Source organism: Streptomyces sp. NPDC088785 (assembly GCF_044750685.1).
Classification (GTDB): Bacteria; Actinomycetota; Actinomycetes; order Streptomycetales; family Streptomycetaceae; genus Streptomyces.
Genome location: NZ_JBIVKH010000002.1, coordinates 115,344 through 169,861 on the forward strand (window position 1 = coordinate 115,344; position 54,518 = coordinate 169,861).

The 54,518-nt window shown below is 73.1% G+C and carries 57 protein-coding genes (2 of these 57 cut by a window edge); 34 read left to right on the forward strand and 23 right to left on the reverse strand.

The window, feature by feature from the left end; all coding sequences use genetic code 11:
* From ACIP5K_RS06160 to ACIP5K_RS06185, 6 genes are all read left to right on the forward strand, one after another.
* A protein-coding gene (locus ACIP5K_RS06160; protein ID WP_401405472.1) for a nitronate monooxygenase crosses the window boundary here: on the forward strand, positions 1–691 show its 3' portion. Its footprint begins 386 nt before the window's first position; 691 of the gene's 1,077 nt are visible here — the last part of the coding sequence; its start codon lies beyond the left edge, outside the window; the stop codon is at positions 689–691.
* The gene (locus ACIP5K_RS06165) at positions 688–1,434 is read left to right on the forward strand and encodes a 16S rRNA (uracil(1498)-N(3))-methyltransferase (RefSeq protein ID WP_401405474.1); all 747 of its coding nucleotides are present in this window, start codon (positions 688–690) and stop codon (positions 1,432–1,434) included. The genes ACIP5K_RS06160 and ACIP5K_RS06165 overlap by 4 nt, the downstream gene beginning before the upstream one ends.
* Positions 1,435–1,516: 82 nt before the next feature.
* Positions 1,517–2,101, forward strand: a complete 585-nt coding sequence (locus ACIP5K_RS06170; protein WP_401405476.1) for a hypothetical protein — start codon at positions 1,517–1,519, stop codon at positions 2,099–2,101.
* A gap of 173 nt (positions 2,102–2,274) precedes the next feature.
* Positions 2,275–2,628 carry a histidine triad nucleotide-binding protein gene (locus ACIP5K_RS06175; protein WP_401405478.1) on the forward strand — a complete coding sequence of 118 codons (354 nt, stop codon included), beginning with the start codon at positions 2,275–2,277 and terminating at the stop codon, positions 2,626–2,628.
* A 15-nt stretch (positions 2,629–2,643) separates the two neighbouring features.
* Complete coding sequence (locus tag ACIP5K_RS06180) at positions 2,644–3,552, forward strand: ribonuclease Z (RefSeq protein WP_401405481.1); 909 nt, start codon at positions 2,644–2,646, stop codon at positions 3,550–3,552.
* Positions 3,553–3,575: 23 nt separating this feature from the next.
* Positions 3,576–4,643: an adenosine deaminase gene (locus tag ACIP5K_RS06185; protein WP_401405484.1), complete on the forward strand. Its 1,068-nt coding sequence runs from the start codon at positions 3,576–3,578 to the stop codon at positions 4,641–4,643.
* On the opposite strand, the gene ACIP5K_RS06190 is transcribed toward ACIP5K_RS06185, so the two are convergent.
* Together ACIP5K_RS06190 and ACIP5K_RS06195 are read right to left on the reverse strand one after the other, a co-directional pair.
* Complete coding sequence (locus ACIP5K_RS06190) at positions 4,577–5,944, reverse strand: MFS transporter (RefSeq protein ID WP_401405487.1); 1,368 nt, start codon at positions 5,942–5,944, stop codon at positions 4,577–4,579. The two genes, ACIP5K_RS06185 and ACIP5K_RS06190, sit on opposite strands and share 67 nt — an antisense overlap.
* A 245-nt stretch (positions 5,945–6,189) precedes the next feature.
* Positions 6,190–6,987, reverse strand: a complete 798-nt coding sequence (locus tag ACIP5K_RS06195; RefSeq protein WP_401405490.1) for an IclR family transcriptional regulator — start codon at positions 6,985–6,987, stop codon at positions 6,190–6,192.
* Positions 6,988–7,078: 91 nt separating this feature from the next.
* Here ACIP5K_RS06195 and ACIP5K_RS06200 point away from each other — a divergent pair, with 91 nt between their 5' ends.
* The 8 genes from ACIP5K_RS06200 to ACIP5K_RS06235 all read left to right on the forward strand — a co-directional run bounded on the left by ACIP5K_RS06200 (position 7,079) and on the right by ACIP5K_RS06235 (position 14,894).
* Positions 7,079–8,062 carry a 5-dehydro-4-deoxyglucarate dehydratase gene (locus ACIP5K_RS06200; protein WP_401405493.1) on the forward strand — a complete coding sequence of 328 codons (984 nt, stop codon included), beginning with the start codon at positions 7,079–7,081 and terminating at the stop codon, positions 8,060–8,062.
* Positions 8,059–9,354, forward strand: a complete 1,296-nt coding sequence (locus ACIP5K_RS06205; protein WP_401405496.1) for a glucarate dehydratase family protein — start codon at positions 8,059–8,061, stop codon at positions 9,352–9,354. The genes ACIP5K_RS06200 and ACIP5K_RS06205 overlap by 4 nt, the downstream gene beginning before the upstream one ends.
* Before the next feature lie 109 nt (positions 9,355–9,463).
* Positions 9,464–10,555: a carbohydrate kinase family protein gene (locus ACIP5K_RS06210; RefSeq protein ID WP_401405499.1), complete on the forward strand. Its 1,092-nt coding sequence runs from the start codon at positions 9,464–9,466 to the stop codon at positions 10,553–10,555.
* A 220-nt stretch (positions 10,556–10,775) separates the two neighbouring features.
* On the forward strand, positions 10,776–11,528 hold the full coding sequence (locus ACIP5K_RS06215; protein ID WP_401405502.1) for a GNAT family N-acetyltransferase: 753 nt from the start codon (positions 10,776–10,778) through the stop codon (positions 11,526–11,528).
* Positions 11,529–11,704: 176 nt separating this feature from the next.
* Positions 11,705–12,739, forward strand: a complete 1,035-nt coding sequence (locus tag ACIP5K_RS06220) for a PhoH family protein (RefSeq protein WP_401405505.1) — start codon at positions 11,705–11,707, stop codon at positions 12,737–12,739.
* 15 nt (positions 12,740–12,754) lie between these two features.
* A complete protein-coding gene (gene ybeY / locus ACIP5K_RS06225; protein WP_401405508.1) occupies positions 12,755–13,252 on the forward strand; it encodes an rRNA maturation RNase YbeY in 498 nt (165 codons plus the stop codon).
* A complete protein-coding gene (locus ACIP5K_RS06230; protein WP_401405511.1) occupies positions 13,249–14,541 on the forward strand; it encodes a hemolysin family protein in 1,293 nt (430 codons plus the stop codon). Before ybeY ends, ACIP5K_RS06230 begins: the two co-directional genes overlap by 4 nt.
* Positions 14,538–14,894, forward strand: coding sequence for an MmcQ/YjbR family DNA-binding protein (locus ACIP5K_RS06235; RefSeq protein WP_401405514.1), 357 nt, complete (start codon positions 14,538–14,540; stop codon positions 14,892–14,894). Before ACIP5K_RS06230 ends, ACIP5K_RS06235 begins: the two co-directional genes overlap by 4 nt.
* A gap of 226 nt (positions 14,895–15,120) precedes the next feature.
* On the opposite strand, the gene ACIP5K_RS06240 is transcribed toward ACIP5K_RS06235, so the two are convergent.
* Positions 15,121–15,252, reverse strand: coding sequence for a hypothetical protein (locus tag ACIP5K_RS06240; RefSeq protein WP_401405517.1), 132 nt, complete (start codon positions 15,250–15,252; stop codon positions 15,121–15,123).
* Positions 15,253–15,668: 416 nt separating this feature from the next.
* On the opposite strand from ACIP5K_RS06240, the gene ACIP5K_RS06245 reads away from it, so the two are divergent.
* The 4 genes from ACIP5K_RS06245 (at position 15,669) to ACIP5K_RS06260 (ending at position 18,057) form a co-directional block, all read left to right on the forward strand.
* On the forward strand, positions 15,669–16,568 hold the full coding sequence (locus tag ACIP5K_RS06245; RefSeq protein WP_401405520.1) for a helix-turn-helix domain-containing protein: 900 nt from the start codon (positions 15,669–15,671) through the stop codon (positions 16,566–16,568).
* A gap of 172 nt (positions 16,569–16,740) precedes the next feature.
* The gene (locus ACIP5K_RS06250) at positions 16,741–16,953 is read left to right on the forward strand and encodes a DUF397 domain-containing protein (RefSeq protein WP_401405523.1); all 213 of its coding nucleotides are present in this window, start codon (positions 16,741–16,743) and stop codon (positions 16,951–16,953) included.
* Between the two features lie 22 nt (positions 16,954–16,975).
* Positions 16,976–17,329, forward strand: a complete 354-nt coding sequence (locus tag ACIP5K_RS06255) for a cytidine deaminase (protein ID WP_401405526.1) — start codon at positions 16,976–16,978, stop codon at positions 17,327–17,329.
* A 365-nt stretch (positions 17,330–17,694) separates the two neighbouring features.
* Positions 17,695–18,057 (forward strand): transglycosylase family protein, encoded by a 363-nt coding sequence (locus ACIP5K_RS06260; RefSeq protein WP_401405529.1) that lies wholly within the window; start codon positions 17,695–17,697, stop codon positions 18,055–18,057.
* A gap of 40 nt (positions 18,058–18,097) precedes the next feature.
* On the opposite strand, the gene ACIP5K_RS06265 is transcribed toward ACIP5K_RS06260, so the two are convergent.
* Both ACIP5K_RS06265 and ACIP5K_RS06270 read right to left on the reverse strand, forming a co-directional pair.
* Positions 18,098–18,436 (reverse strand): P-II family nitrogen regulator, encoded by a 339-nt coding sequence (locus tag ACIP5K_RS06265; RefSeq protein WP_401405532.1) that lies wholly within the window; start codon positions 18,434–18,436, stop codon positions 18,098–18,100.
* Positions 18,433–19,746 (reverse strand): ammonium transporter, encoded by a 1,314-nt coding sequence (locus ACIP5K_RS06270; protein ID WP_401405535.1) that lies wholly within the window; start codon positions 19,744–19,746, stop codon positions 18,433–18,435. The genes ACIP5K_RS06265 and ACIP5K_RS06270 overlap by 4 nt, the downstream gene beginning before the upstream one ends.
* Before the next feature lie 120 nt (positions 19,747–19,866).
* On the opposite strand from ACIP5K_RS06270, the gene era reads away from it, so the two are divergent.
* Positions 19,867–20,829: a GTPase Era gene (era, locus tag ACIP5K_RS06275; RefSeq protein ID WP_401405538.1), complete on the forward strand. Its 963-nt coding sequence runs from the start codon at positions 19,867–19,869 to the stop codon at positions 20,827–20,829.
* On the opposite strand, the gene ACIP5K_RS06280 is transcribed toward era, so the two are convergent.
* Positions 20,830–21,663 carry a helix-turn-helix transcriptional regulator gene (locus tag ACIP5K_RS06280; protein WP_401405541.1) on the reverse strand — a complete coding sequence of 278 codons (834 nt, stop codon included), beginning with the start codon at positions 21,661–21,663 and terminating at the stop codon, positions 20,830–20,832.
* Positions 21,664–21,797: 134 nt separating this feature from the next.
* Here ACIP5K_RS06280 and ACIP5K_RS06285 point away from each other — a divergent pair, with 134 nt between their 5' ends.
* Positions 21,798–22,652, forward strand: coding sequence for an NAD-dependent epimerase/dehydratase family protein (locus ACIP5K_RS06285; RefSeq protein ID WP_401407510.1), 855 nt, complete (start codon positions 21,798–21,800; stop codon positions 22,650–22,652).
* A gap of 55 nt (positions 22,653–22,707) precedes the next feature.
* On the opposite strand, the gene ACIP5K_RS06290 is transcribed toward ACIP5K_RS06285, so the two are convergent.
* Genes ACIP5K_RS06290 through ACIP5K_RS06305 form a run of 4 tightly spaced genes read right to left on the reverse strand, consistent with a single transcriptional unit; the run spans position 22,708 to position 26,741 of the window.
* Positions 22,708–23,949 (reverse strand): MFS transporter, encoded by a 1,242-nt coding sequence (locus tag ACIP5K_RS06290; RefSeq protein WP_401405544.1) that lies wholly within the window; start codon positions 23,947–23,949, stop codon positions 22,708–22,710.
* Entirely contained in the window at positions 23,946–25,283 is a 1,338-nt protein-coding gene (locus ACIP5K_RS06295; RefSeq protein ID WP_401405547.1) for a GH1 family beta-glucosidase, read from the reverse strand. The genes ACIP5K_RS06290 and ACIP5K_RS06295 overlap by 4 nt, the downstream gene beginning before the upstream one ends.
* 57 nt (positions 25,284–25,340) lie before the next feature.
* Entirely contained in the window at positions 25,341–25,607 is a 267-nt protein-coding gene (locus tag ACIP5K_RS06300; RefSeq protein WP_401405550.1) for a protealysin inhibitor emfourin, read from the reverse strand.
* A gap of 42 nt (positions 25,608–25,649) precedes the next feature.
* Positions 25,650–26,741, reverse strand: a complete 1,092-nt coding sequence (locus ACIP5K_RS06305; RefSeq protein ID WP_401405553.1) for a M4 family metallopeptidase — start codon at positions 26,739–26,741, stop codon at positions 25,650–25,652.
* Between the two features lie 291 nt (positions 26,742–27,032).
* On the opposite strand from ACIP5K_RS06305, the gene leuA reads away from it, so the two are divergent.
* The 3 genes from leuA (at position 27,033) to ACIP5K_RS06320 (ending at position 30,216) form a co-directional block, all read left to right on the forward strand.
* Positions 27,033–28,754 (forward strand): 2-isopropylmalate synthase, encoded by a 1,722-nt coding sequence (gene leuA, locus ACIP5K_RS06310; protein WP_401405556.1) that lies wholly within the window; start codon positions 27,033–27,035, stop codon positions 28,752–28,754.
* 188 nt (positions 28,755–28,942) lie between these two features.
* A complete protein-coding gene (locus ACIP5K_RS06315; protein WP_401405559.1) occupies positions 28,943–29,641 on the forward strand; it encodes a TerB family tellurite resistance protein in 699 nt (232 codons plus the stop codon).
* Positions 29,642–29,670: 29 nt separating this feature from the next.
* Positions 29,671–30,216: an isochorismatase family protein gene (locus ACIP5K_RS06320; protein ID WP_401405562.1), complete on the forward strand. Its 546-nt coding sequence runs from the start codon at positions 29,671–29,673 to the stop codon at positions 30,214–30,216.
* On the opposite strand, the gene ACIP5K_RS06325 is transcribed toward ACIP5K_RS06320, so the two are convergent.
* Both ACIP5K_RS06325 and ACIP5K_RS06330 read right to left on the reverse strand, forming a co-directional pair.
* Positions 30,213–30,482, reverse strand: coding sequence for a DUF397 domain-containing protein (locus ACIP5K_RS06325; RefSeq protein WP_401405565.1), 270 nt, complete (start codon positions 30,480–30,482; stop codon positions 30,213–30,215). The two genes, ACIP5K_RS06320 and ACIP5K_RS06325, sit on opposite strands and share 4 nt — an antisense overlap.
* On the reverse strand, positions 30,464–31,297 hold the full coding sequence (locus tag ACIP5K_RS06330; protein ID WP_401407512.1) for a Scr1 family TA system antitoxin-like transcriptional regulator: 834 nt from the start codon (positions 31,295–31,297) through the stop codon (positions 30,464–30,466). Before ACIP5K_RS06330 ends, ACIP5K_RS06325 begins: the two co-directional genes overlap by 19 nt.
* Positions 31,298–31,565: 268 nt before the next feature.
* Here ACIP5K_RS06330 and ACIP5K_RS06335 point away from each other — a divergent pair, with 268 nt between their 5' ends.
* The 3 genes from ACIP5K_RS06335 to ACIP5K_RS06345 are packed head-to-tail and all read left to right on the forward strand — an operon-like array spanning position 31,566 to position 33,448.
* Positions 31,566–31,781 carry a hypothetical protein gene (locus ACIP5K_RS06335; RefSeq protein WP_401405568.1) on the forward strand — a complete coding sequence of 72 codons (216 nt, stop codon included), beginning with the start codon at positions 31,566–31,568 and terminating at the stop codon, positions 31,779–31,781.
* A gap of 55 nt (positions 31,782–31,836) precedes the next feature.
* On the forward strand, positions 31,837–32,586 hold the full coding sequence (gene recO, locus ACIP5K_RS06340; protein WP_401405571.1) for a DNA repair protein RecO: 750 nt from the start codon (positions 31,837–31,839) through the stop codon (positions 32,584–32,586).
* Positions 32,587–32,614: 28 nt separating this feature from the next.
* Positions 32,615–33,448 (forward strand): isoprenyl transferase, encoded by an 834-nt coding sequence (locus ACIP5K_RS06345; RefSeq protein WP_401405574.1) that lies wholly within the window; start codon positions 32,615–32,617, stop codon positions 33,446–33,448.
* Between the two features lie 67 nt (positions 33,449–33,515).
* On the opposite strand, the gene ACIP5K_RS06350 is transcribed toward ACIP5K_RS06345, so the two are convergent.
* From ACIP5K_RS06350 to ACIP5K_RS06365, 4 genes are all read right to left on the reverse strand, one after another.
* Positions 33,516–33,926 carry a Fur family transcriptional regulator gene (locus ACIP5K_RS06350; protein WP_401405577.1) on the reverse strand — a complete coding sequence of 137 codons (411 nt, stop codon included), beginning with the start codon at positions 33,924–33,926 and terminating at the stop codon, positions 33,516–33,518.
* Positions 33,927–33,993: 67 nt separating this feature from the next.
* Complete coding sequence (locus ACIP5K_RS06355) at positions 33,994–34,881, reverse strand: metal ABC transporter permease (protein ID WP_401405580.1); 888 nt, start codon at positions 34,879–34,881, stop codon at positions 33,994–33,996.
* 1 nt (position 34,882) lies between these two features.
* Complete coding sequence (locus ACIP5K_RS06360; protein WP_401407514.1) at positions 34,883–35,665, reverse strand: metal ABC transporter ATP-binding protein; 783 nt, start codon at positions 35,663–35,665, stop codon at positions 34,883–34,885.
* 35 nt (positions 35,666–35,700) lie between these two features.
* The gene (locus tag ACIP5K_RS06365) at positions 35,701–36,678 is read right to left on the reverse strand and encodes a metal ABC transporter substrate-binding protein (protein ID WP_401405583.1); all 978 of its coding nucleotides are present in this window, start codon (positions 36,676–36,678) and stop codon (positions 35,701–35,703) included.
* A gap of 188 nt (positions 36,679–36,866) precedes the next feature.
* Between ACIP5K_RS06365 and ACIP5K_RS06370 the strand changes: the two genes are divergently transcribed.
* The 4 genes from ACIP5K_RS06370 to ACIP5K_RS06385 all read left to right on the forward strand — a co-directional run bounded on the left by ACIP5K_RS06370 (position 36,867) and on the right by ACIP5K_RS06385 (position 39,899).
* Positions 36,867–38,249, forward strand: coding sequence for a glycine--tRNA ligase (locus ACIP5K_RS06370; RefSeq protein ID WP_401405586.1), 1,383 nt, complete (start codon positions 36,867–36,869; stop codon positions 38,247–38,249).
* A 72-nt stretch (positions 38,250–38,321) separates the two neighbouring features.
* A complete protein-coding gene (locus tag ACIP5K_RS06375) occupies positions 38,322–38,531 on the forward strand; it encodes a hypothetical protein (protein WP_401405589.1) in 210 nt (69 codons plus the stop codon).
* Between the two features lie 76 nt (positions 38,532–38,607).
* The gene (locus ACIP5K_RS06380; RefSeq protein WP_401405592.1) at positions 38,608–39,462 is read left to right on the forward strand and encodes a hypothetical protein; all 855 of its coding nucleotides are present in this window, start codon (positions 38,608–38,610) and stop codon (positions 39,460–39,462) included.
* Positions 39,459–39,899, forward strand: a complete 441-nt coding sequence (locus ACIP5K_RS06385) for a hypothetical protein (RefSeq protein WP_401405595.1) — start codon at positions 39,459–39,461, stop codon at positions 39,897–39,899. Before ACIP5K_RS06380 ends, ACIP5K_RS06385 begins: the two co-directional genes overlap by 4 nt.
* A gap of 1 nt (position 39,900) precedes the next feature.
* On the opposite strand, the gene ACIP5K_RS06390 is transcribed toward ACIP5K_RS06385, so the two are convergent.
* The 3 genes from ACIP5K_RS06390 to ACIP5K_RS06400 form a co-directional block, all read right to left on the reverse strand.
* Positions 39,901–40,488 (reverse strand): TetR family transcriptional regulator, encoded by a 588-nt coding sequence (locus ACIP5K_RS06390; RefSeq protein ID WP_401405598.1) that lies wholly within the window; start codon positions 40,486–40,488, stop codon positions 39,901–39,903.
* Between the two features lie 24 nt (positions 40,489–40,512).
* On the reverse strand, positions 40,513–41,523 hold the full coding sequence (locus ACIP5K_RS06395; protein WP_401405601.1) for an aldo/keto reductase: 1,011 nt from the start codon (positions 41,521–41,523) through the stop codon (positions 40,513–40,515).
* Between the two features lie 100 nt (positions 41,524–41,623).
* Positions 41,624–43,081, reverse strand: coding sequence for an MFS transporter (locus ACIP5K_RS06400; protein ID WP_401405604.1), 1,458 nt, complete (start codon positions 43,079–43,081; stop codon positions 41,624–41,626).
* Between the two features lie 101 nt (positions 43,082–43,182).
* Between ACIP5K_RS06400 and ACIP5K_RS06405 the strand changes: the two genes are divergently transcribed.
* Positions 43,183–44,112: a helix-turn-helix transcriptional regulator gene (locus ACIP5K_RS06405; protein ID WP_401405607.1), complete on the forward strand. Its 930-nt coding sequence runs from the start codon at positions 43,183–43,185 to the stop codon at positions 44,110–44,112.
* Between the two features lie 53 nt (positions 44,113–44,165).
* Here ACIP5K_RS06405 and ACIP5K_RS06410 read toward each other — a convergent pair whose 3' ends face one another.
* On the reverse strand, positions 44,166–45,635 hold the full coding sequence (locus ACIP5K_RS06410; protein WP_401405610.1) for an MFS transporter: 1,470 nt from the start codon (positions 45,633–45,635) through the stop codon (positions 44,166–44,168).
* A gap of 159 nt (positions 45,636–45,794) precedes the next feature.
* On the opposite strand from ACIP5K_RS06410, the gene dusB reads away from it, so the two are divergent.
* Positions 45,795–46,928 (forward strand): tRNA dihydrouridine synthase DusB, encoded by a 1,134-nt coding sequence (gene dusB, locus ACIP5K_RS06415; RefSeq protein WP_401405613.1) that lies wholly within the window; start codon positions 45,795–45,797, stop codon positions 46,926–46,928.
* A gap of 118 nt (positions 46,929–47,046) precedes the next feature.
* On the opposite strand, the gene ACIP5K_RS06420 is transcribed toward dusB, so the two are convergent.
* The 3 genes from ACIP5K_RS06420 to ACIP5K_RS06430 all read right to left on the reverse strand — a co-directional run bounded on the left by ACIP5K_RS06420 (position 47,047) and on the right by ACIP5K_RS06430 (position 51,267).
* Entirely contained in the window at positions 47,047–47,508 is a 462-nt protein-coding gene (locus tag ACIP5K_RS06420; protein WP_401405616.1) for a hypothetical protein, read from the reverse strand.
* A gap of 250 nt (positions 47,509–47,758) precedes the next feature.
* Positions 47,759–49,744 carry a glycogen debranching N-terminal domain-containing protein gene (locus ACIP5K_RS06425; protein ID WP_401405619.1) on the reverse strand — a complete coding sequence of 662 codons (1,986 nt, stop codon included), beginning with the start codon at positions 49,742–49,744 and terminating at the stop codon, positions 47,759–47,761.
* Positions 49,741–51,267, reverse strand: a complete 1,527-nt coding sequence (locus tag ACIP5K_RS06430) for an MGH1-like glycoside hydrolase domain-containing protein (RefSeq protein WP_401405622.1) — start codon at positions 51,265–51,267, stop codon at positions 49,741–49,743. Before ACIP5K_RS06430 ends, ACIP5K_RS06425 begins: the two co-directional genes overlap by 4 nt.
* Before the next feature lie 152 nt (positions 51,268–51,419).
* Here ACIP5K_RS06430 and ACIP5K_RS06435 point away from each other — a divergent pair, with 152 nt between their 5' ends.
* Together ACIP5K_RS06435 and ppdK are read left to right on the forward strand one after the other, a co-directional pair.
* Positions 51,420–52,631 carry an ROK family protein gene (locus ACIP5K_RS06435; RefSeq protein ID WP_401405625.1) on the forward strand — a complete coding sequence of 404 codons (1,212 nt, stop codon included), beginning with the start codon at positions 51,420–51,422 and terminating at the stop codon, positions 52,629–52,631.
* Between the two features lie 417 nt (positions 52,632–53,048).
* Positions 53,049–54,518: the 5' portion of a pyruvate, phosphate dikinase gene (gene ppdK / locus ACIP5K_RS06440; RefSeq protein WP_401405628.1), read on the forward strand. It continues 1,248 nt past the right edge of the window; 1,470 of the gene's 2,718 nt are visible here — the first part of the coding sequence; its start codon is at positions 53,049–53,051; its stop codon lies off the right edge, out of view.

Genomic DNA, 54,518 nt, shown 5'->3' on the forward strand with positions numbered 1-54,518 from the left:
CACCTTCGGCTGCCCCACCCGCGAGGTCGTCGACGCGCTGCGCCGGGTCGGCACCCTCACGGTGGTCACCGTGACGACGGCGGCCGAGGCGCGGGCCGCGGAGGCCGTCGGCGCCGACGGCGTCTGTGTGCAGGGCATCGAGGCGGGCGGCCACCAGGGCACCCACCGCGACGCCGCCGAGACCGACGGCAGCGGGGTCGGACTGCTCGCGCTCCTCGCCCAGGTGCGCGAGGCCGTGCGGCTGCCCGTCGTCGCGGCCGGCGGGATCATGCGGGGCGCCCAGATCGCCGCCGTGCTCGCGGCCGGCGCCGACCTCGCGCAGCTCGGCACCGCGTTCCTGGTCACCCCCGAGTCCGGAGCGCCCGACCTGCACAAGCAGGCCATGACCGATCCGCTGTTCACCCGCACCGAGCTGACCCGGGCGTTCTCCGGGCGGCCCGCGCGCGGCCTCGTCAACCGGTTCCTGCGCGAGCACGGCCCGTACGCGCCCGCCGCCTACCCCGAGGTGCACCACATGACCTCGCCGATCCGCAAGGCCGCCGCCAAGGCCGGGGACCCGCAGGCGATGGCTCTGTGGGCGGGGCAGGGGCACCGGCTCGCCCGGGAACTGCCCGCCGGACAGCTCGTCGAGGTGCTCGCCGCCGAACTGGCCGAGGCCCGGGGTGCGCTGGGCCGGCGGGGTGCCGCGTGACGGCGCCGGTGTTCGTCGTCGACGGGCCCGTCCCCGACGCCCGTCCGTACGTCCTCGACGGGCCCGAGGGGCGGCACGCCGTCTCCGTGAAGCGGCTGCGGGCCGGGGAGCGCGTGGTGCTCACCGACGGCCTCGGCGCGTGGTGCGAGGGCGTCGTCACGGGCAGCGAGGGCAAGGACCGGCTGCTCGTCGACGCGGGAGCGCTGCGCACCGAGCCGGCGGAGCGGCCCCGGATCACCGTCGTCCAGGCCCTCCCCAAGGGCGACCGGGGCGAGCTCGCCGTCGAGACGATGACCGAGACCGGCGTCGACGCGATCGTGCCGTGGGCGGCGTCGCGCTGCATCACCCAGTGGCGCGGCGAGCGCGGCCTGAAGGCGCTCGGCAAGTGGCGGGCCACCGCCCGCGAGGCCGGCAAGCAGTCGCGCCGGGTGCGGTTCCCCGAGGTCGCGGAGGCGGCGTCCACGAAGGAGGTCGCCGCGCTGCTCGCCGGGGCCGATCTCGCGGTCGTCCTGCACGAGGACCGCGACCACGCCGGCGCCGCGCTGGCCTCGGTGGACCTCCCGGCGACCGGGGGCATCGTCCTCGTCGTCGGCCCCGAAGGTGGCGTCTCCCCCGAGGAGCTGACGGCGTTCGCCGCCGCCGGGGCGCTGACCTGCCGCCTCGGCCGCAGTGTCCTGCGCACCTCGACGGCCGGGACGGCGGCGGCGGCGCTGCTGCTGGGCCGCACCGGCCGCTGGGGCTGAGCCCGCGCGCGGGCCGCGACGCCCGCGACCGTGTCCGCAACTGCTCTGTCGCGCGGGGAGCCGGGGTGGCATCCTGCCGCCCATGGGGGCATCGAGGGACAGCGGTGGGCGGGGCTCGCGGCTGCCGGCGCTCGCCGTGGTGTTCGTGGCCGCCGCCGGGGCCGGCGCCGTGGCCTGCCGGCCCGTGGACGGGAACCTGAACCCGTCGACCGTGTCGTCCACCACCGACCAGCGGGGCACGGCCGAGCTGGAACGGCACGGCGTCCGGGTGCGCTGGCTCAGCTGCGGCGGCTCGTACGCCGATCGCGCCACCGGTGGCGGCTCGTCGGCGAAGGACGTGCGCGTCGACTGCCGCGGGCGCACCACGGACGGCAAGGACATCGTCCTGACCGGGACCGTGTACGGGGTGGTCTCCGGCAAGTGCGTGCGCGGCTCGTTCACCGCGCGGACCGACGGCGCGCCGCTGTTCCGCGCCGGTGTGCTCGGCAACTGCGCGGCCCCCGACGCCACGACCCCGCCGCCGCCCCGGCAGTCGGACGTGCGGCAGCCGTCGGCGAAGCCCCGGCCGGTCGAGACCCGGACGGTGACCGAGACCGTCACCGCGCCGCCCCCCGACCCGGGCGACCCGGCCTCCCCGGCCACCCCCGGACAGGCGGCCGCCCGGTGACCGGGAGACCGCGCACGCGGACCGCCCCGCCCCGCCCCTCTGCGCTTCCCGCACCCGCACGGCGCGTCGGGGGCTTTCACCGCCGGGGGCGGGACCGGTGCCGGTGCCGGGCCCGGGCGCCGTGATCGATACCATGCGGCCAGCCCGCGACCCCTCGCAAAGGAGCCCCGCACATGCCCGGTGAACCCCAGGCGGACTGCCTGTTCTGCAAGATCGTCGCGGGGGACGTCCCCGCCACCCTGGTCCGCGAGACGGCGACCACGGTCGCGTTCCGGGACATCAGCCCCCAGGCCCCCACCCACATCCTGGTGATCCCGCGCCTCCACCACCCCGACGCCGCCTCCCTGGCCGCCGCCGAACCGGCCGTCGCCGCCGACGTGCTGCGCGAGGCGGGCGAGGTCGCCAAGGAGGAGAAGCTGGACAGCTACCGGCTCGTGTTCAACACGGGCGGCGGCGCCGGCCAGACCGTCTTCCACGCGCACGTCCACGTCCTCGGCGGCCGCGGCCTCCAGTGGCCCCCCGGATAGGCGCGGCCGACTCCCATGTCCGTACGTGAATTCGTCGTCCTCGGCACCGCCAGCCAGGTGCCCACCCGGCACCGCAACCACAACGGCTACCTGCTGCGCTGGGACGGCGAGGGCATCCTCTTCGACCCGGGCGAGGGCACGCAGCGGCAGATGCTGCGGGCCGGCGTCGCCGCGCACGACCTGAACCGGATCTGCGTCACGCACTTCCACGGCGACCACAGCCTCGGCCTCGCCGGGGTCGTCCAGCGGATCAACCTGGACCGGGTCCCGCACCCGGTGACCGCCCACTACCCGGCGTCGGGCCAGCGGTTCTTCGACCGGCTCCGGTACGCGACCGCGTACCGCGAGACCGTCGGGATCACCGAGGAACCGGTCGACGGGGACGCCGCGGTGCTCGCCGAGACGCCCGGCTACCGCCTGGAGGCGCGCCGGCTGTCCCACCCGGTCGAGTCGTACGGCTATCGCCTCGTCGAGCCCGACCGGCTGCGGATGCTGCCCGAGCGGCTGGCGGCCCACGGCATCGCGGGGCCGGACATCGGCCGGCTCCAGCGGGCGGGCGAGCTGCGCGGGGTCACACTGGCCGACGTCAGCGAGACGCGGCGCGGACAGCGGGTCGCGTTCGTGATGGACACCCGGATGTGCGAGGGCGTCACGGCGCTCGCCGAGGGCTGCGACCTGCTGGTCATCGAGTCGACCTTCCTCGACGAGGACGCGGGGCTCGCCGCCGACCACGGTCACCTGACCGCCGGGCAGGCCGCCGCGGTCGCCCGCGACGCCGGGGTCCGCCACCTCCTGCTCACCCACTTCAGCCAGCGCTACGCCGACCCCGAGGAATTCGCCCGGCAGGCGCGGGCCGCCGGATTCGAGGGCGGGCTGACGGTCGCCCGCGACCTGGACCGCGTCCCCGTCCCGAAACGGCGCTGATCAGCGGGCCGTACGATGAACGGATGTCCCACGCACCACTCGCGCCCCTCGGGTCGCACGCCCTGATCCCCAAGGCCGAGCTCCACCTGCACATCGAAGGCACCCTCGAACCCGAGCTGGCCTTCGAACTGGCGGCCCGCAACGGCATCACCCTGCCGTACGCCGACACCGAGGAGCTGCGCACGGCGTACCTCTTCGCCGACCTCCAGTCCTTCCTCGACCTGTACTACGCGCTGATGGCCGTCCTCATCACGGAGGACGACTTCGAGGCGCTGGCCGACGCCTATCTCGCGCGGGCCGCCGCGCAGGGCGTGCGGCACGCGGAGATCTTCTTCGACCCGCAGGCCCACACGGCGCGCGGAGTGGCGCTGGGGACGGTCGTGGAGGGCCTGTCGCGGGCGCTCGCGCGCAGCGTGGAGCGGCACGGCGTCTCCACCAAGCTCATCCTGTGCTTCCTGCGCGACCAGTCCGCCGAGTCGGCCCTGGAGACGCTGAACGACGCGAAGCCGTACCTGGACCGGATCGTCGGCGTCGGACTCGACTCCGCCGAGGTCGGCAACCCCGCGTCGAAGTTCCGCGAGGTGTACGAGGCGGCGGCCGCGCTGGGGCTGCGCAAGGTGGCGCACGCGGGCGAGGAGGGCGACCCGGGGTATGTGTGGGAGGCCCTGGACGTGCTCGGCGTCGAGCGCGTCGACCACGGGCTGCGCTCCCTGGAGGACCCCGCGCTGGTGGCCCGCCTGGTGCGCGACCGGATCCCGCTGACGCTGTGCCCCATGTCGAACGTGCGGCTGCGCGCCATCGACGTCCTGGAGGACCACCCGCTGGTCGCGATGATGGACGCCGGCCTGGTGTGCACGGTGAACTCCGACGACCCGGCCTACTTCGGCGGCTACGCGGGCGACAACTTCCACGCGGTCGGCGAGGCGCTCGCCCTGGACCACGAACGGCTGCGGGAACTGGCCCGCAACTCGTTCGTGGCGTCCTTCCTGGACGGCAGCGCCGAGGAGGAGGCGCTGCGGGCGCGCTACCTCGCCGAGGTCGAGGCGTACACCTTCGACGCCGTCGGCGGCTCCACGGACCGGTCCGCCTGATCCGCGCGCGCGGGGCCCGCCGTCGTGAAGTCGCCCTGGACCGGCTCGGGTCCGGCGTCGGGCCCGGTGGCGGGCACCTCGATCGCGTAGACCGGCTGCTCGGGCAGGCCGGACGGCGGGACGATCGCACCGACCGGGGCGCCGCTGCGGCGCCGGGCGGCGCCCGCGAACAGCGGCCGTCCGCCGGTGTGCAGGGCCACCGCGGTCAGCGGCACCGCGAGCAGGAGCAGCAGCGCGGCGAGGACCGCGCCCATCGCGGGGAAGCCCGCCGACTGCGACAGCGAACTGCCCACGAGCGGCCCGCAGGCGGTGCCGAGCGAGGACGCCGAGCCGACCAGGACCGCCCAGCGGCCGCGCGGGTCGAGGGAGGCGGCGAGGCCGAGCAGGTAGGAGAGCACCACCGGGTACAGGGTGTTCCAGGCGATCTCGCCGGTCGCGAAGGACCCCAGGCCGTCGGCGCGGGCGCTCAGCGCGATGCAGCAGGCGATGACCGCCGTGCCGGCCCCGATCGGGACCGCGCGGCCGAGCCGGGCGCCGAGCACGCCGGCGCCCAGCACGCCGAGGAGTCCGGCGCCGAGTCCGAGCGCGAAGACCGAGCCGACGGCGACCTCCGACAGGCCCGCCTGTTCGGTGCCGATGCTGCTGCTCACGCCCCACAGGGAGTTCTGCGCCATCGACCAGCAGACGATGACCGTGGCCAGCACCATCCCGGAACGGGCGTACGGCAGCGGTGACTTGGGCGCGGGGGCCGCGCTGTTGTCCGGGCCCGCCGGGGCGGCCAGGAAGTGGGTCGCGGGCCAGACGCACAGCGCGGTCAGGGACAGTGCCGCGAACGGCAGCCCGTGCCCGGTGCTGACCCGGGGGATCGTGAGGTAGAGGGCGCCGGCGAGCGCCGAGACGGACAGCAGGCCGAGCGTCGAGGCGCGGTGCGGGTCCTTCTGGGCGGCGATCCCGGTGGCGGCGACGGCCGTCGCGGTGCCCGAGCCGAAGCCGCCGAGCATCGCACCCGCGACGACCAGCGGGACGGTGGAGGCGAGGGCGGCGGTGCCGTAGCCGACGGCCGCGAGGAGCAGCCCGGAGCGGGCGGCGCGGCGCGCTCCGATCCGCTCGACGCGGGTCGCGAGGGTGAGGCCCGCGGTGGCCGAACTGAGCAGCAGCGCGCTGCCGATGAGACCGGCCTGGGTGGGGTTCAGGCGCAGGCTGTCGGCGATACGGCCGACGACCGTGGGCAGGAGATAGGCGGCGAGGTACCCGGCCGTGAAGAGGGCTATGAGGGCGGGCCGGGGGGTGCGCGAGGACACGGGCGTTCCTGTAGGACGGCCCCTCGCCGGGGGCGCGCGACAGCGCTGTTCCGGGCAAGGGGGTGGTAAGGCAGGGGAGTTGGGGAGCACGACGTCTTTGCGAACGGGACCGAACCGGGGACGTCGGGTGCGGCCAATTTGTATCAAGCCGAAGGCCCCGCACAGAAGGCGGGGCCTTGTGACCTGAGACACATGTGGTTTGGGGTCGGATCGGCCGGGTAATCGAGGGCTTTTTCGCTGCCGGTTCAGCGCCAGTCGGGGGCGCCGGGCACCCCTCGGCGGGCCGCCGCCTCGATCTTCGAGCGGACCTCCCGCATCACCGTCACGATCCGCTCCTCGTGCTCCGGCGTCAGCCGCACGACCGGCACCGAGCAGCTGATCGCGTCGTGCGCGGGGGTCGTCAGGCGCAGCGCGAAGCCGAAGCCCGCGATGCCCGCGACGGCCTCCTCGCGGTCGACCGAGTGGCCGCGCTCCCGGGTCGCCGCGAGGTCGGCGGCGAGCGCCTCGCGGGTGGTGTGGGTGTGCGCGGTGGCGCGGGGGTAGGGGCCGGGCGGCAGCGCGCCGTCGGCGCGCTCCGCGAGCAGCGCCTTGCCGAGCGCGCCCATGTGCGCGGGCAGCCGGCGGCCGACCCGGCTGATCGTGCGCAGGTACTCGTGGGACTCGCGGGTGGCGAGGTAGGCGACGTCGAAGCCGTCGAGCCGCCCGAGGTGGATGGTCTCGCCGAGCGCGTCGGACGCCTCGTCCAGGAAGGGGCGCGCGACGCGCACGCAGGGATCGGTGTCCAGGTAGCTGGTGCCGGTCAGCAGGGCGTGGATGCCGATGCCGTACAGCGAGCCGGTGACGTCCGTGCGGACCCAGCCGCGCGTGATCAGGGTGCGCAGCAGCGCGTACATGGAGCTGCGCGGGACGGCCAGCTCGTCGGCGAGTTCCTGGAGGCGGGCGGGGCGGTCGCCGCGGGCGGCGAGCACGTCGAGCAGCTCGACGGTGCGCGCCGCGGACTTCACCTCGCGGACGCCGCGGCTGGGCGGTTCCTCCTCTGGCATGGGCCGATCGTAAGGCGGCGCCGGGGCGCGGGGCCGCGCCGCCCCATTGACGCCGCGTGTTCGCGTATCTAATCTCCGTCTACATGTGTGGATGGCATCTACGTACGGAGACACCCAGGTGACCGAGACAGTGCGACGACTGCGCGCGGGCATGGCGCAGGGCGTGCTCTCCTTCCCGCTGACCAGCTTCCGGGCCGACGGCTCGCTCGACCTCGACGCCTACCGGGAGTACGTCGCCGCCCAGGCGGACTCCGGACCCGGCGCCGTCTTCCCCGCCTGCGGCACCGGCGAGTTCTTCTCCCTCGACGAGGACGAGTACCGGCGGGTCGTCACCGCCACCGTCGAGGAGTGCGCGGGCCGGCTGCCCGTCGTCGCCGGGATCGGCTACGGCTGGGCGCAGGCCGCCCGCTTCGCCCGCATCGCCGAGGACGCGGGCGCCGACGCCCTCCTCGTCCTGCCGCACTACCTGGTCAGCGGGCCGCAGAGCGGGCTCGTGGCGCAGGTGGAGCGGATCGCCGCGCTGACCCGCCTCCCGCTCATCGTCTACCAGCGCGACCAGGTCGCCTTCAGCGCCGACTCGCTGCGGCGGATCGCGGCCCTGCCGACCGTCGTCGGCCTCAAGGACGGCCACGGCGACCTCGACCGGCTCCAGCGCCTCACCCTCGCCGCGCCGGACGGCTTCCTGTTCTTCAACGGCGCCGCCACCGCCGAGATCCAGGCCCGCGCCTACGCGGCCGTGGGCGTCCCCGCCTACTCCTCCGCCGTGCACGCCTTCGCCCCCGAGATCGCCGCCGCCTTCTTCGCCGCCCTGCGCGACGCCGACCGGCCCCGCGCCGACCGGCTGCTGCGCGACTTCTACCTGCCCTTCGTCGAGATCCGCGACCGCGTCCCCGGCTACGGCGTCTCCCTGGTCAAGGCCGCCGCCCGGCTGCGCGGCCGCCCCGTCGGCCCGGTCCGCGCCCCGCTCGCCGACCCGGCCCCGGCCGACCTCGCCGACCTGGAACGCGTCCTCGCCGCCGGCCTCGACCTCGTGGCGGACACCGCCGCCTCCCCCCTCTCCGGAGCCGCCCGATGACCGACCTGACGATCACCGACGTCCGCCTCACCCCGATCCTCGTCGCCGACCCGCCCCTGCTGAACACCCAGGGCCTGCACCAGCCGTACACCCCCCGCCTCATCGTCGAGGTGGTCACCGCCGACGGCGTCACCGGCGTCGGCGAGACGTACGGCGACGCCAAGTACCTGGAGCTGGCCCGCCCCTTCGCCGAGCGCCTCGCCGGCCACCGGGTCTCGGACCTCAACGCCCTGTTCACGATCGCCGACACCGTCGCCGTCGACGACTCCCGGGTCGACCACCAGGTCGACGTCGGCGGGCTGCGCGGCGTCCAGAGCGCCGACAAGCTGCGCCTGTCCGTCGTCTCCGGCTTCGAGGTGGCCTGCCTCGACGCGCTCGGCAAGGCACTCGGCCTGCCCGTGCACGCCCTGCTCGGCGGCAAGCTCCGCGACAGCGTCGAGTACAGCGCCTACCTCTTCTACAAGAACGCCGAGCACCCGCCGGGCGTCCCGGCGGAGCGCGACGACTGGGGCGCCGCCCTCGACCCGGCCGGCGTCGTCGCCCAGGCCCGCCTCTTCCACGAGCGCCACGGCTTCGCGTCGTTCAAGCTCAAGGGCGGCTGCTTCCCGCCCGAGGAGGAGATCGCCGCCGTCCGCGCGCTCGCCGAGGCGTTCCCCGGCAGCCCGCTGCGCCTGGACCCCAACGGCGCCTGGTCGGTGGAGACCTCGCTCCGGGTCGCCGCCGAGCTGAAGGACGTCCTCGAATACCTGGAGGACCCGGCGCTCGGCACCCCCGCCATGGCCGAGGTCGCCGCCCGCGCCGGCGTGCCCCTCGCCACCAACATGTGCGTGACGACGTTCGCCGAGATCCAGGAGGCGTTCACCACCGGCGCCGTCCAGGTGGTCCTCTCCGACCACCACTACTGGGGCGGACTGCGCAACACCCAGCAACTGGCGGCCGTCTGCCGCACCTTCGGCGTCGGCATCTCCATGCACTCCAACACCCACCTCGGCATCAGCCTCGCCGCCATGACCCACGTCGCGGCCACCGTGCCGAACCTGCACCACGCCTGCGACTCCCACTACCCCTGGCAGGCCGAGGACGTCCTCACCGAACGCCTCGCCTTCGACGGCGGCCGGATCACCGTCCCGGACGCCCCCGGCCTCGGCGTCACCCTCGACCCCCGCAAGGTCGCCCGCCTGCACCGCCGCTGGCTCGACCCGTCGTACGCGCACCTGCGGGACCGGGACGACGCGGCGGCGATGCGGCTGCTGGACCCGCACTGGGCGACGCCCGCCGTCCCGCGCTGGTAGCCACGGTGGTGGGACGGTCGGGGAACGCTGGGGACATGGCACACGCGTCCGACGGCGCCCGGCCCGGTTCAGGCACACTGTCCGGACCCGCACCCCCAGGGAGGACCCCGTGCCACTCGCAGAGAGGCCCCGAACCGACCCCCTCGCCCCCCTGCGCACCCCCGCCGACCCGCCCTGCGACGTCTACCTGACCGGCACCGTCTTCCTCGACATCATCTTCACCGGCCTCGACTCGGCCCCGGTCCGCGGCACCGAGTCCTGGGCGCGCGGCATGGGGTCGAGCCCCGGCGGCGTCGCCAACATGGCCACCGCCCTGGCCCGCCTCGGCCTGCGCACCTCGCTGGCCGCGGCCTTCGGCGACGACCACTACGGCGAGTACTGCTGGGACACCCTCGAACAGGGCGAGGGCATCGACCTCGGCTACTCGCGCACCGTCCCCGACTGGCACTCGCCCGTCACCGTCTCCATGGCGTACGAGGGCGAGCGCACCATGGTGAGCCACGGCCACGAGCCGCCGCCCCAGGAACCCGCCCCGCGCTGCCCGCCGCGCTCCCGCGCCGCCGTCGCCTCCCTGGCCCCGGGCGTCGACGAACCCTGGGTGGGCGAGGCCGCCCGCCACGGCACCCGGATCTTCGCGGACGTCGGCTGGGACGACACCGGCCGCTGGGACCTGGCCGCGCTGCCCGACCTCGGCCAGTGCGAGGCGTTCCTGCCCAACGCCGAGGAGGCGATGCGCTACACCGGCACCTCCTGCCCCCGCGCCGCCGCCCACGCCCTCGCCGAGCACGTCCCGCTCGCCGTCGTCACGCTCGGCGCCGAGGGCGCCTACGCCGTGGACGGCCGCACCGGCGAGACCGCCTCCGTCCCCGCGATCGAGGTCGAGGCGCTCGACCCGACCGGCGCCGGGGACGTCTTCGTCGCCGGGTTCGTCACCGGCACCCTCGCCGGCTGGCCGCTCGCCGACCGCCTCGCCTTCGCCGGACTCACCGCCGCCCTCTCCGTGCAGGAGTTCGGCGGCTCCCTGTCGGCGCCGGGCTGGTCCGAGATCGCCGCCTGGTGGAAGCGGGTGCGGACCTACGCCGACCAGGACCGGGCGGCGCTGAGCCGGTACGCCTTCCTGCACCCGCTGCTGCCCGAGACGTCCCGGCCGTGGCCGCTGCGCCGCGCGGTGCCGACGATCGGCTTCGGCAGGTCCGCGTAAAAGCGCTTGTCGGGTCCGCGGCGGCCGTGCCACAGTGGCGGCCGCCGTCACCCGACGGCGACCGGCCCTCCCACCCTCCGAGGACTGAAGCCCATGGACCCGGCGACCTCCAGCGGCCGCCGTCGGTACTGACACCGGTACCGGGCGCCCACGCCTCCTCACGGCGGCCCCACGCACCCACCGTTGTGCGCATTTCTCACGTGAGGGACCCACCATCACCATGGACCACGACGTCCAGCGTTTCACCGTCGCCCACCTGCGCCGCCGCCCGGCGGCCGTGGAGCGCGGCGGCTTCGTCCTCGGCTTCGACCCGGACACCACCAGCCCCTTCGTCAACTACGCCACCCCGCTGCCCGGCGCCGCACCCGGCCCCGCCGACGTGGCGGCGCTGATCGCCGCGTTCCGCGAGCGGGACCTCGTGCCCCGCCTGGAGTTCGCGCCCGACGCCGCGCCGCGGGCGGCCGCCGCGCTCACCGCGGCGGGCTTCACCGCCGAGGCCGAGCACACCTACCTCGTCTGCACCGCCGACACGCTCGCCCCGCCGGTGGCGGGCCCGGCCGTCACCGCACCCGAGTCCGACGCCGACTACCTGCACCTCGACGGGGCGCTCGCCGAGGCGTTCGGCGGCGCGTTCCCGCCGAGTCCGCAGGGCGCGGCCCGGCTGCGCCGCACCGCGCAGGGCGGCGGCGCCGTCCGGCTCGTGCGGGCCGCGGACGGGACCGTCGCCGGCGGCGCCCTGTGCAGCGCGCCCGCCGCGGGCACCGCCGAACTGGCCGGTGTCGGCACCCGCCCCGCCCACCGCGGCCGGGGCATCGCCGCCGCCGTCACCGCCGAGCTGGCCCGCACGATGCTGCACGAGCGCGGCACCGGCTCGGTGTGGCTGGAGTACGGCGGGCAGGACTCCCGCCGGGTCTACGAGCGCGTCGGCTTCCGGCCGACCGGCACCCGCCGGTACGCGCGGCTCGACGGCTGACCCCGGCCCGCGGACCGCAGCGGCCGGGGCCCGCCCCGGCGGCCCCGGCCGTATCCGCGAACCCGCTCGGCGTTGTCGTACCCGCGCCGTACCCTTGGCGGTGTGACACCCGCAGCGAGAATCCGCAGTTTCCATCAGCCCGTACGGGGAGGAAGCAAGGGCCACCGGCCCGGCTCATGACGCAGACACCATCCAGCGCCCGCGCGCAGTTCACCGTCCCGGCCAAGCACCCCATGGTCGAGATCCTGGGATCCGGCGACGCACTGCTGCGAGTGATCGAGAAGGCCTTCCCGGAGGCCGACATCCATGTCCGGGGCAATCAGATCAGCGCGACCGGAGAGCCCGCGGAAGTGGCCCTCGTCCAGCGCCTGTTCGACGAGATGATGTTGGTCCTGAGGACGGGAGCCCCGATGACCGAGGACGGCGTGGAGCGTTCCATCGCCATGCTGAAGGCGACGGAGAGCGGGGAGGGCGACGGCGCGGAGACCCCCGCCGAGGTCCTCACGCAGAACATCCTGTCCTCGCGGGGCCGCACCATCCGGCCCAAGACGCTGAACCAGAAGCGGTACGTCGACGCGATCGACAAGCACACGATCGTCTTCGGCATCGGCCCCGCCGGCACCGGCAAGACGTACCTGGCGATGGCCAAGGCCGTGCAGGCCCTCCAGTCCAAGCAGGTCAACCGCATCATCCTGACCCGCCCCGCGGTGGAGGCCGGCGAGCGCCTCGGCTTCCTGCCCGGCACGCTCTACGAGAAGATCGACCCCTACCTGCGTCCGCTGTACGACGCGCTGCACGACATGCTCGACCCGGACTCGATCCCGCGCCTGATGGCGGCGGGGACGATCGAGGTCGCGCCGCTGGCGTACATGCGCGGCCGCACGCTCAACGACGCGTTCATCATCCTCGACGAGGCACAGAACACGAGCCCCGAGCAGATGAAGATGTTCCTGACCCGGCTCGGTTTCGAATCGAAGATCGTGATCACCGGTGACGTGACGCAGGTCGACCTGCCCAACGGCACGAAATCGGGGCTGCGGCAGGTGCAGGAGATCCTGGAGGGCCTCGACGACGTGCACTTCTCGCGCCTGTCGTCCCAGGATGTCGTGAGGCACAAGCTGGTCGGCCGTATCGTCGACGCGTACGAGAAGTACGACACCGAGCACGGCACGGAGAACGGCACCCACAAGGGCCGCCCCAGAGGGAAGTAGAGAACCAACAGCGTCATGTCGATCGACGTCAACAACGAGTCCGGAACCGAGGTCGACGAGCAGGCGATCCTCGACATCGCCCGCTACGCCCTCGCGCGGATGCGCATCCACCCGCTCTCCGAGCTCTCGGTGATCGTCGTGGACGGCGACGCCATGGAGCAGCTGCACGTGCAGTGGATGGACCTGCCGGGGCCGACGGACGTCATGTCCTTCCCGATGGACGAGCTGCGTCCGCCGATGAAGGACGACGAGGAGCCCCCGCAGGGGCTCCTCGGTGACATCGTGCTCTGCCCCGAGGTCGCGAAGAAGCAGGGCGCCGAGGCGCCGACGGAGCACTCCATGGACGAGGAGCTGCAACTGCTCACCGTGCACGGCGTGCTGCACCTGCTCGGCTACGACCACGAGGAGCCCGACGAGAAGGCCGAGATGTTCGGTCTCCAGGCGGCCATCGTGGACGGCTGGCGCGCGGAGAAGGGGATCGACGGTCCGTCGCCGGCCCCGACGGTCTCATGAGCCTCTCCCTGATCGCGGGCGCCGTCGCGCTGGTCGTCGTCGCCTGGCTGGCGGCGTGCGCCGAGGCCGGCATCGCCCGCACCTCCAGTTTCCGCGCCGAGGAGGCCGTCAGGTCCGGGCGGCGCGGCAGCGCGAAGCTCGCCCAGGTCGCCGCCGACCCGACCCGCTACCTGAACGTGGCGCTGCTGGTCCGCGTCGCCTGCGAGATGGCGGCCGCGGCCCTCGTCACGTACGCGTGCCTGGAGCAGTTCAGCCGGACCTGGCAGGCGCTGCTCGTCGCGATCGGCGTCATGGTCCTGGTGAGCTATGTCGCCGTCGGCGTCTCCCCGCGCACCATCGGCCGCCAGCACCCGCTGAACACGGCGACCGCGTCCGCGTACGTGCTGCTGCCGCTGGCCCGCGTCATGGGCCCGATCCCGCCCCTGCTGATCCTCATCGGCAACGCGCTGACGCCCGGCAAGGGCTTCCGCCGCGGCCCGTTCGCCTCCGAGGCCGAACTGCGTGCCATGGTCGATCTCGCCGAGAAGGAGTCCCTGATCGAGGACGAGGAGCGCCGCATGGTGCACTCCGTCTTCGAGCTGGGCGACACCCTGGTCCGCGAGGTCATGGTGCCGCGCACGGACCTCGTCGTCATCGAGCGCTACAAGACCATCCGCCAGGCGCTCACGCTGGCCCTGCGCTCCGGTTTCTCCCGGATCCCGGTCGTCGGTGAGAGCGAGGACGACGTCGTCGGCATCGTGTACCTGAAGGACCTCGTCCGCAAGACGCACATCAACCGCGACTCCGAGGCCGAGCTGGTCTCGACGGCGATGCGTCCGGCGGCCTTCGTCCCCGACACCAAGAACGCCGGGGACCTGCTGCGCGAGATGCAGCAGCTGCGCAACCACGTCGCCGTCGTGATCGACGAATACGGCGGCACCGCCGGGATCGTCACCATCGAGGACATCCTGGAGGAGATCGTCGGCGAGATCACCGACGAGTACGACCGCGAGCTGCCACCGGTGGAGGAGCTGGGCGAGGGCCGGGTCCGGGTCACCGCGCGGCTCGACATCGGCGACCTCGGTGAGCTGTACGGCATCGAGGAGTACGACGACGAGGACGTGGAGACGGTCGGCGGGCTGCTCGCCAAGGCGCTCGGCCGGGTGCCGATCGCGGGCGCGTCCGCGCTGGTGACGCTGCCGGACGGGCGGGAGCTGCGGCTGACCGCGGAGGACTCCGCCGGACGCCGGAACAAGATCGTGACGGTTCTGGTGGAGCCCATCGGCCCGAAGGGCGAGGAGGCCGAGTGACGCCGGCCGAACTGCGTCTGCTCTGCCTGTCGTTCAATGCGGCGGTGGAGGAGTTCCCGTTCGGCCCGCAGACCTCGGTCTTCAAGGTCCTGGGCAAGATGTTCGCCCTGTCCGGCCTGGACGCGCGCCCCCTGACGGTGAACCTCAAGTGCGACCCCGAGGACGCGATCCGGCTGCGCCGCGAGCACGAGGACGCGGTCCGGCCCGGCTGGCACATGAACAAGCGCCACTGGAACACGGTGGTGGTGGGCGGGCTGCCGAAGCCCTTCGTCCGCGAGCTGGTCGAGGACTCCTACGACCTGGTCGTGGCGGGGCTGCCGCGGGCGGAGCGGCTGAGGCTCGATCGCCCCTGAGGGGCGGATCCGGGGGCGCGCGGCGCTCGGACGGGCGGGAAAGTGTCGCCACAGGCCCCTCCCGCTGAGTGCGGCGGAGCGGCAGAATGGAAGACCGGTGGAGCCGGAACGGTGCCACTCCGCGATGCCGTGCCAGGAACCCCGGAGTGGTCACGTCGTGCGATGGCGTCCGCCGCATCTGGCCCCGGTCCCTCGGACCGGGGCCGGCCCTTTTCCCGCGGGTCTCCTAGAGGTGGGGGAGTACCCAGTCCACGAGGATCCTCTCGATGGCGACGAGGAGGGTGGCCCACGGGGCCGCGAGCGTGGCCCGCTCGGTCCACGTTCGGGTGCTGCGACGCCCGTCCGCGTTCTCGGGCATCGGTTCTGCTCCTTTCTGTCCCCACGCGGTGCCGTGGGAACTGCGCTGCCCACGTTCGGGTGAAACAGAAGTGCCTGAGTGGCCGGTGTGACCAGGGTCAACCTCCTTCACCGGGACGGGAGTTGACCACACGGCACCTGGATCCAGCGTAGCCTCGCGGGTGCGGATTGGACAGACCTGTTGGCGAGCCGCCTATACGAATCATCGGATCCGGTTCATCCGAAGAGGCTGATGCCATCTGCTACATAGCACTCTGCGCTACTCCGCACGGCCTAGCGGCGCCGATGTCGCACCGCGCCGGTCAGGTGTTTGTGCGGTGGACTGGCAGGGGAACTCACAGCTCGAAAGGTATCGATGAGTAAGGTACTAGTCTGCTACGTTGCACCCTGCTGGGTCCGATGGGGGGTGGAGCGGGCATGAGCGCTACCAGTGCGGCCTTGCAGCGGCTGCGACTGCGCACCGAACTCCGCCGTGCCCGGCTCGCCGCGGAGCTGACCCAGCGCGAAGTGGCCAAGTCCATGGAGTGGAGCCCCTCGAAGCTGATCCGCATCGAGGCCGGCGAAGTGGGCGTCTCGGTCAACGACCTCCGGCCGCTGCTGGCGGCCTACGGCATCACGGACCGGCGGAAGATCGACGAACTGCTCGATCTGGCCCGCGGCAGCCGGAAGATGCCCTTCGCCGAGTACCGCGACCTGTACGGCAAGGAGATGCTGCAATTCCTCTCCCTGGAGTCGGCGGCGTGGATCACCCGGCACTACAGCTCGCTGGTGATCCCCGGTGTCCTCCAGACCGAGGAGTACATGCGGGCCACGATGCGGGCGTTCGCCGCGCAGACCAACGAGGACCTCGTCGACCGCGCCGTCGAGGCGCGCCTCGCCCGCCAGGAACTGCTCGACGACACCGGCGACCGCCAGCTCTTCTTCATCCTCGACGAGTCGGTGCTGCGCCGCTCCACGGGCGGGCCCGGGGTGATGCGCGCCCAGCTGGAGCGGCTGGCGGAGCTGTCGGCGCAGCCGCACATCACCCTCCAGATCCTGCCGTTCAGCGCCGGCGCCCATCCGGCCATCCAGGGCCCCTTCACCCTCTTCGAGTTCAGGGTGGACGAGATGGAGGACGCGCTGTTCATCGAGGACTCGCGCGGCATCATCCTGGCCGGCACCTCGCCCGAGGAGACGCGCCGCTACCTGGAGCGTTTCTGGGAGCTGGAGGACCTGGCCGTCAAGGAGGACGTCGAGAAGCTGCTGCGGCGGCTCGCGGGCCGGGTCGAGGCGGGCAGTGACGACCTGCTGAGGCTGCTGGACGACGAGGCCGTCTGACCGGCCGTGCGGAGCGCCAACTTCCGTAAGTGACACGGAAGTTGGCGCGTTCCGCCATGTGCGCATCCGTGCGGGCGCTGGCTATGGTGGCAGCAGCGCTGTGTGTCCCCGCGCCGGCCGGCCCGGGGGCACCCCGGCGGGTTCTTCCGCAACCGGGGGTGGAGGAGAAGCGTTGGGCGAGTCGTGGACATGGCGTAAGAGCAGCGCGAGCACGGCGCCCGACCAGGCCTGCGTGGAGATCGCCTGGACCGGTGCCGCCGTCCTGGTGCGGGACTCCGTCCGGCCCGAAGGCGACGTGATCGCCTTCCCGGCCCGGGCCTGGCGGGACTTCCTCGTCCCCCTGGCCGACCCCGCGGGCGGGCGTCCCGGCGTCGGGCCCCGGTGACCCGCCTCCTTATGCTCACCCCATGACTGACAGCACCGACCTCGGCCCCGAGGACCGCAAGATCGTCACCCTGGCCCGCTCCGCCCGGGCCCGCAACGGCGTGCCCGAGGGGGCCGCCGTGCGCGACGAGACCGGACGCACCTATGTCGCGGGCACCGTCGCCCTGGACTCCCTGCGGCTCAGCGCGCTGCGCACGGCCGTCGCCATGGCCGTGGCCTCCGGCGCGCGGTCCCTGGAGGCGGCGGCCGTGGTCTCGGCGGCCGAGGAGCTGGCGGAGGCCGACCTCGCCGCCGTGCGCGACCTGGGCGGCAGCGGCACCCCGGTGTTCCTCGCGGCGGCCGACGGGACGGTCCGGGAGACCGTCGAGGCCCGCTGACCCCGAGGAGGCGTGGGTCACAGGGAAAGCCGCTCGCCCAGTAATAGAGCGGCTTCCGATGTCCGGACGTGAAGACGCTCACGTCGGCGGCCGGCCGGGACCAAGGTCCCGGCCCGCCCGGCCGTTCCCGGACCCCCGGGAGGCCGTGCGGGACAAGGGCGGAGGCGTTTCGGCCCGGGACCAAGGTCCCGGCGCGGCGCGGGCGGAAAGAGGGACCTAGGTCCCGCCGGTGGGACCTTCGCCTCATGGGGCAAACCCGGACACGGCGGTCATGGTGGAGCTGTTGCCCGGCGCCGATGCGTTTCGCAGCTCCCGCTTCTGGGAAGCGCCGGGCGGTCCCCGCTCCCGAACAAAGGTTTCTCTACGTGTTCTCCCTTGCCCGCAAGACCTCGTCCCGTGTCCGCGCCCTCGCCGTCGGCACCGCCCTCGTCGGCGCTTCCGGCGCCATGGTGATGGCCGGTACCGGCTCCGCCTCGGCCGCGACCTCCTCGGCCGGCTCCTGGGACGCCGTCGCGCAGTGCGAGTCCGGTGGCAACTGGTCCGCCAACACCGGCAACGGTTTCTCCGGCGGCCTCCAGTTCACCTCGTCCACCTGGGCCGCCTACGGCGGCACCCAGTACGCGGCCAACGCCCACCAGGCGAGCAAGGCCGAGCAGATCACCGTCGCCCAGAAGGTCCTCGCCGCCCAGGGCGCGGGCGCCTGGCCGCACTGCGGCGTGAGCCTGTAAGCAGCGGTTCCGCACCCGGCAGTCCCTGCCGGCGAGCGGTTCAGACGGCGTCGGGGCCCCGTTCGCCCGTCCGCACCCGCACCACGGTGTCGACGGGCACGGCCCAGACCTTGCCGTCACCGATCTTGCCGGTCCGCGCGGCCCGCACGATCGCGTCCATCGCGGGCTCCGCGTCCTCGTCCGCGACGACGACCTCGATCCGCACCTTCGGCACCAGGTCGACCCGGTACTCCGCGCCCCGGTACACCTCCGTGTGCCCGCGCTGCCGGCCGTAGCCGCTGGCCTCGGTCACCGTCAGACCCAGCACACCCATCTCTTGCAGCGCCGTCTTGACCTCGTCGAGGCGGTACGGCTTGACGACCGCGGTGATCAGCTTCATGGCGTGACCTTTCGGGCAGCGGGAGCGTGGGCGGGGTGCGTGGAGGCACTGAGGACGCCGTGATCGTACGCACTCTCCGCGTGCGTCGTCTGATCGAGGCCCGTCAGCTCCGCCTCGGCCTCCGCCCGGAACCCCAGCAGCCGGTCGACGGCCTTCCCGATCCCGTACGTGACGAGGAAGGTGTACGCGGCCACGACCAGCACGGCCAGCGCCTGCCGGCCCAGCTGCCCGGGCCCGCCGCCCTGGAACAGGCCCCGCCCGGCCGCCGAGCCGGTCATCGCCGACGTCGCGAACAGGCCGATCAGCAGCGTGCCCACCACGCCGCCGACGAAGTGCACGCCCACGACGTCCAGCGAGTCGTCGTAGTGGAACCGGAACTTCCAGGCGACGGCGTAGGAGCAGACGACCCCCGCCGCCAGCCCCACCACGGCCGCGCCCGGCACGCCGACCACCCCGCACGCGGGCGTGATCGCGACCAGCCCGGCCACCGCGCCCGAGGCCGCGCCGAACGTCGTCGGGTGCCCGTCCCGCCGCTGCTCCACGAACAGCCAGCCCAGCAGGCCCGTGCAGCCCGCGATCAGGGTGTTGAAGAGGGAGGCGGCGGCGAGCCCGTTCGCCCCGAGCGCCGAACCGCCGTTGAAGCCCAGCCAGCCGAACCAGAGCAGCCCCGCGCCCATGACCACCATCGGCAGGTTGTGCGGGCGCATGGCCTCCTTCTTGAACCCGATGCGCGGCCCGAGGACCAGGCACAGGGCGAGCCCCGAGGCGCCCGAGGCGATCTCGACGACCAGACCGCCCGCGAAGTCGAGGGCGCCGAGCCGGTGCGCGATCCAGCCGTCCGGGCCCCACACCCAGTGCGCCACGGGTACGTATACGAGCAGCGCCCACACCGGTACGAAGACGAGCCACGCCCCGAACCTCGTACGGTCCGCCACCGCCCCGCTGATCAGCGCCGCCGTGATGATCGCGAAGGTCAGCTGGAAGGTGGTGAAGAGGAAGGTGGGGACCGTGCCGGTGACCGAGTCCGGGCCGATGCCCGCCATCCCGGCGTGCGACAGGTCACCGATGAGCCCGCCGAACGCGTCGTCGCCGAACGCGAGCGAATACCCGGCGACCAGCCAGACCACCGTCACGAGGGCGATCGACACGAAGCTCATCATCAGCATGTTGAGGACGGACTTCGTGCGGACCATGCCGCCGTAGAACAGGGCGAGGCCCGGTGTCATCAGCAGCACGAGCGCGGTGGCGGCGAGCAGCCAGGCGGTGTCACCGGAGTCGAGGGCGGGAGCGGCCAGTGTCGTCGCGGTCATGCGGGCCAGCGTCACGGGCGCGCGTTTCCGAATCCCTACCCCGGCGTTTCCGCCGTGTTTCGTGTTGCCGGGGGGTTACCGGAAGCTCACCGTACTGCGGGCCCCCGGACATCAGGGAGAATGGGCGCCATGAGCGCTCGTACCCAGCAGTCCCAGCCCTCCGGGGAAGCCGTCCACCGCGCAGGTTTCGCCTGCTTCGTCGGCCGCCCCAACGCGGGCAAGTCCACCCTCACGAACGCTCTGGTCGGCAAGAAGGTGGCGATCACCGCCGACCAGCCGCAGACCACGCGGCACACCGTGCGCGGCATCGTGCACCGCGCGGACGCGCAGCTGATCCTGGTGGACACCCCCGGCCTGCACAAGCCGCGCACCCTGCTCGGCGAGCGGCTCAACGACATCGTGCGCACCACCTGGGCCGAGGTCGACGTGATCGGCTTCTGCCTCCCGGCGAACGAGAAGCTGGGCCCCGGCGACCGCTTCATCGCCAAGGAACTCGCGTCGATCAAGAAGACGCCGAAGATCGCCATCGTCACCAAGACCGACCTCGTCGACAGCAAGCAGCTCGCCGAGCAGCTCATCGCCATCGACCAGCTCGGCAAGGAGCTCGGCTTCGAGTGGGCGGAGATCATCCCGGTCTCGGCCGTCGGCGACAAGCAGGTCGGCCTGCTCGCCGACCTGATCGTCCCCCTCCTGCCCGAGGGCCCCGCGCTCTACCCCGAGGGCGACCTCACCGACGAGCCCGAGCAGGTCATGGTCGCCGAGCTGATCCGCGAGGCCGCCCTGGAGGGCGTGCGCGACGAGCTGCCGCACTCCATCGCCGTCGTCGTCGAGGAGATGCTGCCGCGCGAGGACCGCCCGGCGGACAAGCCGCTGCTGGACATCCACGCCTTCGTCTACATCGAGCGGCCCTCGCAGAAGGGCATCATCATCGGCCCCAAGGGCAAGCGCCTGAAGGACGTCGGCATCAAGTCCCGCAAGCAGATCGAGGCGCTGCTCGGCACGCCGGTCTATCTCGACCTGCACGTCAAGGTCGCCAAGGACTGGCAGCGCGACCCGCGCCAGCTGCGCAAGCTCGGCTTCTGATCAGTTCCCGGCCGGGCTCAGGTCCTGGAGCCCTATCACCCGCAGCAGTTCGAGGCGCTCGTACGTGTCCGTGCCCGGCCGCGCCGAGTGCACCACGAGCTGCTGGCCGTGCCCGTCGCTGAGCAGCACCTCGCAGTCCAGGTCGAGCGTGCCGACCACCGGGTGCAAAAAACGCTTCGGCGACGGGCGGCGCACCACCACCTCGTGGGTGCGCCACAGCTCCTCGAACTCCCGCGACCCGGCGCGCAGCTCGGCCACCAGCGCGGCCGGACCCGGGTCGTCCGGGCGGGCCGCGGTGACCGCCCGCAGGCCCGCCACGTGGGCGCGGCCGTGCATCTCGTGGTTCTCCGCCGGGAACAGCGCCCGCGTCTCGGGCCGCGCGAACCAGCGGCGGATCAGGTTCACCCCGGTCAGATCGCCGCTCAGCGCGATCGACATCGTGTTCTGCGCCAGGCTCTCGCCCCAGTCGCTGAGCACCGCGGCCGGCAGGTCGTGCAGCCGGTCCAGGATCATCAGCAGCCCGGGACGGACATGGCCCGACGAGGTGCCGGGCCGCGGCGGCTCCTCGCCGGCCAGATGGAACAGGTGGTCGCGCTCGGCGTCGGTCAGCCGCAGCGCGCGGGCCAGCGCGCCCAGCATCTGCCGCGAGGGGTGCGAGCCGCGGCGCTGCTCCAGGCGCGTGTAGTAGTCCGTGGACATCCCCGCGAGCTGGGCCACCTCCTCGCGGCGCAGCCCCGGCGTGCGGCGGCGCGCCCCCTCGGCCAGGCCCACGTCGGCGGGGGTGAGGCGGGTGCGGGCGCGGCGCAGGAAGTCGGCGAGTTCGGGTCGGTTCACCCCTCCAGCATCGCGCGGCGGCGGGCCGGTATCCAGGGAGCGCCGCTCCCTGGACAGGCGCGTCTCTCCCGCCGGCCGCCCGTCCGGCGCAGGCTTCCGGCATGGCTCGTGACAGCGATATCGAGGAGGCGGCCATGCTGACGTTGGTGACCGGGGCGACGGGACAGGTCGGACGGCGGTTCGTGCCGCGGCTGCTCCAGAGCGCTCCGCAGGGCGACCGGGTCCGGGTGCTCGTGAGGGACGCGGAGCGCGGGGAGCGGTTCGCCGCGCTCGGCGCCGAGGTGGTGATCGGGGATCTGCGGGACGCCGAGGCGCTGGGCAGGGCGACGGCGGGGGCGGACGCGGTGGTGAACGTCGCCGCGGCGTTCCGCGGGGTCCCCGACGAGGAGGCGCGGGCCGTGAACCGGGACGCGGCGATCGAGCTGGGGCGGGCCGCCGTGGCGTCCGGGGTGCGCCGGTTCGTGCAGGTCAGCACCGGGCTCGTGTACGGGGCCGGGCGGGGCAGGCCGCACGTCGAGACCGACGGGACGGAGCCGGGCGGGCACCTGTGGGGGGCCTATCCCGAGTCGAAGTGGGAGGCCGAGCGGGCGCTGGGCGCGCTGGAGGGCCTCGACGACCTGCGGATCGCGCGGCTGCCGTTCGTGTACGGGGACGGGGACCCGCACCTCGACACCGCGGTGGAGTGGGCGCCCGGCTGGCCCGCGACGCAGCGGCTGCACATGGTGCACCACGCCGATGTGGCGCAGGGCCTGCGGCGGCTGCTGTACGCGCGGGGGGCGTCCGGCGTCTACAACATCGCCGACGACGCGCCCCTGACGACGGTGGACATCCTGCTGTTCGCCGGGGCGGAGGTGCCGGAGGCGGTCTACGGGAAGGAGGCGGCGGACCCGTGGCACGGGGTGCTGTCGACGGCCCGGATCCGCCACGAGCTGGGCTACCGCCCGCTGTACCCGTCCGTGTGGGCGGCCCGGGACGCCGGCGCGCTGTAGCGGGTGCCGCCGTGCCCGCCCCGCCGGCCCGTGGACGCACGACGACCGGCGGGGCTCAGGGCACCGACCTGATGCGGCGGACCAGCACGGAGCCGGCGAGGCCCACGCCCGCCGCCACCAGGTACAGCACCCGGTACCCGCCCAGCTGGTTCACCAGCGGGGCGGCCAGCGCGGGCGCGGCGACCTGGGGCAGGGAGTTCGCGATGTTGAGGACACCGAGGTCCTTGCCCCGGTCCGGCGCGGCCGGCAGCACATCCGTCATCAGCGCGAAGTCGACCGAGGTGAACACCCCGAACCCGACTCCGAGCACGGCGGCGGCGACCACGGCGCCGGTCCACGTCTGCCAGCCCGCCAGCAGCCCGGTCGCCAGGGCCATCAGCACGCCCGACCACAGCACGAACGGCTTGCGCCGCCCCACCCGGTCCGACCAGGCGCCGCCGACGACGACCGTGCCGAGCAGCGTCACCCCGTTCACGGCGGTCAGGATCAGCACCCCGGAGTCCGGATCGGCGAGGTGCAGCCGGTCGCGCAGGTAGTAGAAGAGGTACAGCAGCACCAGCGCGTTGCCGAGGTTGATCAGGAACCGGGTCAGCCACGCCCAGCCCAGGTCCGGATACCGGCGCGGGCTCAGCCAGAACCCGGCCGCGAACCCGCGCCAGGACCACGCCGGCCGCTCCTCGGCCCCGAGCGGCGGATCCGCGTACCGCACGACGTACGGCGCCACGCCCGCCAGCGTGAACACGGCGCACGCCAGGTACCCGGCCCGCACCCCGCCCGTGCCGGTCGCCAGTCCCGTCCCGGCGACCACCCCCAGGATCTGCGCGGCCCCGAGCCAGCCGCCCACGGCCCCGCGCTGGAGCCGGGGCACCCGGTCCGGCACGGCGGCCGTGACCGCGGCGAACGCGGCGTTCAGCGAGAGCTGCACCAGGCACCACCCGGCGAACAGCACCCACACGGTGTCGGCGCCGCCGAGCAGCAGCAGGGACAGCGCGCCGCCCGCCGCGCCCGCCACGATCCACGGCGTGCGCCGCCCGTACCGCGACACCGTGCGGTCCGACAGTGCCCCGAAGACCGGGTTGGCGGCCAGTGACACCACGGCCCCGGTCCCGGTGACCCAGGCGAGCAGCGACTCCTTCGACAGGCCGGTGCCGGGCGCGAACCGCTCGGACTGCCGGGCGAGCAGGATCTGCAACGGGCCGTACCAGCCCACCCAGATCGCGCCGTTGGCCAGCGACAGCGCCGCCGTCCAGCCCCGGCCGACCCGTTCGGAGGGCTCCGCGAGCGCCGGGACGCTCATGCCCGCTGCCGCTGCCGCCGCAGCTGTGCCTGGAGCCACGCGTACGACGCCTTCGGGGTGCGCCGCTGGGTGGCGTAGTCGACGTGGACGAGCCCGAACCGCTTCGTGAAGCCCTCGGCCCACTCGAAGTTGTCCATCAGCGACCACACGAAGTAGCCGCGCACGTCGGCGCCGGACTCGATGGCCCGGTGCAGCGCCCGCAGATGCCCGTCGAGGAAGGCGATGCGGTCCTGGTCGTCGAGGCCGTCGTACGCGCAGCCGTTCTCGGTGACGACGAGCGGCGGCAGCCGGTCGCCGTAGCGCTCGCGCAGCCCGGTGAGGAGTTCGGCGAAGGCGTCGGGCACCACCGGCCAGTCGAAGTCGGTGCGCGGGTGGCCCTCGATCCGCCGTACGGAGAAGGGCAGTTCGGCGGGGAGGGTGAGCCCGGAGAACTCGACGTCCGCCGCGCCCGGCGCGCCCACCCGCGTCGGCTGGTAGTAGTTCACCCCGTACCAGTCGAGGGTGCCCTCGGAGATCGTCCTCAGGTCGCCCGCCACGTCCCCGCCGGGCATCGCCTCGGCGAACCCGTCCGGGTAGCGGCCCAGGATCAGCGGGTCGGAGAAGAGCCGGTTCAGGAGGATGTCGTACAGGTCGGCGGCCTCGGTGTCCGCCGGGTCGGCGGAGGCGGGCCAGGTCGGGCCGTGCGAGTTGGCGATGCCGATGCTCGTCGCGCCGTGCGCGCGCAGCACCCGGGCGGCGAGCCCGTGCGCGAGGAGCTGGTGGTGCGCCACCGGCAGCGCGTCGAAGAGCAGCCGGCGGCCGGGCGCGTGCTCGCCCAGGGCGTGCCCGAGGAGGGTGTGCTCCGCCGGTTCGTTGAGGGTGATCCAGTGGTCCACCCGGTCGCCGAGCCGGGCCACGACGGTCTCCGTGTACGCGGCGAACCGCTCCGCCGTGTCCCGGGACAGCCAGCCGCCGGCCTCCTCGACGGCCAGCGGGGTGTCCCAGTGGAAGAGGGTCGGCACGGGCCGGACGCCCTGCGCGCGCAGCTCGTCGACGAGCCGGTCGTAGAAGTCGAGGCCGCCGGGGGACAGCACGCGCGGCCAGGACACGGAGAAGCGGTACGCGTCCACGCCCAGGTCGCGGATGAGCCCCACGTCCTCGCGGTGGCGGGCGACGTGGTCGCAGGCCGTCGCGGCCGTCGTGCCGTCCCTGACCCGGCCGGGCTCGGCGGTGAAGGCGTCCCACACCGACGGCGCGCGCCCGCCGACGGCCCCCTCGATCTGGTGGGCGGACGTGGCGACGCCCCACAGGAAGCCGGGCGGGAAGGAGGGGAGCGCATCCGGGGTAGCTGCCATGGGCGCGATCATCCGTACCGGCCGGTAGGAAGTCAACGCCCAGGACAGCGGCGGAAGTTACGCCCCTTCTTTGAGTACGCGGCTGATCAGTCTGCGCTGTTCGTCGGTGAGCCGGGGGTCCGCGCAGTGCACGGACCTGCCGTCCACGGTGATGGTGTAGTGGAACCCGTCCGGTACGCCGGCGGGGGGTGTGGCCGGACCGCCGGCGAGGGCCTTCTCCGCCAGGTCGTGCCACTCGTGGGAGTCGGTGCGGCCCGCGGTGTCGATCTCGGCGTGCCGCTCGATGCCGGCGAAGCCGCCGGTGCGCGAGACGTGGATTCGCATGGTTCCTGTCTACTCCACTCCCCGGCCCGCCGGGGCGATCCGCTACTGCGTGGGGACGCCCACCTGTTCCCAGGCCTTGAGGACGGCCTGGTACTCCTCGGCGGCGCCGAAGCGCTCCTTGGCGGCCTTCGCCGTCGCGCGGGCGAACGCCTCGAAGTCGCAGGTCGACTCCAGCTCGCCCCCGGTGAGCGTGTCGAACCAGATCTGCCCGGCCCGCTCCCACGCGTTCCCGCCGAGCGCCTCGGCCAGGATGTAGAAGGCGTGGTTGGGGATGCCGGAGTTGATGTGCACCCCGCCGTTGTCCTGGCCGGTGTGCACGTAGTGGGCCATGTCGGCGGGCTGCGGGTCCTTGCCGAGGACGTCGTCGTCGTACGCCGTGCCCGGTGCCTTCATGGAGCGCAGGGCCACCCCGGAGACGCGCGGCGCGAGCAGCCCGGCGCCGATCAGCCAGTCGGCCTCGGCGGCCGTCTGCCCCAGCGAATACTGCTTGATCAGCGAGCCGAAGACGTCGGAGAGCGACTCGTTCAGGGCGCCCGACTGGTCGAAGTAGGCCAGGTTCGCCGTGTACTGCGTGACGCCGTGGGTCAGCTCGTGGCCGATGACGTCGACGGGCAGGGTGAAGTCGAGGAAGATCTCGCCGTCACCGTCGCCGAACACCATCTGCTCGCCGTTCCAGAAGGCGTTGTTGTAGTCCTCGTCGTAGTGGACGGAGGCGGTCAGCGGCAGGCCGTTGCCGTCGATGGAGTACCGGGAGAACTTCTCCAGGTACAGCTCGAAGGTGGCGCCCAGGCCCGCGTACGCGCGGTTGACGGTCGCGTCCTGGCCCGGTTCGTCGCCCTCGGCGCGCACCTTGTGGCCCGGCAGGGCCGTCTGGTGGCGGGCGTCGTAGATGGCCCGGTGCGCCGTCTGCTGCGCTCCGGCGTCGGCGTACGGAGGCGCGGCGGCGCGGGCGCCGATGACGGTGGTCATCCGGCGGCGGGTGCGTTCCAGGGAGTCGCGCTCCAGGGAGCTGCGGGCCCAGGCGGCGATGGCGGAATCCTCGGACCGGGCGGCCTTGTCGAGGATGTGGGGCGGCACGATGGTGCAGAACACGGGCTCGAACCCGAGCGGGCTCCCCGTGGGGTTGGCGGTCATGCGACGCAATGTGGCACCGGGTCATGCCGCTGTCACTACCTGGCGCCATGATTAGTGAAATAGAGGGATCGATCACCTCTTACCCGTTACCTTCTGCCGGTCCCGCATACTGATACGGGTTCTCGCGTCCGGCGCGTCTCGGCTAGGGTGCTGTGCATCATGCGTTTCGGGCTGCTTCTCCTTAGCTGCCGCGGCGAGGGCCTGTAGTCGAGGCCGACCCCCTCCCCGCGGAGTTTGGCGTTGCGCCGTCGGCCGACTGAAACCGGCCACCTCTGAGGAGCCCCACGCATCATGCCGAACCACCAGCAGCCGAGCAGCATGCCGATCCGCAAATACGGCCGGTACGACCAGGTGGACATCCCCGACCGCACCTGGCCCGACCGGCGGATCACCGAGGCCCCCCGCTGGCTCTCCACCGACCTGCGCGACGGCAACCAGGCGCTGATCGACCCCATGTCGCCCGAGCGCAAGCGCCGGATGTTCGACCAACTGGTCGCGATGGGCTACAAGGAGATCGAGGTCGGTTTCCCCGCCTCCGGCCAGACCGACTTCGACTTCGTACGTTCGATCATCGAAGAGCCGGGCGCCATCCCGGACGACGTGACGATCTCCGTGCTGACCCAGGCCCGCGAGGACCTGATCGAGCGCACGGTGGAGTCCCTGAAGGGCGCCCGGCGCGCCACGGTCCACCTGTACAACGCGACCGCCCCCGTCTTCCGCCGCGTGGTCTTCCGCGGTTCGAAGGACGACATCAAGCAGATCGCCGTCGACGGCACCCGCCTGGTGATGGAGTACGCGGAGAAGCTGCTGGGCCCCGAGACGGTCTTCGGCTACCAGTACAGCCCCGAGATCTTCACGGACACCGAGCTGGAGTTCGCCCTGGAGGTCTGCGAGGCCGTCATGGACGTCTACCAGCCCGGCCCGGACCGCGAGATCATCCTCAACCTGCCCGCCACGGTGGAGCGTTCGACGCCGTCGACGCACGCGGACCGCTTCGAGTGGATGAGCCGCAACCTGTCGCGCCGCGAGTACGTCTGCCTGTCGATCCACCCGCACAACGACCGCGGCACCGCCGTCGCGGCCGCCGAGCTGGCCGTCATGGCCGGCGGCGACCGCGTCGAGGGCTGCCTGTTCGGCCAGGGCGAGCGCACCGGCAACGTCGACCTGGTCACCCTGGGCATGAACCTGTTCTCGCAGGGCGTCGACCCGCAGATCGACTTCTCCGACATCGACGAGATCCGTCGCACGTGGGAGTACTGCAACCAGATGGAGGTCCACCCGCGCCACCCGTACGTGGGCGACCTGGTCTACACGTCCTTCTCCGGCTCCCACCAGGACGCCATCAAGAAGGGCTTCGACGCGATGGAGGCCGACGCCCGGGCCAAGGGCGTCACCGTCGACGACATCGAGTGGGCCGTGCCCTACCTGCCGATCGACCCCAAGGACGTCGGCCGGTCGTACGAGGCGGTCATCCGGGTCAACTCGCAGTCCGGCAAGGGCGGTATCGCCTACGTCCTGAAGAACGACCACAGCCTGGACCTGCCGCGCCGCATGCAGGTCGAGTTCTCGAAGGTCATCCAGGCCAAGACCGACGCCGAGGGCGGCGAGGTCACGCCGAAGGACATCTGGAGCATCTTCCAGGACGAGTACCTGCCCAACTCCGGCAACCCGTGGGGCCGCATCCAGGTCAGGGCGGGCCAGACGACCACCGACACCGACGGCGTGGACACGCTGACCGTCGAGGCCGAGGTCGACGGCGTCGAGCAGGTCCTGACCGGCACCGGCAACGGCCCGATCTCCGCGTTCTTCCAGGCCCTCCAGGGCATCGGCATCGACGCCCGGCTGCTCGACTACCAGGAGCACACGATGAGCGAGGGCGCCTCCGCGGTCGCCGCCTCGTACATCGAGGTCGCGATCGACGACAAGGTTCTGTGGGGAATCGGCATCGACGCGAATACGACGCGTGCTTCGCTGAAGGCCGTCGTCTCGGCCGTCAACCGCGCGACCCGCTGAGCCTGGTTGAGCTGGACTTTCCCGGCCCCGCACACCTGTTCGTGGTGGGCGGGGCCGGGGCGCATCTCGGCCATGGTCACACGATCTCCGTGACCGCTGCGTGACCAAGGTGCTGACGCCGCCTCACCAATGTGGCTAACATCACGCCAACGCCGCGATGTTGCGGCGCCGTTACGGAGGTGTGCGACGTGCTGCCGAACAGGGAACTGGGGCGACGGACCGGGATCTCGCGGGTCCTGGGCGTGCACACCACATGGACGACCGTCGGCGACGGGGAGTTCTTCTGCCCGGGCTGCGGCGGCGACCGCAACTACGAGCGGCGCACCGGCCGGCGGCGGTTCCTCGTGCTCGGCGTGCCGGTGGTGCCGCGTGGCGAGACCGGCCCCGTGGTGGAGTGCGCGGCGTGCCAGGAGCGGTTCGGCACCGACGCCCTCGACCACCCGACCACGCACCGCTTCTCCGCGATGCTGCGCGACGCCGTGCACACCGTCGTCCTCGCGGTCCTCGCCGCCGGCGGGGCCGGGGCCCGTACGTCCCTGGAGTGCGCCGTGGGCGTCCTGCGGGGCGCCGGGTTCGAGGACACCTCGGAGGTGCGGCTCGCGGCGCTCGTGGAGGCGCTGGTGACCGATGCCGGGCGGATGCCGGAGCACGCCGGGTCCGGCGCGTCCCTCGCCATCGAGCTGCACGAGGCGCTCGACCCGCTCGCCCCGCACCTGGCTCCCGCCGGGCGCGAATCGATTCTGCTCCAGGGCGCCCGCATCGCGCTCGCCGACGGCCCGTACTCGGCCGCCGAGCGGGATGTCCTCGGCACCGTGGGCGCCGCCCTCACCATGTGCTCGGACGAGGTCGGCCTGCTTCTCGTGGCCGCCGCCCGCACCCCCAGCTGAGGCCGTGCGGCCGCCCTTAAGGTGACCGCATGTCCTACGCCCCCGCGCTCCTCGTCATCGACATGCAGAACGCCCTGCTGCCGATCATGCACCGGCCCGCCGCGACCATCGCCGCCATCGCGGACCTGCGTACCCGGGCCCGCGCGGCCGGGGTCCCCGTCGTCACGCTCCAGCACCACGGCGGCGGCCTCGAACCCGGGACGGACGGCTGGCGCGTCGTCCCCGAACTCGACCCGGCGCCGGGTGAGCCGCTGGTGGCCAAGACGACGTCGGACGCCTTCCTGCGCTCCGACCTCGACGCGGTGCTGGGCTCCCTCGGCGTCACCGAGGTGCTGATCACCGGGTTCGCCACCGAGAACTGCGTGGAGACCACGGCCCGTCAGGCGCTGAGCCGCGGCTTCGACCTCGTGCTCGTCGCGGACGGGCACACCACGTCGGTGCGCCCCGCTGCCACCGACTTCGCCCCGGCGGACCGGGCCATCGCCCACCACAACGAGATCTACCGGCACATCGACTACCCCGACCGCCGGATACGGGTGCTTCCGGCGGCCCGGGTCGACTTCACCGCGCCCTAGCGCAGCCGCGCCACGAACGCCTGCCAGGCCGCGGCGCCGATGACGACGACGTCGCCGCCGGCCACCTTGGAGTCCCGGACGGGCACGATGCCGGGAAGATTGTCGGCCACCTCGACGCAGCTTCCGCCTTCGCCGTTGCTGTAGGTGCTCTTGCGCCAGCGGGCGGAGCCGATGAAGTCGTGGGCGACCTCGACGCAGTTGCCGCCTTCGCCGTTGCTGTAAGTGGACTTGCGCCAGCGGGCATTGCTCAGGTCGTACTCGCGCATCGTCTGTAGTCCTCCGCCGCCGACTCGATCAGGGCCAGGGACGCCTCCGGCGACAGCGCGGCGACCCTGAGCAGATCGTATGCGCGGTGGGTCCGCTTCACCACGGCAGGATCATCGATGAGCGTTCCCGAAAACGATGTCTCTGTATAGGCGATCGGGGGTGCGTCGTCGAACTCCATGAGCTGCAACATGCTGCCCATCGCGGCGTGCGCCCCCGCCGCGTACGGGACCACCGTCACCCACACGGTGCGTGCCCTCATCAGCGCGGCGATGTGCTCCAACTGCCCCGCCATCGCCGCCGATCCGCCCGCCGGGACCCGCAGCACGTTCTCGTGCAGCGTCACCCAGTACTCGGGCCGTGTGGCGTCCGCGAGGATCCGCGCCCGCTCGCGGCGGGCGGTGACCTTCTCCTCGACGTAGGCGTCGGTGACGAAGGGGTTCGCCGCGATGGTGATGGCCTGGGCGTACGCGACCGTCTGCAACAGGCCCGGCACCACCGTGGGCGCGAACTCGCAGATCCTCGTCGCCAGCCGCTCCAGCTCGACGACCTCCGCGAAGTAATCGGCGTACCGATGGTCGTCGATCAGGCTGTGCCACATGCGCTCGAAAATACCGTCGGATTGCAGCAGCTCGTCGAACCTCTGGGCCACGTCCAACTGAGGCTTGCGAATTGCCTGTTCGAATTGGCCGATGTAACTGCCGGAGACGAAAACGCGTATGCCCAGCGCCGCTTGAGTGAGTCCGGCGTCCTCGCGCCGGCGCCTGAGTTCCTGTCCGAAGAACTCCCACGCCGCCTGTCGCGAACCCTTGGCCACCGCCAACCCCCCAGCTCCGTGCCGCACTTGTCGTCCTCAGATGTCCCTCCACTGTAAATCCGGAGCGTCACCACCGGGGTGCGAAGCGTGAAATCGAATCGGGCGGGGGAGCCGGGTGACGGAAGGGGACGGAACACGGACTCGATCAAGGGCCGAACGCGCGGACTGCCCCGTGTCCCCCGGCGGAATTGGGGCGTTGTTCGGTTGACGCGGCGGCACGCTTGGCCGCCGTGCTCAGGTCAGCCCCGGACGACAGGAGCCACACCGCATGAAACCGCCGATCGGCTCCTATGCCGTCGACACCAGCACGGGACAGGTCGGCATGGTGATGGGGCACGAGGGGCCGTACGTGCAGTTACGGCCGTTCGGGGGCGGCCGGGAGTGGGACTGTCCGCCGGACGGGGTGCGGGAGGCCACCACGCACGAGCGGCTGCGGGCCGCCACGGCGTACGCGAACCGCCGCAGCAGGGGCGAGGTGCCCTGAGCGCTCCGGTCCGGGGCGGTCGGTCGGCCGACGGCCGGTGGGGGACAATGGCGCCATGAGTCTGTTCCGCGACGACGGCATCGTGCTGCGCACCCAGAAGCTGGGTGAAGCGGACCGCATCATCACCCTGCTCACGCGCGGTCACGGCCGCGTACGCGCTGTCGCCCGTGGCGTGCGACGCACCAAGTCGAAGTTCGGGGCGCGGCTCGAACCCTTCTCCCACGTCGACGTGCAGTTCTTCGCGCGCGGCAGCGAGCTGATCGGGCGCGGGCTGCCGCTGTGCACGCAGAGCGAGACCATCGCCCCGTACGGCGGCGGCATCGTCACGGACTACGCCCGCTACACGGCCGGCACCGCCATGCTGGAGACGGCGGAACGGTTCACCGACCACGAGGGCGAGCCGGCCGTCCAGCAGTACCTGCTCCTCGTCGGCGCCCTGCGCACCCTCTCCCGCGCCGAGCACGAACCGCACCTCATCCTGGACGCCTTCCTGCTGCGCTCCCTCGCGGTCAACGGCTACGCGCCGAGCTTCACGGACTGCGCGAAGTGCGGAATGCCCGGTCCCAACCGGTTCTTCTCCGTCGGTGCGGGGGGCTCGGTTTGCGTCGACTGCCGGGTACCGGGCAGCGTCGTACCCTCACCGCAGGCCCTCGTCCTGCTCGCCGCGCTGCTCACCGGTGACTGGGAGACGGCGGACACGTGCGAGGCGAGGTTCGCGCGGGAAGGCAGCGGCCTGGTGTCGGCGTACCTGCACTGGCACCTGGAGCGCGGACTGCGGTCGCTGCGCTACGTAGAGAAAAGCTAGAGCTGAGCTAGGGGAGAGGCCCACCACCATGGCACGTCGCGGAATTCTCGGCCGGTCGTCACGACGCGAGTACGTCGCACCGCAACCGCACCCGTCGGGCGCGCGGCCGCCGAAGATCCCCGGCGAGCTGGTGCCCGGGCACGTCGCCATCGTGATGGACGGCAACGGCCGCTGGGCCAAGGAGCGCGGGCTGCCGCGCACCGAGGGGCACAAGGTCGGCGCCGAGCGCGTCCTCGACGTCCTCCAGGGCGCCATCGAGATGGGTGTCGGCGCGATCTCCCTCTACGCGTTCTCGACGGAGAACTGGAAGCGGTCGCCGGACGAGGTGAAGTTCCTCATGAACTTCAACCGCGACTTCATCCGCAAGACCCGCGACCAGCTCGACGAGCTGGGCGTGCGCGTGCGGTGGGTGGGGCGGATGCCCAAGCTGTGGAAGTCGGTCGCCAAGGAGCTGGAGATCTCCCAGGAGCAGACCAAGGACAACGACAAGCTGACCCTGTACTTCTGCATGAACTACGGCGGGCGTGCCGAGATCGCCGACGCCGCGCAGGCGCTCGCCGAGGACGTGCGGGCCGGGCGGCTCGACCCGTCCAAGGTCGGCGAGAAGACGTTCGCGAAGTACCTGTACTACCCGGACATGCCGGATGTGGACCTGTTCCTGCGGCCCAGCGGCGAGCAGCGCACGTCGAACTATCTGCTGTGGCAGAGCGCCTACGCCGAGATGGTCTTCCAGGACGTGCTGTGGCCGGACTTCGACCGCCGCGACCTGTGGCGGGCATGCGTCGAGTACGCGTCCCGGGACCGGCGCTTCGGCGGGGCCACGCCCAATGAGGTCCTCCTCCAGCTGGAGGCCGAGGGCTAGAGCGGCCGCGGTGCGGGCGGGGCGCACCCGGCGCCCCGGGCCGCCCCGGTCAGCCCGGTCGCCCCGGTCAGCCCGGTCGCCCCGCGGAGCACTCCGCGCAGGTGCCGAAGATCTCCACCGTGTGCGCCACGTTCACATACCCGTGCTCCGAGGCGATGGCCTCCGCCCACTTCTCGACCGCGGGACCCTCGACCTCGACCGCCTTGCCGCACATCCGGCAGACCAGGTGGTGATGGTGGTCGCCCGAGGAGCAGCGCCGGTACACGGCCTCGCCCTCGGAGGTGCGCAGCACGTCCACCTCGCCGGCGTCGGCCAGCGACTGGAGCGTGCGGTAGACCGTGGTCAGGCCGACCGAGTCACCCTTGTGTTTGAGCACGTCGTGCAGTTCCTGGGCGCTGCGGAACTCGTCGACCTCGTCGAGCGCCGCCGCAACTGCCGCGCGCTGGCGGGTCGACCTGCCTCGAACCGGGGCTGCCACGGGTTCCTCCTCGTATCCCTGCCACCTGCGTACCGCCGCCATTGTGCCAGGCGGCGCGGTGGCCGGGTCAGATCTCGGCCGGGGCCTGCTGCTCCGGGATCGGGCACGCGGCGGCGTCGCCGCGGGCCGGGGCGGCGGCCCTCGCCCGGCGCCGGGCGAGCGGCGTCGCCAGCAGGGTCAGCACGATGAAGACGGCGATGGTCAGGAGCACGATCGTCGCGCCGGGCGGCACGTCCTGGTAGTACGAGGTGACGGTGCCGCTCAGGGTCACCACCACCCCGATCGCCACCGCGCCCGCGAACGTGGCCCGGAAACTGCGGGTCAGCTGCTGCGCCGCCGCGACCGGCACCACCATCAGGGCCGACACCAGGAGCAGGCCCACGACGCGCATGGCGACGGTCACCGTCACCGCGGCGGTGACCGCGATCAGCAGGTTCAGGGCGCGCACCGGCAGCCCGGTGACCCGCGCGAACTCCTCGTCCTGGCTCACGGCGAAGAGCTGCCGGCGCAGGCCCACCGTCACCACGACCACGAACGCGGCGAGCCAGCAGATCGCCGTGAGGTCGGCCGGGGAGACCGTCGCCAGCGAGCCGAACAGGTACGAGCCGAGATTGGCGGTGGAGCCGCCGGGCGACAGGTTGATCAGCATGACGCCGCCCGCCATGCCGCCGTAGAAGAGCATGGCCAGCGCGATGTCGCCGCGCGTCCTGCCGTACCAGCGGATCAGCTCCATGACCAGCGCGCCGACCACCGAGACGGCCGTCGCCATCCACACCGGTGACGTGGACAGCAGGAAGCCGAGGCCGACGCCGGTCATCGCGACGTGCCCGATGCCGTCGCCCATCAGTGCCTGCCGGCGCTGGACGAGATAGATGCCGATGGCGGGCGCCGTGATGCCGATGAGGACGGCGGCCAGCAGGGCCCGCTGCATGAAGGCGAAGTCGAGGAATTCCATGTCAGCTCAGCAGTCCGGTGCGTACGGGCTCCGCGTCGGCGGAGTGCGGGTGGACGTGGTCGTGGCCGGGCAGCGCGTGCTGGCCGACGGCCTTCGGGGGCGGGCCGTCGTGCCGGACGCAGCCGTCGCGCAGCACCACGGCCCGGTCGATCAGCGGCTCCAGCGGGCCGAGTTCGTGCAGCACGAGCAGGACGGTGGTGCCCGCGGCGACCTGCGCGCGCAGCGTCTCGGCCAGCACCTCCTGGCTGGCCAGGTCGACGCCCGCCATCGGCTCGTCCATGATCAGCAGTTCGGGCTGCGCGGCGAGCGCGCGGGCGATGAGCACCCGCTGGTGCTGGCCGCCGGAGAGCGCGTCCACCGAGTCCCCGGCGCGGTCGGCCATGCCCACCGACTCCAGGGCGCGGGCCACCGCCTCCCGGTCGGCGCGGCGCAGGATGCCGAACCGGGTCCGGGACAGCCGCCCCGACGAGACGACCTCGGTGACCGTCGCGGGCACGCCGCCCGCGGCGGTCGTGCGCTGCGGGACGTAACCGACGCGCGCCCAGTCCCGGAAGCGGGCGCGCGGGGTGCCGAACAGCTCGATCCCGCCGCCGGTGACCGGCACCTGGCCGATGACGGCGCGCACGGCGGTCGACTTGCCCGAGCCGTTCGCGCCGAGCAGCGCCACGACCTCGCCGCGGCGCACGGTCAGGTCGATGCCGCGCAGCACGGGGCGCGAGCCCAGCTCGGCCATCACCTCGCGCAGGGTGATCACGGGTTCCGTCACGTCCGTCGTACCGGCCATGTCCGAGTCGCCCTCCGGGTCGCTCGCGGGATGTGTCACTTGGTGCCCAGCGCCTTCTGGAGCGCGGTCAGGTTCGACTCCATGACCGCGAGGTAGTCGTCACCCCGGGAGGCGTCGGTGATGCCCTCGATCGGGTCGAGCACGGCCGTCCTCAGTCCGGTGTCACCCGCGAGGGTCTTCGCGGTCCGGTCGCTGACGAGGGTCTCGTAGAAGACGGTCGTGACGCCGTCGGCCTTCGCCATCTTCTGGAGGTCCCTGACGCGGGCGGCGCTGGGCTCGCTCTCCGGGTCGAGGCCGCTGATGGCCTCCTCGGTGAGGCCGTAGCGCTCGGCGAGGTAGCCGAAGGCGGCGTGGGTGGTGATGAAGACCTTGGAGCGGGTGTTCCCGAGGCCGTCCGCGTACTTCTTGTCCAGGCCGTCCAGCTTGCCGACCAGGGCCGCGGTGTTCTTCCTGTACAGGGCCGCGTGGTCGGGGTCCGCCTTGCGCAGGGCCGTGCCGACGCCCTCGGCGACCTCGGCGTACTTCACCGGGTCGAGCCAGATGTGCGGGTCGGCGCCCGCCTCGGAGCCGTGGTCGTGGTCGTGCCCGTCGGCGTGCCCGCCGACCTCGCTGCCGTGCTTCTCCAGGTGGGTCAGGGAGGCGGCGTCGACCTTGGTGCCGATGCCGGACTGGCTGATCGCCTCGTCGACGGAGGGCTGGAGCCCCTTCAGGTAGAGGGCCACGTCGGCCTCTTCGAGCCGGCCGCGCTGCTGGGCGCTGACCTCCAGGTCGTGCGGCTCCTGGCCGGGCTCGGTCAGATTGGTGACGGCGACGTGGTCGCCGCCGATCTGCTCGGCGAGGTACTGCATCGGATAGAACGACGCGACGACGTCCAGCTTGCCGTCGCCCTTGCCGTCCGCCGCGGTGGACGACGAGCAGGCGGAGAGCAGCGCGACGCCGAGCGCCGCGGTGCCGGCGACGGCGGTCGTGGATATGAGGCGGCGGCGGAGACGCGGGGAGCGGCGTACGTTCATGACAGTCATTTTCAACAAAAGTGGAAACGATTGTCAACAAGCTCTTCGCGGGACCTTCGTCCCGCTCGGTCCCGCTCTGTGACCGGGAACCGATTTGGTTCGGGAGGTGGGCCCGCCGGTAACCTGAGGCCTTCGCTCCCGGAGCGCGTATCCAGCGCGCTCACCGTCGCCGTAATGAAGAGAGCACCGTGGCCGCCGACAAGATCGAAACCATCGTCAGCCTCAGCAAGCGCCGTGGCTTCGTCTACCCCTGCAGCGAGATCTACGGCGGCCAGCGCGCCGCCTGGGACTACGGGCCGCTGGGCGTGGAGCTGAAGGAGAACCTCAAGCGCCAGTGGTGGCGCTACATGGTCACCGCGCGCGAGGACGTCGTGGGTATCGACTCGTCCGTGATCCTGGCGACGGAGGTCTGGCAGGCGTCGGGCCACGTCGCCACCTTCTCCGACCCGCTCACCGAGTGCACCTCCTGCCACAAGCGCTACCGCGCGGACCACCTGGAGGAGGCGTACGAGGAGAAGAAGGGCCGCCTCCCCGAGAACGGCCTGGCGGACATCAACTGCCCCAACTGCGGCACCAAGGGCGCCTTCACCGAGCCCAAGCAGTTCTCGGGCCTGCTCGCCACCCACCTCGGCCCGACGCAGGACAGCGGCTCCATCGCCTACCTGCGCCCCGAGACCGCCCAGGGCATCTTCACCAACTTCGCCCAGGTCCAGACGACTTCGCGCCGCAAGCCGCCGTTCGGCATCGCCCAGATGGGCAAGAGCTTCCGCAACGAGATCACGCCCGGCAACTTCATCTTCCGCACCCGCGAGTTCGAGCAGATGGAGATGGAGTTCTTCGTCAAGCCGGGCGAGGACGAGCAGTGGCAGGAGTACTGGATGGAGCAGCGCTGGAACTGGTACACGGGCCTCGGCATGCGCGAGGAGAACATGCGCTGGTTCGAGCACCCGAAGGAGAAGCTCTCCCACTACTCCAAGCGCACCGCCGACATCGAGTACCGCTTCCGCTTCGGCGGCAGCGAGTGGGGTGAGCTGGAGGGCGTCGCCAACCGCACGGACTACGACCTGTCCGCGCACTCCAAGGCCTCCGGCCAGGACCTCTCCTACTTCGACCAGGAGAAGGGCGAGCGCTACACGCCGTACGTCATCGAGCCCGCGGCCGGTGTCGGCCGCACGATGCTGGCGTTCATGCTCGACTCCTACTTCGAGGACGAGGCGCCCAACGCCAAGGGCAAGATGGAGAAGCGCACGGTCATGCGCTTCGACCACCGCATCGCCCCGGTGAAGGTCGCGGTCCTGCCGCTGTCCCGCAACCCCGAGCTGTCCCCGAAGGCGAAGGGCCTGGCCGCCGCGCTGCGCCAGAACTGGAACATCGACTTCGACGACGCCGGTGCCATCGGCCGCCGCTACCGCCGCCAGGACGAGATCGGCACGCCGTTCTGCGTCACCGTCGACTTCGACACCCTCGACGACAACGCGGTGACGGTGCGCGAGCGCGACACCATGAAGCAGGAGCGCGTCTCCCTCGACCAGATCGAGGGCTACCTGGCCGCCCGCCTCATCGGCTGCTGACGCCCGCACGCACCGAGCCCCGGCCCGCCGTTCCCGCGGTGGGCCGGGGCTTTTTGCTGCACACTGCGGCATGTGCCTCACATGACGAGCAGCAGAGTCAGCCGCTGGGACCAGCACGGGCGCGGACACGTCGTGCGCGTCGAAAGGGCGGGCATCCAACGCCAGTTGACCTGCGAGACGTGCGGCTGGCACCGCACCGCGCAGTTCCTGCCGTGGCTGAAGGCGCAGGAGCACCTGGAGGTCGAGCACCAGGCGACGGTGGATCCCGGCGGCGGTGTCTGACCACCCGCCGGGCGGGGCAACCTCCCTGTACGGTCTGAGAGTTGAGGTCTTGGACGAGGGGGCGGGGGTGCGCCGGATGGCATGGCGGGTCCTGTTCGGCGGCGCGCTGGACGTGCTGGCGCCCGGGGTGCGGCCGGGCGGCCGCGGCCGGGACGGCGGGCCGGACTTCTTCACGCGGCTCGAAGCGCACTGGGCGGACGCCTACGACGCGCTCGGCCCGCCACCGCCGCCCACCGCGGCCCAGCGGCACACGCGCGCCCTGGCCCAGGCCGAGGCGGGCGACATCGAGGAGGCCCGCCGCACGCTGCGGGGGCTGGCCGAGGCGGGTGACGTGCGCGCCCTCACCGACCTGGGCGTGCTGTGCCACCGGCACGGGCCCGCCGGTGAGGGGGAGCGGCTCTGGCGCAGGGCCGCGAAGCTGGGTGACGCCCGGGCCCGGCACTACCTCGGCGTCGCCGCCGCCCGCCGGGGCGACGACCGCGAAGGCGTACGGCAGCTGAGGCGCGCGCTCGCCGCCGGCCGGGCCGCCGCGGGCCGGGACCTCGGGCTGCTGCTGCTGCGCATGGGCGAGGCGGAGCAGGCGGAGGAAGTGTGGCAGGACGCCGCCGAAGCGGGGGTCGTCGAGGCCGCGGTGCTGCTCGGGGTGCTCTGGCACGGCCAGGGGCGCCGGGACCAGGCGGAGACCGCCTGGCGGCGGGCCGCGCGGGACGGCGACGCGGACGGCGCCTACAACCTGGGGCTGCTGCTCGCCGAGCGGGGGGCGTCCGCGGACGCGCTGCTGTGGCTGCGCCGGGCGCGGGAGCTGGGGCACGAGCGGGCCGAGCCGCAGATCCTGCGGCTGGCGGCACGGGCCGCCGCGGCCCCGCACACCGGCCGGGCGCGGGGCGGCACGGTCGAGAGCGCGGCCTCCCGCCTCGGGAGCGACACGTGACGGCCGCCCGGGACAGCGGGCCCGGGCCGCGCTGGGACGCCCGGGTCGCCAGGGAGTGGGAGGCGGTCAAGCCGGGACTCGCGCAGGAGATCTGGGACGAGTTCCGGGCCGACGAGCGGCATCGCAGGCGGCTGGCCTGGGCGACCGTCGCGCAGCGCGGGCTCGGCCAGCTCTTCGCCCTGGTGTCGGTCGGCGGCATGCTGGTCTTCGCCAAGTACGGGCTGGACAAGGGCGAGCCCCTGGTGGCGGCCTTCGCCGTCGGGGCTCCGTCGATCTCGCTCGCGGTGATCTTCGGGCTCGCGCGGATGCCGGGCCGCACGCTGGAGGGCGCGGTGGGCCGTCCCGCACGCCGGGTCAGGGCCGTCACCGCGGGGCAGCCGCCCGGCCAGCCGCAGCCGCCCGCCGACCCCGCCCCGTCGTCGACGACGGTGCCGTGAGTCAGGCGCGCAGCCCGCGCATCACCAGGTCCACCACCGCGCGGAACGCCTCCCGGGCGTCCGGGCGGGTCCACTGCGCCGCGTGGACCGGGTCGTGGAAGTGGGCCGTCGCCTCGAAGACCGCGCGGACCGTCGCCGGGACGTCGGGGGCCTCGAACACGCCCCGGGCCACGCCCTCGTCGACGATCGCCGCGAGCTGACCGAGGAGCTCGGCGATGTGGGCGTCGACCACCTCGCTGTTCTCCGTGGTCAGAACCGTGTACGTGGCGAACAGCTCCGGGTCGTCGCCCGCCTTGTGCCGCTTGGCGTCGAAGAGGGCCGTCAGCCAGTGCCGCAGCTTGGCCGCGGGCGGCTCGGAGCCGTCCGCCACCGCCGACAGGACGCCGGTGGTGCGGTCCAGCCAGCGCTTGGTCACCGCGCCGCGCAGCTCGGCCTTCGTACGGAAGTGGCGGTACACCGAGCCGTGGCTGACCCCGAGCGCGCGGGCCACGTCGACCACCGTCGCCTTCGCGGCGCCGTGGCGGCGCAGCACGTCCTCGGTCGCGGCGAGGATCCGCTCGGGCGTCAGGGCCTCGGTGGTCGGTGGCATGGCGTCGACGGTACCGGGCGCCGGTCAGCGCTCGCTGTCGAGGGCCGCCATCTGGGCCGCCGCGTACCGGTCGCCGGCGGCGGCGCCCGCGGGCACGGCCCGCTCGATCGCGGCGAGGTCCGCCGCGTCCAGCGTCACGTCGAGCGCGCCCAGCGCCTCGGTCAGCCGGGTCCTGCTGCGGGCGCCGATCAGCGGGACGACGTCCTCGCCGCGGCCGAGCACCCAGGCGATCGCGATCTGGGCGACGCTGACGCCCTTGCCGTCGGCGATCTCGCGCAGCCGGTCCACCAGCGTCAGGTTGTGGTCCAGGTTCTCCCCCTGGAAGCGGGGCGAGAAGGAGCGGAAGTCGCCCGGCGCGAGCTGCCGGTCGCGGGTGTAGTGCCCGGAGATCAGGCCCCGCGAGAGCACGCCGTACGCCGTGATGCCGATGCCCAGCTCGCGGGTGGTCGGCAGGATCGTGTCCTCGACGCCGCGCGAGATGAGCGAGTATTCGATCTGGAGGTCCGAGACGGGGGCGGTGGCGGCGGCGCGCCGGATGGTCTCCGCGCCGACCTCGCTCAGCCCGATGTGGCGCACATGGCCCTTCTCGACCAGCTCGGCGATCGCGCCGACGGTCTCCTCGATCGGCACGTCCGGGTCGAGCCGGGCGAGCCGGTAGACGTCGATGTGGTCGACGCCGAGCCGCTGGAGCGAGTACGCCGCGAAGTTGCGCACCGCCTGGGGGCGGCCGTCGTAGCCCGACCAGCCGCCGTCCGCGTCGCGCAGCGCGCCGAACTTCACGCTGGTCAGCGCATTGGCACGGGCCGCGGCGGGCGCCGAACGCAGGGCTTCGCCGATCAGCATCTCGTTGTGCCCCATGGCGTAGAAGTCGCCCGTGTCGAGCAGGGTCACGCCCGCGTCGAGCGCGGCGTGCACGGTGGCGATGGACTCGGCGCGGTCGCTCTCGCCGTACAGCGCGGACATGCCCATGCAGCCGAGGCCGAGGGCGGCGGTGCGCGGGCCGGTGGTTCCGAGGGTTCGCGTGGGGAGGTTCATGACTCCAGCCTGACATGACAGATGACAGATTTCAATATCTGTCATCTGTCATGTGTCAGGCGGCGGGTGTCAGGCGGCGGCGGGTGTGTGCCGGCGGGTGTCAGGCGATCGTGCGGGGCAGGCGGAGGCTGAGGCCCACCGTCACCGCGATCACCCCCAGCTGGATCAGCAGCGTCACGATCAGCGCGTCCCGCGGGCCCGCGCCCGACGCCAGGGTCAGGAACAGCGAACCGAGCGTCGCGACGCCGAGGGCCAGGGCCGACTGGTGGGTCGTCGTCAGGACGCCGCTCCCCACGCCCGCCCGCTCCGCCGGGACCTCGGAGAGCACGATCCGGAACAGCACCGGGAGCTGGAGGGCCTGGCCCGCGCCCATCAGCACCGCGCCCGGCAGCAGTTGGAGCACGCCGAGGTGCGGCCAGGTGCGCCAGGCCGCCAGCGCGATCAGCGCGACGCCGCCGGCCTGGAGCGCGCCGCCCGCCGTGACCACCCGCGTGCCCCAGCGGGCGATCAGCCGCGGCCCGCCCAGCGACGCCAGGAAGAAGACCACCGCGAACGGCGCCAGCGCGAGGCCGGCGACGACCGGAGCGAGCCCCTCGCCCTGTTGCAGCGACACCGCGACCGCGAACATGAACGCGCTCAGCCCGATGTCGAACGGCACGATCATCACCAACGCCCGGCGCAGCGGGACCAGTCGGAAGAGCGACGGCGGCACCAGCGGGGTGCGCCCGGCCCGGTCCGCGGCGCGCTCCACCCGGTAGAAGGCGTACGCGAGGAAGGGGAACGCGGCGAACGACAGCCACGTCCACAGCGGCCAGCCCGCCGCCCGCCCCTCGGTCAGCGGCGCCAGTAGCGCACCCAGGGCCAGCGCGAGCAGGACCGTCCCGGGCACGTCCACCGGCTCGGGCCGCGGCGAACGGGTGCGCGGGACCGTGCGCGCCGTCAGCGCGAGCGCGACGGCGGCCACCGGCACGTTCACCAGGAACACCGCGCGCCAGCCGCCGCCGAACAGGTCGGCGGAGACCAGGACCCCGCCGAGGACCTGCCCCGTCACCATCGACAGGCCCGCCATGGCGCCGTACAGGCTCATGGCGCGCGCCCGGCGGGCCCCGGCCGTCGTGGCCTGGACGGTGGCGAGGACCTGCGGCGCGATCAGTGCGGACGCCGCGCCCTGCGCCACCCGCGCCACCACCAGGAACGTCGCGTTCGGGGCGAGCCCGCAGGCCAGCGAGGTGAGGGCGAACGTGGTGAGGCCGAGCGAGAACAGCGCGCGCCGGCCCAGCAGATCGCCGAGCCGGCCGCACGGCACGAGCAGCACCGCGAACGCGATGCCGTAACCGGAGATCACGAGTTCGAGGACCGCCTCGCCCGTGCGCAGATCGCGGTCGATGTCGGGCAGGGCGACGTTGACGATGAAGAAGTCGATGAGCGGCAGGGCCGCGCCGAGCAGCACCGTGAACAGGCCGGTCCCGGAGAGCACGGGGGTGCCGGTGCCGGTGCCGGTGCGGGTAGGGGTGGTGGAGGTCCGCGGGGGCGGCGCGGCGGAGGTCGGGGTGGTCATGGCACCGAGACTCCGCCGCCCGGGACTGCGGTACCAGAGCGTCCTTATCCTGGTAGAACCTCTACCTGGCAACGGGATCCGCGGCGCCGCACGCTGGGAGGGTGACCACCATGACGCAGGAGACGCAGCACCCCGGCGCGGCGGGCGGGCGGCCCGGCGAGATCCGCCGGCACGAACTGGCCGGGTTCCTGCGCAGTCGCCGCGAACGCCTCACGCCCGAGGAGGTCGGCCTGCCGCGCGGCCGCCGGCGCCGCACCCCGGGACTGCGCCGCGAGGAGGTGGCGCACCTCTCCGCGGTCGGCGTCACCTGGTACACGTGGTTGGAGCAGGCGCGGGACATCCAGGTCTCCGGGCAGGTCCTCGACGCGCTGGCGCGGGCGCTGCGGCTCGACGCGGGGGAGCGGGTCCACCTGTTCGGCCTGGCCGGTGCCGTCGACCCGAGCCCGGTGGCCGACAGCGCCACCGTCACCCCCGAACTGCGGCTGCTGCTCGACCAGTTGACGCCGTTCCCGGCCTCCGTGCAGAACAGCCGCTACGACATCCTCGCCTTCAACCGCACCTACGGATCGCTCTTCTGCGACCTGGCGGCCGTCCCCGCCGGGGACCGCAACGCGCTGCTGCTCGCCTTCACCCACCAGGAGTGGCGCTCCTCCCTCGTGCACCTCGACGAGGTGCTGCCCACGATGACCGCCAAGTTCCGCGCCACGATGGCCGGTCACGTCGCCGAACCCGCCTGGAAGCTGCTGCTCCAGCGGCTCACCGAGGCGTCCGCCGAGTTCCGTGAGCTGTGGGGGCGCTACGACGTCCAGCACACGTCCACGAGCAAGGTCAAGCACTTCCGCAACGCGCACGTCGGACGGGTCTCCTTCGTCCACACCGACCTGTGGCTGGGCGGGGAGGGGGCCGCGCGCCTGGTCACGTACACCCCGGCGGACGAGCCGACCCGAGAGCGGCTCGCCGACCTGGACCGGCTGACCGCCGGGGGGCGGCCGGGCGCCGGGCTGCCGCGGGCGCCGTCGCCCGCCACCTGACGGGGGACGCCGGGGGCCGCTAGCTGACGGGGGCCGCTACCTGACGGGGGCCGCTAGCTGACGGGGGCCGCCGGGCGCCGCGCCGCGTCGGCCGGCTCCCGCGCCAGGCGGTCCGCCGTCCGCGCCGCCGTGCCCCGCGCCCACGCCCCGCTGGTCACCGCGCCGAGCACGAGGACCGCGAGCCCGCACCCGGCGATGATCCACCAGCAGGCCCGGCCCGCGCCGACGAACGACGCCGCGTACGAGGATCCGGCGACGCCCGAGGCGAGCACCGCGCCGATGACGGCGACGCCGAGGGTCTGCCCGATCTGCCGGCTGGTGGAGGCGACGGCGGCGGCCACCCCGGCCTGGGCGCGCGGCATCCCGGAGACGGCGGTGTTGGTGATCGGCGCGTTCACGAAGCCGAAGCCGATGCCGAACAGCACGTACCCGACGACGAGACCGGCGTCCGACGTCTGCGCGTCGAAGGCGGCGAACAGCACCCCGCTCGCCGTCATCATCACGCCCGCGAGCAGCAGGGACAGCCGGGGGCCGCGGCTGCCGACCAGGCGGCCCGACAGCGGCGCGCAGACCAGGGTCATCGCCGCCATCGGCAGCATCCACAGGCCCGCGTGCAGCGCGTCCAGGCCGCGGACGTCCTGGAGGTACAGCGTCGACAGGAACAGGAAGCCGCCGAGCGCCGCGAACCCGCAGATCGCGATGACGGTGGCGCCGCTGAACGGTGCCGAGCGGAAGAACCGCAGATCGATCAGCGGCTCCGCCCGCCGCGGCTCGTACCGCAGGAGGGCGGCGAGCGCCGCCGCCGCGACCGCCGCGCAGCCCAGCGTCCGCGCCGAGGTCCAGCCCGCGGAGGGCGCCTCGATGATCGCGTAGGTGAGCGAACCGAGCAGCACGATGATCAGGACCTGGCCGACCGGGTCCGGGCGGCGGGCCTTCGGCGCGCGGGACTCCGGGACGTAGCGCAGCGTGAGCAGCAGGGCCGCGAGGCCCACGGGGAGGTTGATCCAGAAGATCGAGCGCCAGCCGACCGAGTCCACGAGCAGCCCGCCGACCAGCGGGCCCGCCGCCATGGAGATGCCCACGACGCCGCCCCACACCCCGATGGCGCGGGCCCGCTCGCGCGGGTCGGTGAAGGTGTTGGTGATGATCGACATCGCGACCGGGTTGAGCATCGAGCCGCCGACCGCCTGCGCCATGCGGAACGCCACCAGCGACTCCAGGGTCGGCGCCAGGGAGCAGGCCACCGACGCCGCCGTGAAGACCACCAGCCCGGTCATGAAGACCTTGCGCCGCCCGATCCGGTCGGCCGTCGACCCGGCCAGCATCAGCAGCGAGGCGAGGACCAGGGTGTAGGCGTCGATCGTCCACTGCATGCCCGAGAGCGTGGCGTCGAAGTCCTTCGCCATGGAGGGCAGGGCGACGTTCAGGACGGTGTTGTCGAGGCTGACGATCAGCAGGCTCATGCAGCAGATCGCGAGGATGAGCAGCCGCCGCCGGGCGGTCGGAACAGGTGCATCGGGCATGTATCCGACGGTAGCCCGAGTCGGGACCGCGCGGGTACGCGCGTCCGGTCCGCGGGCGGGGTGGGCGGGCGGTGGGCCGGGTGGGGGACAATGGAGGCTTGCCGTGCCGCCCGACGGCCCGGCCACCGCCCCAGCCGTACGTCCCCGGAGATCCGCCCGATGTCCCAGCAGCCGCTCCAAGTAGGCCCGCACACCGTGCAGCCGCCCGTGGTCCTCGCACCCATGGCGGGCATCACGAACGCGCCGTTCCGGACCCTGTGCCGGGAGTTCTCGGGCGGCAAGGGGCTCTTCGTCAGCGAGATGATCACCACCCGCGCCCTGGTCGAGCGCAACGAGAAGACCATGCAGCTGATCCACTTCGACGCGACCGAGAAGCCCCGCTCGATCCAGCTCTACGGCGTCGACCCGGCCACCGTCGGCAAGGCCGTCCGCATGATCGCGGAGGAGGGCCTCGCCGACCACATCGACCTGAACTTCGGCTGCCCGGTCCCCAAGGTGACCCGCAAGGGCGGCGGCTCCGCGCTGCCGTACAAGCGGCCCCTGCTGCGGGCCATCCTGAAGGAGGCCGTCTCCGGCGCCGGTGACCTCCCGGTCACCATGAAGATGCGCAAGGGCATCGACGACGACCACATCACGTTCCTGGACGCCGGGCGGATCGCCGTAGAGGAGGGCGTCACCGCGATCGCCCTGCACGGGCGCACGGCCGCGCAGCACTACGGCGGCACCGCCGACTGGGACGCCATCGCGCGGCTCAAGGAGCACGTGCCGGAGATCCCGGTGCTCGGCAACGGGGACATCTGGTCCGCGGACGACGCGCTGCGGATGGTGCGCGAGACCGGGTGCGACGGGGTGGTCGTGGGGCGCGGGTGCCTGGGACGGCCGTGGCTGTTCGCGGACCTCGTCGCCGCGTTCGAGGGGCGGGACGACCGGGTGCGGCCCACGCTGCGGGTGGTCGCCGACGCCATGGTCCGCCACGCCACGCTGCTCGGGGAGTGGATCGGGGACGAGGCGCGCGGGGTCATCGACTTCCGCAAGCACGTGGCCTGGTACCTGAAGGGGTTCGCGGTCGGCTCCGAGATGCGGGGGCGCCTGGCGATCACCTCGTCGCTGGACGAACTCCGCTCCGGTCTCGACGAGCTGGACCTCGACCAGGACTGGCCGGCCGGTGCCGACGGGCCGCGCGGGCGCACGTCGGGCAACAACCGGGTCGTCCTGCCCGACGGATGGCTGAAGGACCCGTACGACTGCGCGGGGCTCTCCGAGGACGCCGAGCTGGAGACGTCGGGGGGCTGAGCGGGCCCACTGCCCCGCGCCCGTGAGCGGGCGCCGGGCCGCGGGCCGGGCGGGGCCGGGGCGGGCCGGAGCAGGTCCGCCCGCACCCGGATGTCACCCGCAGGTCACCCGGCTCCGGCTAATCCCGGGTGACGGGCAGGAGCGCCCAGGCGTGCCGGAGGTCGGAGGAGAAGGGCGCCAGCTCGAGCGCGGGCGGGAAGATCGGCTTCGGCGAGACGACCAGCATCAGGTCTTGACCCGGAACCCGGAGGAAGCAGGGCGGCGGGAGCGGCTTCTGCGGAGCCGGCTCGATCTTCCACTCCCGGGTGGGGAAGTCGCTCACCGGCCCCAGGACCGCCCGCTCGCCCGCCTCCGCATTGCGGTAACTCAGGGAACGGGAGGGGAAGAGGCGGGCGGGGAACTGGATGGCGGCGACGCCGTCCTCACGCACCTCCACGCTGAACTCCTGCTCCCTCTCGGGCGCGGCCCCCGGAGCCGTGACGGTCACTCCGTCCTCCCCGGCGGTGAGGACCCGCGCCTCGGGGACCAACTCGCCGGGCCAGCTGACGATGCGGTAGACGCCGGACTTCATGGTTCCCAAGATGACTCCTTCGCCTGGTGACCGCCGCGGCCCGCGACCGACTCCGGTCGCGGCCTCCCACGGCGCCACATGGGCCGGACCGAAGATCGGCCGGACCACCAGGCAACACCGCGGGATCCCCGAGGAAGGGTCTCGGGACGGCAAACCACCCGAACGCGGGAAAGACCCCCCGGCGACCCCTGGTGACCCACGGGACCAGGGCGGACGGCGCCGCCCGCCGGAGCCACCCGCCCCCTCGAAGCGGCGGACCCTAGCCGCCGACCGCCGTCAGAAGGGCCAGCGGCGTCGCCGCCGAGCGGGATTCCCGGGCGCAGGCGTACGGGAAGGGGACCGGGGCCGGGTGCGCCGTGCGGTCGTAGCCCGCGAGGACCTCGGGGAGCCGGCCGCCGCAGGCCACCGCGGCGGCCACGATGCCGCCCGCCACCACCCGCGCCTCGTCGTGCAGCCCGTACCGGGCGAGCCCCAGTGCGATCAGCGCGTTGTCGTGCGGCCACACCGACCCCCGGTGGTACGACAGCGGGTGGTGGGCGGCCTGCCCGGCGGCCAGCGTCCGCACGCCCCACCCCGAGAAGAAGTCCGGCTCCAGCAGCCGCCGCCCCACCGCCGCCCCGTACTCCTTGTCGAGCAGCCCGGACCACAGGAGATGCCCGGCGTCGGACGCCAGCGCGTCGACCTGCTGCCCGTGCCCGTCGAGCGCCAGCGCGGGAAACCCCTTCTCCTCCATCCAGAAGTCCCGCAGGAAACGGTCCCGCAGATCGACGGCGGCCTGCTCCAGCAGCTCCGCGTAGACCACGTCGTCCCAGACCGTCCGGGCCAGCGCGGCGGTCCGCCGCAGCGCGTCGTACGCGTACCCCTGCGCGCCGGCCGCCGTCACCGGCCCCGTCGCCCGCGCGCCGTCGGCGGAACAGATCGCGCCGGGGGAGTCCTTCCAGTTCTGGTTCGCCAGGCCGCCCTGGTCGGCGCGGTACACCAGGTACCCGCGCGACGTCAGCCCGCCGTGGTCCAGCATCCAGCCCACGGCGGCCCGCGCGTGCGACTCCAGGCGCCGGGCGGGCCCCGTGTCCCCGGTGTGCTCCGTGTACGCCCCGAGCAGCACCAGGAACAGCGGCGTCGCGTCGACCGAGCCGTAGTAGCGCCCGTACGGCACCTGCCCGAAGTGCGCCAGCTCCCCGTGCCGCACCTCGTGCACGATCTTCCCGGGCTGCGCCACGATCCCCTCGACCTGCTCGGTGGCCTGCGTCGCGGCGAGCACCGGGAGCGTGGCGGCGGCCAGCTCGGGCCGGTAGGGCAGGGCGAACAGCGAGGTCAGCAGGGCGTCACGGCCCAGCAGCGTCAGGAACCACGGCACCCCGGCCGCCGGCACCAGGTGCCGCTCCCCGTCGGGCCCCACCGCCGGAACCCGCAGCACCGCCAGATCGGCGAGCCCCCGGGAACAGGCCGCGGCCAGCTCCGGCCAGGAGCCGGGCAGCTCCACACCCGCGCCGAACTCCGCGACGGCGGCGGCCAGTTCGGCGGCCGCCGCGGCCGGGCCCGACGGGACCCGCGCCGGCCCCGCGCCGGGCGGCCCGGCCGCCACCCGCAGCGTGAGCCCGGCACTGCCCTGCGCCCCCAGCTCCACCGTCCACACCAGCCGGCGCGCCCCGGTCCCCGTCTCCTCGACGGCCTCCGGCGCCGGATCGCACGTCACGGTCGTCGACGACCGCCAGTCCCCCCGCGTGTAGGTGAACTCCACGCCGTCGTCCAGGGCCTCCCGGGTGCGGACGACGCCCGTCTTCGCGTAGGTGCGGTGGTCGGACCGCAGCTCGAACTGGTCGGCGAAGTCGGCGTCGACGGTCAGCGCCACCCGGACCGTCGTCGCCACCGGCCGGTTCGACACGATGCGCAGCAGCTCCACCAACGCGCCCTCGCCCAGCGCCTGTTCGCGGAAGAGCGTGTACGCGGGCGGCTCCTGGCGCCCGCCGCGCGGCACCAGCACGCAGCGGGCCGGGCCGCCGTGGGCCCCGTCCTCGTACGCCAGGGGGGTGAGCACCTCGGGCGCCGCGCCGTCGACGGTGAGCTGCCAGCGCGACAGGTGCCGCGCGTCCTGGACGAACAGGCCGTCCGAGGAGGAGGCGCCGCGCACCGCGCTCAGCCCGCCGCCCGCGTCGAGCGCCGCGAACGTGCCGCCGCAGATCAGGAGCGGGGGAGTGCGGCCCTGCCCCTGGCCGTGTCCGTGTCCACCGAATGTCTCCGTCATCGAGAGGTTCCTTCCCTCCGGCCCCTGCGGCCCAGTTCCCGCGATTCCGCCCGCCCGGCGGCCTCCGGCACCCCGGTCCACGCCGCCCGCGGCCGGCCGCGGCGCGCGCCCGCCCTGCCGTCGGCGTCCCGCGCCGGATGCCCGTCCAGCAGATCCAGTGTCAGTGCGGCGGTCCAGCCGAAGCCGCGGGCGCCACAGCCCGCCCCGGTGTACGGATCGACGTACTCGGCGAAGTCCGAGGTGTCCGCCGCGTCCAGCAGCGCCGCCCGCAGCCGGGCCGCCCGCGCGTGCTCGCCGTGCAGCCGGAGCCCGCGCTCCAGCAGCCAGTTGGTGTTGAACCAGGCCGGGCCGCGCCAGTACCGGTGCGGGTCGAAGGCGGGGCCCAGCAGGTCGTAGCTCGGCGCGAGCCGCACCGCGCGGCCGAGGCCGAAGTGCGGGCCGCTCGCCGTGTCCAGCAGCCTGCCGACCACCTCGCGCGGCAGCGCGGGCAGGATCAGCGGGATCAGGCCCGAGACGCCGTACTCGCGGACGAGGCCGCCGCCGCGCACGTCCCGGCAGAAGAACATGCCCGCGGCCGGGTCCCACAGCCGCTCGACGAGCGCCGCCGTCAGCCGCTGGGCCCGCGCGTGCCGGGCCGTCCCCGTCGCCCCCAGCTCCCCGGCGATCCGGGCGAGCGCGTGCTCGGAGGCCGCCAGCAGCGCGTTGAACGACGGGTCCTCCACCGCGAAGGCGCCGGCCCCCCGGTCGCCGCCGGCCGGGGCCGCGCCGTCCGCCGCGTCGGCGTACCGGCCGTCGCGGTAGTCCATCGCCAGACGCACGTACCGGCCGTAGTCGAGGTCCGTGGGGCGGTCGCCGGCCGCGCCGTGCGTGAGGTCCGCGCGGCGGAAGGTGCGCGGCTCGGCCGGGGTGATCCGGCTCAGCGGCGCGTCCCAGCACGGGCTGTTGTCCATCCCCTGCTCCCAGGGGTGCACGACGGAGGCGAGGCCGCCGCCGCCCAGGTCGCGGCGGTGCAGCAGATAGCGGTGCCAGGCGGCGAGTGCGGGGTACACGCGGTGCAGGAAGCCGCGTGAGCGGGAGAGCGCCGGGTCGGCGCGGTGCACCAGCCAGGCGGCCAGCGCGTGCACGGGGGGCTGCACGATCCCCGAGGTCTGCACGGCGGCCGGGGCGCCCGCGCCGCGGCCCGCGGTGGAGGAGCGCCAGAAGTCGGGGCTCGGGAAGTAGGCGTCGAGGGCGATGTCGGGGTTGAACACGATGTGCGGGATCCGGCCGTCGCCCCACTGGGCGCGCAGCAGCGTCTCCAGCTCGCACTGGGCGCGTGCGGGGGACACGTGGCGCAGGCCGATCGCGATGAACGCCGAGTCCCACGACCACTGGTGCGGGTACAGCGTGCGCGAGGGGACGGTCGACGCGCCCGTCCAGTTGGCGTCGAGGACCTCCACGGCGCGCTCCCGCAGCGTGTCGGGCGGCTGCCCGCGCCGCACGGCGCCGGACGCGGTCGCGTGCCGCCCGGTCGTGTGCTCCACATGGTCTCCCGAGGACTGCCGGACTGCCGGACTGCCGGTCCCGGTCCCTGACGGGGTGTCGGTTACGCAGTGGGCAGCATAGAGTTACGTCTACTTAACACGCAAAACCTAGAATGTAACGCGCAGTTGATGAACGCAAGGGGGTGGACACGATGGCGGCGAACCAGGCGAGCGCCGGGGAGCTTCTCCAACTCGTGCGCAGTGGACGGGCGACCACGCGCGGCGCGCTCCAGGAGGTCACCGGCCTGTCCCGGGCGACCGTCGGCCAGCGCCTCGACCGGCTCTTCCGGGCCGGCTGGCTGCGCGAGGGCGCCGCGGAGACGGTCAGCTCCCGGCTCGGCGGACGCCCGTCGATCCACCTGGAGTTCGACGACACGCACGCCGTGGCGCTCGCCGCCGCCCTCGACACCCGGCACGCCCGCGCCGCCGTGCTGACCCTGTCCGGCGAGGTGCTCGCCGAGCGCACCGGCGACCTCACGGTGGACGAGGGCCCGGAGGCCGTCCTGTCCCAGCTGGGTGTGTGGTGCGGCGACCTGCTCAAGGAGGCGGACCGCGACGCGGCGGCGGTGTGCGGCATCGCGCTCGCCGTGCCGGGGCCGGTGGACGCCGGCAGCGGACGGGTCATACAGCCGCCGATCATGCCGGGCTGGGACGGGTACGACATCGCCGGGCGCCTCGCCCGCGCCGCCGCCGAGCACGCGGCCACCCCGCCCGACCTGCCGGTCCTCGTCGACAACGACGCCAACGTGATGGCGTACGGGGAGCAGCGCGCCGCGTACCCCGACTGCCGGGCCTTCGTCCTGGTGAAGGTCTCCACGGGCATCGGCGCGGGCGTCGTCGTGGACGGCGCCATCTACCGCGGGGTCGACGGCGGCGCGGGGGACATCGGCCACATCCGCGTGCCGCGGGCGCCGGAGGCGGCGGCCGCGCTGTGCAAGTGCGGTTCGTACGGCTGCCTGGCCGCGGTCGCCAGCGGGCGGGCCCTGGCGCGCCGGCTGGCGAGCGCGGGGGTGCCCGCCGCCTCCGGCTGGGACGTGCGGGAACTGCTCGCCGCCGGACACCCGGAGGCGGTGCGGCTCGCGCGGGAGGCGGGGCGGGACGTCGGCGAGGTCCTGGCCACCGTCGTCACCCTGCTCAACCCGGGCGTGCTCATGATCGCCGGAGATCTGGCCGGAACCCCCTTCCTGACGGGGGTGCGGGAACTGCTCTACCAGCGGGCGCTGCCCCGCTCTACCGCGCACCTGGACGTCGTCACCGCACGGCTCGGCGAGCGGTCCGCGCTCATCGGAGCGGGAGCCCTGGTGGTGGAGGAGCTGTACGCGCCCGAGCGCGCCGAGCGGCGGCTCGCCGCACTGGGCGTGTGACAGGCCCGTTCCGCCCGGCTCGGGGTGTCCGCATGCTGACACCGGGGCGTCCGCGAGGCGCGCCGCAAGGCGTGATTCTCGCCACCCCTGATAGGGCTTGCGCTCAGATGAGCGGAAATTCCTCGCCTGTGCCTCTTCAAGACCTGGCACTGAGTGCCATCGCTCGATCATTCATCACTTGAACGCAAGTGAGCCATAGTGCTGCTCATGTGAGCGTATAGCGCACTCTACGGGGGTAGCGTTTTCGGGACTTGAAGGCAGAGGGAGTGACGGGCCTACTCACGGGTCACTTTCGATCTCCTGGCGGACGGGTGGTTACGGCCGCATGACAGCTGAGTGGACGTACCCACAGCCCTTGGATCTGGGTATGTTCCTCGCCGTCAGGGCAGCCACCCGAGCCTCGAGGAGTCGAGACCCGTGTCGGAAAACAAAGATCCTCAGGTAGCGAAGTTCGTTTACGACTTCACCGAGGGGAACAAAGACCTCAAGGACCTTCTCGGCGGCAAGGGTGCCAACCTCGCCGAGATGACCAACCTGGGGCTTCCGGTCCCTCCCGGCTTCACCATCACCACCGAGGCCTGCAAGGTCTACCTCGACAGCGGCGAGGAGCCGGTGGCACTGCGTGACGAGGTCAGCGCGCACCTCGACGCCCTGGAGAAGACCATGGGGAAGAAGCTCGGCCAGGCCGACGATCCCCTTCTGGTGTCGGTCCGTTCGGGCGCCAAGTTCTCCATGCCGGGCATGATGGACACCGTCCTCAACATCGGCCTCTCCGACAAGTCGGTGCAGGGGCTCGCCCAGCAGGCCGGCGACGACCGCTTCGCCTGGGACTCCTACCGTCGCCTCATCCAGATGTTCGGCAAGACGGTGCTCGACGTCGACGGCGAACTCTTCGAGGACGAGCTGGAGAAGGCCAAGCACGCCAAGAAGGTCGTCGTCGACACCGACCTGGACGCGGCGGACCTGAAGAAGCTCGTCACGCGCTTCAAGAAGATCGTCAAGACCGAGGCCGGCCGGGACTTCCCGCAGGACCCGCGCGAGCAGATGGACCTGGCCATAAAGGCCGTCTTCGAGTCGTGGAACACCGACCGGGCCAAGCTCTACCGCCGCCAGGAGCGCATCCCCGGCGACCTCGGCACCGCCGTCAACGTCTGTTCCATGGTCTTCGGCAACCTCGGCCCCGACTCCGGTACGGGCGTCGCCTTCACCCGCGACCCGGCCTCCGGCCACCAGGGCGTGTACGGCGACTACCTCCAGAACGCGCAGGGCGAGGACGTCGTCGCGGGCATCCGCAACACGGTCGCGCTGGCCGACCTGGAGAACATCGACAAGAAGTCGTACGACCAGCTCATGCAGATCATGGAGACCCTGGAGAACCACTACAAGGACCTCTGCGACATCGAGTTCACCATCGAGCGCGGCCAGTTGTGGATGCTCCAGACCCGGGTCGGCAAGCGCACCGCCGGCGCCGCCTTCCGCATCGCCACGCAACTCGTCGACCAGGGCCTGATCGACGAGGCCGAGGCCCTCCAGCGCGTCACCGGCGCCCAGCTCGCGCAGCTGATGTTCCCCAAGTTCGACGAGGACGCGAAGGTCGAGCAGCTCGGCCGGGGCATCGCCGCCTCGCCGGGCGCCGCCGTCGGCAAGGCCGTCTTCGACTCGTACACCGCCATCAAGTGGTCGCGCTCGGGCGAGAAGGTCATCCTGATCCGCCGCGAGACCAACCCCGACGACCTCGACGGCATGATCGCCGCCGAGGGCATCCTCACCTCGCGCGGCGGCAAGACCTCGCACGCGGCCGTCGTCGCACGCGGCATGGGCAAGACCTGTGTCTGCGGCGCCGAGGACCTGGAGGTCGACACCAAGCGCCGCCGGATGACCGTCGGC

Coding starts and splice junctions, on each gene's coding strand:
- ACIP5K_RS06170 (WP_401405476.1), top strand. CDS start 1,517: ATGGGGGCATCGAGGGACAGCGGTGGGCGGGGCTCGCGGCTGCCGGCG.
- ACIP5K_RS06175 (WP_401405478.1), top strand. CDS start 2,275: ATGCCCGGTGAACCCCAGGCGGACTGCCTGTTCTGCAAGATCGTCGCG.
- ACIP5K_RS06180 (WP_401405481.1), top strand. CDS start 2,644: ATGTCCGTACGTGAATTCGTCGTCCTCGGCACCGCCAGCCAGGTGCCC.
- ACIP5K_RS06185 (WP_401405484.1), top strand. CDS start 3,576: ATGTCCCACGCACCACTCGCGCCCCTCGGGTCGCACGCCCTGATCCCC.
- ACIP5K_RS06195 (WP_401405490.1), bottom strand. CDS start 6,987: ATGCCAGAGGAGGAACCGCCCAGCCGCGGCGTCCGCGAGGTGAAGTCC.
- ACIP5K_RS06200 (WP_401405493.1), top strand. CDS start 7,079: ATGGCATCTACGTACGGAGACACCCAGGTGACCGAGACAGTGCGACGA.
- ACIP5K_RS06205 (WP_401405496.1), top strand. CDS start 8,059: ATGACCGACCTGACGATCACCGACGTCCGCCTCACCCCGATCCTCGTC.
- ACIP5K_RS06215 (WP_401405502.1), top strand. CDS start 10,776: ATGGACCACGACGTCCAGCGTTTCACCGTCGCCCACCTGCGCCGCCGC.
- ACIP5K_RS06220 (WP_401405505.1), top strand. CDS start 11,705: ATGACGCAGACACCATCCAGCGCCCGCGCGCAGTTCACCGTCCCGGCC.
- ybeY (WP_401405508.1), top strand. CDS start 12,755: ATGTCGATCGACGTCAACAACGAGTCCGGAACCGAGGTCGACGAGCAG.
- ACIP5K_RS06230 (WP_401405511.1), top strand. CDS start 13,249: ATGAGCCTCTCCCTGATCGCGGGCGCCGTCGCGCTGGTCGTCGTCGCC.
- ACIP5K_RS06240 (WP_401405517.1), bottom strand. CDS start 15,252: ATGCCCGAGAACGCGGACGGGCGTCGCAGCACCCGAACGTGGACCGAG.
- ACIP5K_RS06245 (WP_401405520.1), top strand. CDS start 15,669: ATGAGCGCTACCAGTGCGGCCTTGCAGCGGCTGCGACTGCGCACCGAA.
- ACIP5K_RS06255 (WP_401405526.1), top strand. CDS start 16,976: ATGACTGACAGCACCGACCTCGGCCCCGAGGACCGCAAGATCGTCACC.
- ACIP5K_RS06265 (WP_401405532.1), bottom strand. CDS start 18,436: ATGAAGCTGATCACCGCGGTCGTCAAGCCGTACCGCCTCGACGAGGTC.
- ACIP5K_RS06270 (WP_401405535.1), bottom strand. CDS start 19,746: ATGACCGCGACGACACTGGCCGCTCCCGCCCTCGACTCCGGTGACACC.
- era (WP_401405538.1), top strand. CDS start 19,867: ATGGGCGCCATGAGCGCTCGTACCCAGCAGTCCCAGCCCTCCGGGGAA.
- ACIP5K_RS06285 (WP_401407510.1), top strand. CDS start 21,798: ATGCTGACGTTGGTGACCGGGGCGACGGGACAGGTCGGACGGCGGTTC.
- ACIP5K_RS06290 (WP_401405544.1), bottom strand. CDS start 23,949: ATGAGCGTCCCGGCGCTCGCGGAGCCCTCCGAACGGGTCGGCCGGGGC.
- ACIP5K_RS06295 (WP_401405547.1), bottom strand. CDS start 25,283: ATGGCAGCTACCCCGGATGCGCTCCCCTCCTTCCCGCCCGGCTTCCTG.
- ACIP5K_RS06300 (WP_401405550.1), bottom strand. CDS start 25,607: ATGCGAATCCACGTCTCGCGCACCGGCGGCTTCGCCGGCATCGAGCGG.
- ACIP5K_RS06305 (WP_401405553.1), bottom strand. CDS start 26,741: ATGACCGCCAACCCCACGGGGAGCCCGCTCGGGTTCGAGCCCGTGTTC.
- leuA (WP_401405556.1), top strand. CDS start 27,033: ATGCCGAACCACCAGCAGCCGAGCAGCATGCCGATCCGCAAATACGGC.
- ACIP5K_RS06320 (WP_401405562.1), top strand. CDS start 29,671: ATGTCCTACGCCCCCGCGCTCCTCGTCATCGACATGCAGAACGCCCTG.
- ACIP5K_RS06325 (WP_401405565.1), bottom strand. CDS start 30,482: ATGCGCGAGTACGACCTGAGCAATGCCCGCTGGCGCAAGTCCACTTAC.
- ACIP5K_RS06335 (WP_401405568.1), top strand. CDS start 31,566: ATGAAACCGCCGATCGGCTCCTATGCCGTCGACACCAGCACGGGACAG.
- recO (WP_401405571.1), top strand. CDS start 31,837: ATGAGTCTGTTCCGCGACGACGGCATCGTGCTGCGCACCCAGAAGCTG.
- ACIP5K_RS06345 (WP_401405574.1), top strand. CDS start 32,615: ATGGCACGTCGCGGAATTCTCGGCCGGTCGTCACGACGCGAGTACGTC.
- ACIP5K_RS06355 (WP_401405580.1), bottom strand. CDS start 34,881: ATGGAATTCCTCGACTTCGCCTTCATGCAGCGGGCCCTGCTGGCCGCC.
- ACIP5K_RS06360 (WP_401407514.1), bottom strand. CDS start 35,665: ATGGCCGGTACGACGGACGTGACGGAACCCGTGATCACCCTGCGCGAG.
- ACIP5K_RS06365 (WP_401405583.1), bottom strand. CDS start 36,678: ATGAACGTACGCCGCTCCCCGCGTCTCCGCCGCCGCCTCATATCCACG.
- ACIP5K_RS06380 (WP_401405592.1), top strand. CDS start 38,608: ATGGCATGGCGGGTCCTGTTCGGCGGCGCGCTGGACGTGCTGGCGCCC.
- ACIP5K_RS06390 (WP_401405598.1), bottom strand. CDS start 40,488: ATGCCACCGACCACCGAGGCCCTGACGCCCGAGCGGATCCTCGCCGCG.
- ACIP5K_RS06395 (WP_401405601.1), bottom strand. CDS start 41,523: ATGAACCTCCCCACGCGAACCCTCGGAACCACCGGCCCGCGCACCGCC.
- ACIP5K_RS06400 (WP_401405604.1), bottom strand. CDS start 43,081: ATGACCACCCCGACCTCCGCCGCGCCGCCCCCGCGGACCTCCACCACC.
- ACIP5K_RS06410 (WP_401405610.1), bottom strand. CDS start 45,635: ATGCCCGATGCACCTGTTCCGACCGCCCGGCGGCGGCTGCTCATCCTC.
- dusB (WP_401405613.1), top strand. CDS start 45,795: ATGTCCCAGCAGCCGCTCCAAGTAGGCCCGCACACCGTGCAGCCGCCC.
- ACIP5K_RS06425 (WP_401405619.1), bottom strand. CDS start 49,744: ATGACGGAGACATTCGGTGGACACGGACACGGCCAGGGGCAGGGCCGC.
- ACIP5K_RS06435 (WP_401405625.1), top strand. CDS start 51,420: ATGGCGGCGAACCAGGCGAGCGCCGGGGAGCTTCTCCAACTCGTGCGC.